Consider the following 54,946-nt stretch of genomic DNA (forward strand, 5'->3'; position numbering starts at 1 on the left):
CAGTGAACTTGACCGCGTTGCTCAGCAGATTGTTGAGAATCTGGCGTACGCGGCTGGCGTCGCCGATCAGGCGCCGGGGCAGTTGCGGATCGAGGCAGGCATACAACTGCAAGCCTTTGCTGTGTGCCGCTGCCGCATAGCCTTGCACCACTTCCTGTACCAGGGTCGGCACACAGAATTCGCTCAGTTCCAGGGCCAGTTGCCCGGCTTCGATTTTTGACACGTCGAGCACATCGCAGATCAGTTGCAGCAACGTCGCGGACGATCCCTCGATGGCGTGCAGGTAGCTTTTCTGCTGGGCATCCAGGCGGGTGCGGGCGAGCAGTTCCAGGGTGCCGAGCACGCCATACAGCGGCGTGCGGATCTCATGGCTCATGGTGGCCAGGAACAAGGTCTTGGCTTCGTTGGCGGCGTCTGCGGACTGGCGTGCCTGTTCCAGCGCCGCTTCGATCTGCCTGCGTGCGCTGATGTCGCTGAAGGCGCAGAGCAACACGTCTTCGCCTTTGTAGCGGGTGGGCGCGCAGCTCAGGTACAGATGGCGGCCGTCGGCGGCTTCGAAATAGTCGGTGAGGCAGGGGGCGTCGGGGTCGAAGGCCTGACGGATCCAGCCGGGACCGAGTTGTGCGCCACACTCACCGAGCCACTGTTGGGCGAGGGTGTTTTTCAGCACCACCGTGCCATCGGTGCGACGCAGTACGCACAGCGCCACGGGGGCGGTCTGGATCACGTCGCGGCTGAACAGCTCGCTTTCCACCAGCGCCTGGATGCGGTGGATCGCCGGCGTGATGAAGCGGTGTTCGAGGCGACGGGTGAGCAGGCACACCAGGCTGATGGTCAGCAGGCAGAACAGCAGGGCGCCGAGCATCTGTGGCCAGAGCGCCCACAGGACCGCGCGCAGGTCGATGGAGTAGGTGAGTTGCCAATCTGAAGACTTCAGTTGTTTGCGCAGCACCAATTGTTCGGGCAGCCAGCCATCGCCGACAAAACCGAAGAAGTCCTGCTGGTGCAAGTGCGGCAGGTTTTGCCCTGGCGGTGGTTTATGGCTGTTGCTGAAGAGCGGCATGCCTTGGGCATTGAACATGGTGAACTCGCCAGCGCTGTGATCGCTCAGCGCGTTGGAGACTTCACGGTCATCCATTTCCAGGCCGAGCCAGCCGGAGTCCAGGTCGCGTTCATCCAGGCGAATGAAGATGTACAGCTGTGAGTGGCCGTCCGTGGCGTGGGTCAGCCAGAGTTCCTGCAGGGTTTTCTGCTGCTTGAGGGCGTGCAGTTGCTCAAGCATGGTCGCGGGGAAATCGGCCGCCACGGGCGAAGCATCGTACAGCCGCAGCACCTGGGCATCCGTGCTGACATACAGCAGGTTGAGCTGCTTGGCCCTCAAGAAATCACGCATGCGCTGGGTCAGCCAAATGCTCCATTGCTTGCCCGGGGTATTTCCCAGCAACAGGCGGATTTCTTCATCGGAGACCGGCAGATTCAATTCGGCCTTGCGTGTCGCTGACAGACTGAGGCTTTCCAACAGCGCTTCACGGGTGGTGAAAAAGGTATGCGCCTCGGCGATGGCGCTGCTCATGTAGCTGCGCCGCTGGGAGATCTCATTGTTGAAAGTGAACAGCAGGAAGCTGTACACGCCGCCCAGCATGCCCACCAGCAGTACCAACGCAAAAATACGCAACAGGCGGCGCGCGGCATGGGGCGTGGACAGCACGGGGCTGATCTGGTGCAGGTAGCTCTTTAATCTCATCCCGCCACTTTAGGGATGGCCAACCGTGGGAAAAATCAGACGATCCTTAGAACCCGCCACTCATCCGCCAGATACCAAGCAAGCTAATAATTCCATTTGACATTCGCTGCCTAAGCAGTAACATCTTGTCATACATTCACTGCCTAGGCAGTAATAAGGTGACTTCCGATGTCTCACTTCACTCCTGACAGTTTTCGCAACTGCCATCTCGGCCTGCTTCTGGGCCGGGCGGCGCTGCTCAAGGACCGCATTATCGATACCCATATGGAACCGCATGGCGTGACGGCCGCGCAGTTCAAGGTGTTGATCATCATTGCCCAGTTCGACGTCGATACCCCGGCGGAACTGTGCCGCAACCTGTCCCTGGACAGCGGCTCCATGACCCGCATGCTCGACCGCCTGGAACAGAAGGGCCTGCTGGCGCGCCAGCGCTCCGAGCAGGACCGGCGCCAGGTGCGGCTGGTGCTCACCGAAGACGGCCAGCGCCTGGCGGACATGCTGCCGCACATCGGCGCGCAGTCGATGAACGAGTTGGCCGGCGCCCTGGAGCCTGGCGAGTTGCAAACCCTGGAACGGATCCTCAAGAAAATTCTGGTAGCTGCCGGTGACGCAATCGTCATCCAGCGGGTAGGTAATGAATGAACAGACGCGCACTTAGCCTGGTGCTGGTGGCCATGAGCATGGCCGGTTGCGCCAACTACAGCGGCCTCGACACCCAAGGCAAACGCCTCGACGCTGGCAGCCTGCAAACGGGCAAGACGTTGAGCGGCGTGCCATTATCGAGCGCGGCCTGGCCCAGCGCCGATTGGTGGAAAAGCCTCGGCGACCCACAGCTCGACGGCCTGATCCAGGAAGCCCTGCAAAACAGCCCCGATATGCAAGTTGCCAGCGCCCGTGCCCACCAGGCCGAGGCCGCTGCCTATGCCGCCAACGCCGAGCGCATGCCGACCCTGGATGGCAGCGCGGGCGTGAGCCGTTCGCGCCTGGCCAAAGACCAGGACCCACGCGGGGAGGGCGATGCCTATTCCACCGTGCGCAACATCGGCGCCAGCTTCAACTACAACTTCGACCTCTGGGGTGGCCAGCGGGCCGCCTGGGAAGCCGCGTTGGGCGAGGCGCGCGCCGCCCAGGTCGATCAACAGGCCGCGCGGCTGACCCTGGCTGCCAACGTGGCCAAGGCCTACAGCGACCTGGGTCAGGCCCACATCGTGCGGGACTTGGCCAATGACGACCTCAAGCGCACCCGGCAGATGCTCGACCTGGGCAAGCGTCGCCTGAACTCGGGTATCGACAGCCACTACCAGTACCAGCAGACCGAAAGCCTGGAAGCCAGCTCCCAGTCGCAACTGATCGATGCGGAAAAACAACTGCAAAGCGCCAAGATTGCCTTGGCGGTGTTGCTCGGCAAAGGCCCGGACCGGGGCAGTGAACTGGCCCGGCCCAACGTGTTGAAACCCAGCGCCGTCGCCGTGCCCTCGGTGTTGCCCGCCGAACTGCTGGGCCGTCGTCCGGACCTGATCGCCGCGCGCTGGCGTGTCGAGGCAGCCGGCAAGAATATCGATGCGAGCAAGACCCGCTTCTACCCCAACCTCAACCTGAGCGCGAGCGCTGGGGCCGAGTCGTTGCTGGGGGATGCAATGTTTGGTTCGGCCAGCCGCTTCTTCAACATTGCGCCGACGATTTCACTGCCGATCTTTGACGGCGGCCGCCTGCGCGCCGACCTCGATGCCCGTGACGCTGACTACGACCTGGCCGTGGCGCAGTACAACAAGACCCTGGTGCAAGCCCTGGGCGATATCGGCAACACCCTTTCACAACTGCGCGACACCGGCCGGCAGATCCAGGCCCAGCAACATGCCGCGGACATTGCCCAGCAGTCCTACGACACCGGTGTGCAGCGCTACAGCTCCGGCATCGGCAACTACCTGGATGTGCTCAGCATCGAGCAGCAATTGCTGCAAGCCCAGCGCCAACTGGCGACGCTGAATGCCGCGCAGATCGATCTGTCGATTCAATTGATGCAGGCCCTGGGTGGCGGATACGACGCCAGGAACATGGCCGCGACCACCCCCGCCCGCTCGGAATAATTTGAGGTATTTGTCATGGCCACTGCCGAAAACACCAACGCAACTGAACAACCCAAGGACAGCAACCCCCGCAAACGCAAAGTGATGCTGATCGGCCTGGCGCTGATCGTCATCCTGGCGGTAGTGGGCGTGTGGGGCTGGTATGAACTCTACGGCCGCTTCAATGAAAGCACCGACGATGCCTATGTGAATGGCAACGTGGTGGAAATCACCCCACTGGTCACCGGCACGGTGGTCAGCATCGGTGCCGACGATGGCGACCTGGTCCACGAAGGCCAAGTGCTGGTCAACTTCGACCCGAACGACGCCGCCGTCGGCCTGCAAAGCGCCCAGGCCAACCTGGCCCGCACCGTGCGCCAGGTGCGCGGCTTGTACAGCAACGTCGACGGCATGAAGGCGCAGGTCAATGCGCAGAAAGCCGACGTGCAAACCGCCCAGGATAACTTCAACCGCCGTAAAACCCTGGCCCAGGGCGGGGCGATTTCCCAGGAAGAACTGTCCCACGCCCGTGACAGCCTGACCGCCGCTAAAAACGCGCTGACCAACCTTGAGCAGCAACTGAAAACCACCAATGCGTTGGTGGATGACACCGTGATCTCGTCCCATCCGGACGTGCAGGCCGCCGCTGCGCAATTGCGCCAGGCCTACCTGACCAATGCGCGCAGTACCTTGATCGCACCGGTCACCGGCTACGTGGCCAAGCGCACTGTGCAACTGGGCCAACGCGTGCAACCGGGCACCGCGTTGATGGCCGTGATTCCGCTGAACCAGCTGTGGATCGACGCCAACTTCAAGGAAACCCAACTGCGCGACATGCGCATCGGCCAGCCGGTGGACATCGAGTCGGACATCTATGGCAGCGACGTGAAATTCAGCGGCACCATCGATAGCCTGGGTGCAGGTACGGGTAGCGCATTTGCCCTGCTGCCGGCGCAGAACGCCACCGGTAACTGGATCAAGATCGTGCAACGGGTGCCGGTGCGCATCCATATCAATGCTGACGAGTTGGCCAAGCACCCGCTGCGGGTGGGCTTGAGTACCCTGGTCAACGTGGACCTGCACGACCAGAGCGGCCCGGTCCTGGCGCAGCAGGCGCCGCAGAAAGCCTCGTTCACCACCAACGTGTATGACCGCCAACTCGCCGAAGCGGATGCCATGATCACCCAGTTGATCCATGACAACAGCCTCGCCGCACCCAAGGCTGTGCAACGCTGATGAGCAATAACGCCTCCTTCACGCCACCCAGCCTGTTGATGGCCACTATTGGCCTGTCGCTGGCGACCTTTATGCAGGTGCTCGACACCACTATCGCCAACGTGGCGTTGCCGACCATTTCCGGCAACCTGGGCGTGAGTTCGGAGCAGGGCACCTGGGTCATCACCTCGTTTGCGGTGAGCAACGCGATTGCCTTGCCACTCACCGGCTGGTTGAGCCGCCGTTTTGGCGAAGTGAAGCTGTTTCTATGGGCGACCATGCTGTTTGTGCTGGCGTCGTTCCTCTGTGGTATTTCCACGTCGATGCCCGAGCTGATCGCCTTTCGGGTCATACAAGGCCTGGTGGCCGGGCCGTTGTACCCGATGACCCAGACACTGCTCATTGCGGTCTACCCGCCGGCGAGGCGCGGCATGGCCCTGGCGCTGTTGGCGATGGTCACGGTGGTGGCGCCGATTGCCGGCCCCATCCTCGGTGGCTGGATCACGGACAGCTACAGCTGGCCGTGGATCTTCTTCATCAACGTACCGATCGGCATTTTTGCGGTGATGGTGGTGCGTTCCCAGCTGAAGAAACGCCCAGTGGTCACCAGCCATCAACCGATGGACTACGTGGGGCTGTTGAGCCTGATCGTCGGCGTCGGCGCCTTGCAGATCATCCTCGACAAGGGCAATGACCTGGACTGGTTCGAATCCAACTTCATCATCATCGGTGCGGCGATTTCGGTGATTGCCCTGGCGGTGTTCATCATCTGGGAACTCACCGACAAACACCCGGTGGTCAACCTTAAGCTGTTCGCTTACCGTAACTTCCGGATCGGCACCATTGTGTTGATCCTGGGCTACGCGGGCTTCTTCGGTATCAACCTGATCCTGCCGCAATGGCTGCAGACCCAGATGGGCTACACCGCGACTTGGGCGGGGCTGGCGGTGGCGCCGATTGGTATCTTGCCGGTGCTGATGTCGCCGTTTGTCGGCAAGTACGCGCACAAGTTCGACCTGCGTCTGTTGGCGGGCCTGGCATTCCTGGCGATTGGTCTGAGTTGTTTCATGCGCGCAGGTTTTACCAATGAGGTGGACTTCCAGCATATCGCCCTGGTGCAGCTGTTCATGGGGATCGGCGTGGCGTTGTTCTTCATGCCGACCCTGAGCATCCTGATGTCCGACCTGCCGCCGCACCAGATTGCCGACGGCGCGGGTTTGGCAACTTTCCTGCGGACCCTGGGCGGTAGTTTTGCGGCGTCGCTGACCACCTGGATCTGGATCCGCCGGGCGGACCAGCACCATGCTTACATGAGCGAAAACATGACCACCTACGACTCCGCGACCCGCGATGCCTTGCAAGCGCTGGGCGGGGCAGGGCAGAAGGCCTACACGCAGCTGGATCAGATCCTCACCAGCCAGGCGTACATGATGTCCACCGTGGATTACTTCACGTTGCTGGGGTGGATGTTCATGGGGTTGATGTTGCTGGTGTGGCTGGCGAAGCCGCCGTTCACCGCGAAAGCGGGTCCAGCGGCCTCCGGTCACTGATCCGCAAGGGCTGGAATGCAATCAACTGTGGGAGGGGGCAAGCCCCCTCCCACATTTTGATCTCCTTTCACAGGGGATCAGGGGTGTTGGTGGCTCAAGCCCCAGGCAACGCGAGCTGTGGATTGACGAAATCAAACGCCGCCAACTGAAACCCTTGCTCATCCACTTGCAACGCCCAGCCCTGCTTGTCCCAATCCCCCAGCACGATGCGCTTGGCCGCCTGGTCACCAATCTGCAACTTGTGAATGGCGGGGCGGTGAGTATGGCCGTGGACCAGGGTGCGCACGCCGAACTGCTGCATCACCCGCGGCACTTCCTCGGGCGTCACATCCACAATGTCGTTGGCTTTCATGCGCGTCTGCGCCCGGCTTTCACTGCGCAGCTTGCGCGCCAGCTTATGGCGGGTGCTCAAAGGAAGGTGGCGCAGGATAAACAACACAATCGGGTTGCGCAGGATGCGCCGCAGCTTCATATAGCCGACGTCGCGGGTGCAGAGGCTGTCGCCGTGCATGAGCAGCACGGGTTCGCCATGGAGCTGCACGACACTCGGGTCCTTGAGCAAGGTGGCACCTGCGGCTTTGCAGAACGCCTTGCCGATCAGGAAATCGCGGTTGCCGTGCATGATGAAAATCGGGGTGCCGCTGTCGCTCAGCTCGCGCAACGCTGTGCAAATCGAACGCTGGAAGGGGGTCATCCCATCGTCGCCAATCCAGGCTTCAAAGAAGTCCCCCAGAATGTACAACGCCTGGGCGCCACGAGCGCGGTGGTGGAGCAGATCCAGAAACGCCCGGGTAATATCCGGGCGCTCCTCTTCCAGATGCAAATCTGAAATCAGCAATATCACCCAACGATCTCGGCTTTCTCGACGATAACGTCTTCTACCGGAACGTCCTGGTGACCGGCTTTACTGGTGGTCTGCACGCCTTTGATCTTGTCAACGACGTCCTGGCCTTCGGTGACTTTACCGAATACCGCGTAGCCCCAACCCTGCACGTTCTTGCCGCTGTGGTTCAGGAAGGTATTGTCGGCGACGTTGATGAAGAACTGCGCGGAGGCCGAATGCGGCTCCATGGTACGGGCCATGGCGACGGTGTACTTGTCGTTGGAAAGGCCGTTGTCCGCTTCGTTCTGGATGCTTGGACGCTTGTCTTTCTTTTCTTTCATGCCAGGCTCGAAACCGCCGCCCTGGATCATGAAGTTGCCGATAACACGGTGGAAAACGGTGTTTTCGTAGTGGCCGGCGTTCACGTACTCGATGAAGTTGGCGACGGTGATCGGCGCTTTCTCGGCGTTCAGCTCGATGACGATGTCACCGTGGTTGGTGGTCAGTTTGACTTGAGTCATGTTCACTACTCTTTTCAGGGAATTCGTGGGTTTGGGTGCCTGGGCACCACGACCGGTATGGCGAAACTGCGGCCAAGGCGCGCAGTTTAGCGTGCCCTGCAGGAATTTCGAGGTGGTTTTTACCGCCGATGCAATAAATGCTGCAGTTTTCGGTGCTGCCCTGTCAGGTGCTTGACAGCATCGGCTATGATATCGCCTTTGTTTTATCTGGCCTCACCCGGCCACGAACCTGTCTGTTCAAGGATCCTATGAGCAAGCCCACTGTCGACCCTACCTCGAATGCCAAGGCCGGACCTGCCGTCCCGGTCAATTTCCTGCGCCCGATCATCCAGGCGGACCTGGATTCGGGCAAGCACACGCAGATCGTCACCCGCTTCCCGCCAGAGCCCAACGGCTACCTGCACATCGGTCACGCCAAGTCGATCTGTGTGAACTTCGGCCTGGCCCAGGAGTTCGGTGGCGTCACGCACCTGCGTTTCGACGACACCAACCCGGCCAAGGAAGACCAGGAATACATCGACGCCATCGAAAGCGACATCAAGTGGCTGGGCTTCGAATGGTCCGGTGAAGTGCGCTATGCCTCCAAATACTTCGACCAGCTGTTCGACTGGGCCGTCGAACTGATCAAGGCCGGCAAGGCCTACGTCGACGACCTGACCCCGGAGCAGGCCAAGGAATACCGTGGCACCCTGACCGAGCCGGGCAAGAACAGCCCGTTCCGCGACCGTTCGGTGGAAGAGAACCTGGACTGGTTCGCCCGCATGCGCGCCGGTGAGTTCCCGGACGGCGCCCGCGTGCTGCGTGCCAAGATCGACATGGCCTCGCCGAACATGAACCTGCGCGATCCGATCATGTACCGCATCCGCCATGCCCATCACCACCAGACCGGTGACAAGTGGTGCATCTACCCGAACTACGACTTCACCCACGGTCAGTCCGACGCCATCGAAGGCATCACCCATTCCATCTGCACCCTGGAGTTCGAAAGCCATCGCCCGCTGTACGAATGGTTCCTGGACAGCCTGCCAGTGCCGGCGCACCCGCGTCAGTACGAGTTCAGCCGCCTGAACCTGAACTACACCATCACCAGCAAGCGCAAGCTCAAGCAACTGGTCGATGAAAAGCACGTACACGGTTGGGACGACCCGCGCATGTCCACGCTGTCGGGCTTCCGCCGCCGTGGCTACACACCGGCGTCGATCCGCAACTTCTGCGACATGGTCGGCACTAACCGTTCCGACGGCGTGGTCGACTTCGGCATGCTCGAATTCAGCATCCGCCAGGACCTGGACGCGAATGCTCCGCGCGCCATGTGCGTGCTGCGCCCGTTGAAGGTCGTGATCACCAACTACCCGGAAGACAAGGTCGACAACCTCGAACTGCCGCGTCATCCGCAGAAAGAAGAACTCGGCGTGCGCAAGCTGCCGTTCGCCCGTGAAATCTACATCGACCGCGATGACTTCATGGAAGAGCCGCCAAAGGGCTACAAGCGCCTGGAGCCGAACGGCGAAGTGCGCCTGCGCGGCAGCTACGTGATCCGTGCCGACGAAGCGATCAAGGATGCCGATGGCAACATCGTCGAACTGCGTTGCTCCTACGATCCGGACACCCTGGGCAAGAACCCTGAAGGCCGCAAGGTCAAGGGCGTGATCCACTGGGTGCCAGTCGCGGCCAGCATCGAGTGCGAAGTGCGTTTGTACGATCGCCTGTTCCGCTCGCCGAACCCAGAAAAGGCCGAAGACAGCGCCAGCTTCCTCGACAACATCAACCCTGACTCCCTGCAAGTACTCACTGGTTGTCGTGCCGAACCCTCGTTGGGCGAAGCACAGCCGGAAGACCGTTTCCAGTTCGAGCGCGAAGGTTACTTCTGCGCGGATATCAAGGACTCGAAACCCGGTCAGCCGGTATTCAACCGTACCGTGACCTTGCGTGATTCGTGGGGCCAGTGATTCTCTAAGGAAGCCGTTGTGCTAACGATCTACAACACACTCAGCAAGACCAAAGAAGTCTTCAAGCCGCTGGATGGCAACAAGGTGCGCATGTACGTGTGCGGCATGACCGTGTACGACTACTGCCACATCGGCCACGGCCGCAGCATGGTTGCCTTCGACCTGGTGACCCGCTGGTTGCGTTTCAGCGGCTATGACTTGACCTATGTGCGCAATATCACCGACATCGACGACAAGATCATCAACCGCGCCAATGAAAACGGCGAGTCGTTCGACGCGCTGACCGAGCGCATGATCGCCGCGATGCACGAGGACGAGGCCCGCCTCAATATCCTCAAGCCGGACATGGAACCGCGTGCCACGGACCACATCCCGGGCATGCACGCGATGATCCAGACCCTGATCGACAAGGGTTACGCCTACGCCCCAGGCAACGGCGACGTGTACTACCGCGTCGCCAAGTTCATGGGCTACGGCAAGCTGTCGCGCAAGAAAATCGAAGACCTGCGCATCGGCGCACGTATCGAAGTCGACGAAGCCAAGCAGGACCCGCTCGACTTCGTGCTGTGGAAGGCCACCAAGCCGGGCGAGCCAAGCTGGGAATCGCCATGGGGCGCCGGGCGTCCGGGCTGGCACATCGAATGCTCGGTAATGTCCACCTGCTGCCTGGGCGAGACCTTCGACATTCATGGCGGCGGCAGCGACCTGGAGTTCCCGCACCACGAAAACGAAATCGCCCAAAGCGAAGCCGCCACCGGCAAGACTTACGCCAACGCCTGGATGCACTGCGGCATGATCCGCATCAATGGCGAGAAGATGTCCAAGTCCTTGAACAACTTCTTCACCATCCGCGACGTGCTGGCAAAGTACCATCCGGAAGTGGTGCGTTACCTGCTGGTGTCGAGCCACTACCGCAGCGCCATCAACTACTCGGAAGACAACCTCAAGGACGCCAAGGGCGCCCTGGAGCGTTTCTACCACGCGTTGAAAGGCCTGCCAGCCGTGGCACCGGCCGGCGGCGAAGTCTTCGTCGCACGGTTTACCGAAGTCATGAACGACGACTTTGGTACACCGGAAGCCTGCGCGGTGCTGTTCGAGATGGTGCGCGAGATCAACCGTTTGCGTGAGAGCGATCTCGACGCCGCGGCGGGTCTGGCAGCGCGCTTGAAAGAACTGGCCAGTGTGCTGGGCGTGTTGCAGATGGAAGCGGATGACTTCCTGCAAGCCGGCGCCGAAGGGCGTGTGGATGCGGCGCAAGTGGATGCGCTGATCCAGGCGCGTCTGGCAGCGCGTGCCAATAAAGACTGGGCGGAATCCGACCGTATCCGCGACCAACTGACCGCAATGGGTGTGGTGTTGGAAGACGGGAAAGGTGGGACGACGTGGCGGTTGGCTGATCAGGCGTGATCGTTAAACGCTGAATGGAAAACGCCCCGACTGGTTCGGGGCGTTTACTAGTTTGGAAATTAGTATGCGTTAAATTATCTGGAGTTATAGATTCTCCATCAGAACCACCATCTGATTTCCCATCTAACTGGCAGAGCCCCCGCGTGAAGGGGTATACAGAAAAAAGCAATCCATCCAATGAAAGGGTGCTTTGATATAAGGTCTGGGTTGTATCCGAGTATGGGGAATTTGTTTTCTTCGATCATGCTTATGTAGGTGGTTACAAAAAAACCATTAAATATTAAGCAGAGTAGAAACTTAGCAAGGAAATACTCGCTTCCAGAGAAACGTATTTTTAGTGTGTATGCGTAAAGAATTCCCCATGTGGCGAATATCGGGAAAGTCCAAGCAAACCAGAGTGTCAATATTTTTCCTCGTCGTGCATCTGCTTTATAGTTTGGAAATCTGTATAGGCTTCGATTCCCATCGTAGTTGGGGTCATTGTTTTGTACGCTCGGATGTAATCGGTTGGGATGTATCTAAATAGGCGCCAAGCATCAGGTTTAAGTACGTGTCTCGCTGCACTGTAGACGGATAACCCAATATCAACTGCACCGTAGGCCATATTGGCTTCTCGTTCACCATGACCCATAGCGAATGCGGCCGACTGATATGCGCCCCGAACCGGGCCGACCGTATCTGATTGTCCCGTCACTAGATTACGCCCACCCTCATATACGTTATTTGCACCATGTGCGATCAGCGGCACCCCTGCAATGAGACAGAGCGTGCCAACTGATGCGTAGCAAATTCCAGCACCTGTAGCCATTTGCAGCGCGCCTGCTACAACTCCAATGCCTTTACGCCCAATCTCCATTGACTGGTTCAGCAGGCTTTGTTGTTCGGTTTTTATCTCCACGAGCCCCTGTGCAACCGTCTTTTTTCCCTGCTCCACATCCCTAACAATACTACGAGCGTAATAGGCCACATCTCGATTGAATATCGAGCGAGTAATACCGTCCTGCAGATGACGAGCGCTGATTGTGCAAGCCTGGCTGGTCAGCTTGCCTGCGGCTTGGCTGACGACCCATAAGTCATGAAAGCTTGAGGTTTGCTTCTCGTGCTTTGATTTCATCGCCCGGTTTCCCATGAGCCATAGCCACTGGTGCCCGCGAGATGATGTGTCCAGATGATTTCCCGATAACGAATCGACAGATGTTCCTGTGCGTCTACATCGTTCAGCAGGACGGAGTGGGGGACCTCGACGGTCAGGCTGGCGATGATGCAGCCCCTGATATCGACGGTGTAGTATTTTTGATGCTGGCCGAATTGTGAAATGCGATAAAAGTTGATCACGCAGTTCAGTTCTTCTCGGTTGGATAACGCTACGGCCAACAAGGGTGAGGATTTATCAATGTTTTTTGTGATGATCACCGGGCCATGGGTGGAAGCTCTGACATTGCCCGTGTTGAGCATATTGTGGTTGAAGGACATCACCATGATTTCGTCCCGATGCCTCTCCTGGCACTTGTTGCCGATGGAGTCTTGGGTTGAGCAGCCAGCCGAGATCAAACCTTGAGATTTTCCGTTAATGGACATGTAGCCGTGGTTAGCCATGGACGTTGGTATCCTGATTTTATTCACCATAAACATACGGAAAAATGTAAATGGGAAATATCGGATGTTTCGTCTTTTGTCGTGTGAGCGGGATGTAGGATTATTCGATTTTGTGCGAGAAGAAAAACGCCCCGTTATGCCGGGGCGTTTTGCTGAGACGGTGAGAATGAATAGCGACGGAAGTCGCCTGCTACTTTCCAGTTTTTACGCAATGTTCATTGAGCGCTTCATTTACCAGAAGCTGAATAGCTTCCACCATTCGGCAGATCCCTAGAGCCACGCTGCGCGCGGTTCCATCAATCTCAAAGGCTAAATGACTTGCCAGTGCTTGAACTGAAGCGAGGTCCTCCGAAGCATTGACCAGTAATGTCTCGGCATCCAATCCTTTACGTACAGTAAAAAGACCTTGCCCGTCATCAGGTGACCCAGGCGTTGAAGGCGGATTTAAATGATGGTTAATCGCTCGATCAGCACAAGCGTGAAGCGAAGATGAATCCAGCGGCGGATTCGAATTGTCTTTAATCATGGCGAAGCTCCCAGAGTATTGGAGTCACCTAGAGTTTAATCGGGCTGCGAAACCCGGTCGCTGAATTTGCAGCGACCGCCGAAGATTAGGCAGCCATCTTCCGAGCGACAACCCTAAAACGCTGTCGGAAATTTCCTTGCTGCGTTTACCCACCTGAAGTTTGCAATACCTGTGCTAGGTAGGGGGGCCTTGTACTGACTTTATAGGCGTTACTAGCTGCGTCGTTATAGATCGTCTCGTGGTACTTGCCGTCCTTGAAATGCAAAGCGACGCCATCATCGACCGCGTAGGCGGGTCGTACCCCCTCATGCTGAACAAGTTCGACAAACGACGTTTCCCTTCCTGCTTCTGAGCTGAAATGCGGACACAGTGCTCCTGGCAGCAAGCCCAGGCCGTGAACCAGCGCAAACACTCCCCCTGAATCGGAATGCCCATGCTCGAACCAGCAAATGGCGCCTGCACTGACACCACACAGGACTTTGCCGTTTTCCCAGGCCCTCTTCAGATGGTCCACTACAGCAAATTCGCGCCAGATCGCCAACATGGCGCGGGTATTTCCGCCTGGTACGTAAATAATGTCGGCTTGCTCAAAGAGTGATGAAACATGATTGGCGTTGGGGAAGGGTGAAATGAAAAATGCCAGCGTGGTTACACGGCAGCCAGCGCTTTCATATTTGGCGGTGAAATCGAAAATCTTGATTCGGTCATCGCCATTGGCGGTGGAGATGTAGAGCACAGTAGGGTGCGTTTTGCCTGATGACGCGACGATGTGTTTATCGATACGCGTCATACGCTGCATGTCTTCGGTGGACTCGCCGCCGATAACAATAATGTGCTTAGTCATCCTGACCTCCTGTCCGTCTTGCGCGATATGAGTGTCTGCCGCCGCTATGAAGATTGCATCACTTGATACCGACTTTGAACAAAACCATTGTCCGACTCATGCGTGCCGATATGGCGAAGCTCAAGTTCTCGACCGATCTGGCTGAAGAGTGGGATCCCTTGCCCGAGTAAAACCGGGATACGCGTGATGATCAGCTCATTGACCAGGCCCGCTTCGAGAAACGCCTGGATCGTCTGGCCTCCGTCGATATAGAGGTGCTTCATGCCGCGCTCGGCTAACGTTGCCACGAGTGAGGTGACGTCTCCCGCCATCAACTCGACCTTGCCCTCCAGGTGCGCAGGGATTTGCAGTTGCTGATAAGAGAGCACAATGACCGGCGTGCCTTCATAGGGCCACTCGGGAAAGGACAGGACCTTCTCCAGGGTTTTGCGGCCCATCACCAGCGCATCCACCGTGGCGATGAAGTTTTCATAGGTCACACCCTTCAACTCGGCGGTTTCATACGCGGGTTGGTGCAACCATTCGATATCACCGTCCGGACGGGCAATGAAGCCGTCCACGCTGGCTGCGATAAAGACTGAGCATTTGACATCCATTGCGAAAACTCCTTTTCGTGCGCTTGAGCGCTAATGTTAATTTAATCCGCCGATGCAAAAACCGAATGTCGAAGAAATAACCCTGACGCCCCTTTCTGCAGTGCGAGGATGTATGCGAAGTTGGTTGATCCGTTACCGTTACGCCATCATTTTCTGGGTGTGCTTCGGCGTTTTTCGCACCTCCCTGGCCGATTGGAATCCCATTCCCTCTGGCTCCATGCGCCCGACCTTGCTGGAGGGTGATGTGGTGCTGGTCAACCGCGTGGCCTATGACCTCAAAGTGCCGCTCACCGATATTTCCCTGGCCAAAATCGATAGCCCCCAGCGCGGCGATGTGGTGACGTTCTCGTCGCCCAAGGACGGCATACGCCTGATCAAGCGCATCGTTGGCATTCCCGGTGACACCCTGGAGATGAAAGATGAGGTGTTGTGGGTCAACGGCGTGCCGGCTACCTACAGTGATGCCCAGGACATCAGCGAACCCATCGTGCCTGGTCATACGGTGCCGGGGATCAAGTTGAATGAGTGGGTGGCCAACCGACAGCACACGGTGCAGTTCATGCCGACCGTGCGGGCAATGCGCAATTTCGGGCCGGTGGTGGTGCCGGCCGACAGTTACTTCATGCTGGGGGACAATCGTGATAACAGCGATGACTCACGGTATATCGGCGTTGTGCCACGCCGGCTGTTGATCGGGCGCGCGCATCATGTGCTGGCGTCGGCGGAAATCATGGATCACTGGATGCCACGCCTGAACAGATTTGGCGCGCCGATCCTGTAAGGACAAGCCCCAATACACTGTAGGAGCTGGCTTGCCAGCGATGGCTACTACAGTTGGGTGTGTTACGAGGGCCCCTGAATCCAGACACTCACTTTTGGGTTAGCCCATTACCTTTTCGTGCGTTCTTGTGGGCTGTCCGCCCGGTTCCTATCCTGCGGTCTTCGTTTACCCAGGAGTAGGTTCCATGAGCTTTGATCTCGGACTAAAAGGCCTTCGTGCGCTGGTCACCGGTGGCACCAAAGGTATCGGCGCCGCCGTGGTGGCGGTGTTGCGTGAGCAAGGCGCCCTGGTGATTTCGGTCGCGCGTTCGGCGGCGGATTCGACGCCAGAAGGCGTGCATTTCATCGCCGCCGACCTGGGCACTGCCGCGGGTTGTGCGAGCGCTACCGAGGCGGTGAAGGAGCGGTTTGGCGGCGTGGATATCATCGTTAATGTACTCGGCGGCTCTAGCGCGCCTGGCGGTGGTTTTGCGGTACTGGACGATGAGCAGTGGTCGAGTGCCCTGGGCCAGAACCTGATGGCGGCGGTGCGGATGGATCGGGCGCTGCTGCCGGGGATGCTCGAACGTGGGGCCGGGGTGATTATTCATGTCACTTCGATCCAGCGGGAGTTGCCGTTGCCGGAGTCGACCACGGCGTATGCCGCAGCGAAGGCGGCGTTGGCGACCTACAGCAAGAGCCTGTCGAAAGAAGTGACGCCCAAGGGTATTCGGGTGGTGCGGGTTTCGCCTGGCTGGGTGGAGACGGACGCGGCGGTGGCACTGGCGGAGCGCCTGGCGGAGCAGGCGGGAACGGATTACGAGGGGGGCAAGCAGATCATCATGCAGGCGCTCGGCGGTATTCCGCTTGGACGGCCGGCCAAGCCCCAGGAGGTGGCTGACTTGATCGCCTTCCTGGTCTCGCCCCGCGCCGCGTCGATCAGCGGCACCGAGTACGTGATTGACGGCGGTACCGTGCCCACGGTCTAACTTGTCGGCTTGGCGGCCTGCCATTTGAGCAGGCCATCCAGCACCGGGCACAGGCTCTGGCCCCACTCGGTCATGCGGTATTCCACCTTGGGCGGCACCACCGGGTAGACCGTGCGTTGCACCAAACCATCGGCCTCGAGCTGACGCAATTGCTGGGCGAGCATCTTCTGCGAGATATCCGGGATCAGCCGCTCAAGGTCGGAGTAACGCTGCACCTGGCCGCCGAACAGGTGGAACAGGATGATCAGCTTCCAGCGCCCGCCAAGCCAGGCGAGGGTGGTTTCGACGTCGGCGGCCGCGGTGGCAGGGGTGTAGGTTTTACTCATTGCATACGCCCTTCGGACATTTCGGAAAGTTGCCATTTGCTTTGACGTCCGCCGCAGCCTGGCTTTAGATGGTCGACACGACCAAACCCATGATGAAACCGGCGGTGATTCAAATGGATTGTATCTTCTGCAGCATTGTTCAAAAGACCTCCCCTGCGCACATTCTGTGGGAAGACGACCAGCATATGGCCTTCCTGTCGATTTTTCCCAATACACCGGGTTTCAGCGTAGTGATCCCCAAGCAGCACTACGGCAGCTATGCGTTTGCGCAGTCGGATGAGGTGTTGGCCGGGCTTGCGATAGCGGCGAAGAAGACCGCGTTGCAGATCGACCGGGCGTTTCCGGATGTGGCGCGTACGGGGATGATGCTGGAAGGGTATGGAGTGGATCATTTACATGCGAAGCTGTTTCCCATGCATGGGACGGGCGGGGACAGTACCTTCAAGCCCATCAGCTCCAAGGTGGAGAAGTTCTTCGAAGCCTATGAGGGCTATATCTCGTCCCACGATTTTGTGCGGGCGGATGATGCCGAATTGGCGGAGTTGGCGGCACAGATCCGATCCTTCGCCTAGCGTCGATCCAAATGTGGGAGGGGGCAAGCCCCCTCCCACATTTTTTAACCGTGTTCGCCTCAGCGCTCAGCGGCGGCTGCTGACCTCGGCCGGTACATCATCACCAGCCATACGCTTGCGGAACAGCGCCGTACGGGCCAGCAGCAACGTGGTCACCGGCACCGTGATCGACAACAAAATCGGAATCAACCACCCATGCAACACCGGCCCGGATTTGAGCACCGAAAAATAAATGATCGACGCCAACGCCACACACCACGCCCCCAACGTCGAAGCCAATGCCGGCGGGTGCATGCGCTGGAAGAAGTCCTTCATGCGCAGCAAGCCGATCGCGCCAATCAATGCAAACACACTGCTCAACACCAGCAGCACCGCCACGACGATTTCCATCCATAACGGCATCATTCAATCACCTCCCCACGCAGCAGGAATTTGGCCAGGGCAAACGAGCCCACGAAGCCGAACAGCGCGATCAGCAGCGCCGCTTCAAAGTAGGTGTCACTGGCATAGCGAATGCCCAGCACCAGCATCATCAGCATCGCCAGGATGTACAGGTAGTCCAGCGCCAGTACCCGGTCTTGCGCGGATGGGCCTTTGAACAGGCGGACCAGGGTCAGCACCATCGCCAGCGAGAACAGGAACAGGCTGAACAGGATCGCATTGGAGAGCAGGGCGCTCATTCGAAGATCTCCATCAGGGGCCGTTCGTAGGTGGATTTGAAGTGCTCGATGAAGGGCGCTTCGTCCTCCAGATCAAACACGTGCAAGAGCAGGATGCTGCGGTCCAGTGCCAGTTCCGACCAAATGGTGCCGGGCACCACCGTGGTGATCATCGACAGCGCGGCCAGGCCGTTGGCGTCGCGCAGGTCCAGGGGGATCTTGATAAAGCGCGAACGCGGCGGGCGGGAGCCGCATATCAGCACGCCCCAGGCCACTTGCAGGTTGGAGATGATCACATCGCGGCCTACCAGGAAAAACAGGCGAATGATCACCCCAGGGCGGCGCATGCGGATTGGCAAGGGCCGCAGCGGCGCCATCATCAGTGGCGCCAGAAAGCCCAGCAGCGCACCCAGCAGCAGGTTGCCGGGGCTCACGGACAGGTTGAGCACCAGCCACAACAGCCACAACGCCAGCGACAACCACGGGGCAGGGAACAGGCGTTTCATGGCTGCACCTCCAGCGCGGCGGCCTTGGCTTCAGGGCTCGGCACCGGTCGCGTCGCCATCACCGCCATAACATAGTGCTCCGGGTTGTTCAGGCTGACAGCCGTGTCCTGGGTGTAGCGCATCAGCGGCTCGGCCTTGAAGGTCAGCAGGATGCTCAAGCCGAGCAGGAAGAAGATCGGCAGGCACTCGTAGCGACGCAGCAGCGGCGAAGGGCGCTCTTCCGGGGTCCAGAAACGCTGGATGCCCAGGCGCGCAAAGGCGATCAGCGACGCCAGGCCGGAAAGAATCAGCAGCGCCACCAGGCCCCACGCGGCGGGACGAATCGGCTCGTCGACACTGACGCCCAGGCCCAGCGGATTGACCAGTGCACTCAACAGGCTGAGCTTGCCGATAAACCCGGAAAGCGGCGGCATGCCGATGATCAGCAGGGCGCAGGCGATAAAGCTCAGGCCCAGGAAGGCCATGGTCCAGGGAATCACCTGGCCGACCACGGCTTTCTGCTCGTCATCGAGGTTCACGCCAGGGCGCGGATGCAGGGACTCCATGGCCTTGGGCAGCGCATCGATCTCTTCATCCAGCGGCAGGTCGTTGGCCGAGCGCGAACGCTCGATCAACTCGGCCAGCAGGAACAGTGCGCTCAATGCCAGCGTCGAGCTGACCAGATAAAACAGCGCCCCCGCCGTCAGGCTTGGCTGAGCGAAACCAACGGCAGACAGCAAGATCCCCGCCGACACCAGGATGCTCAAGCTGGCCATGCGCTCCAGCCGCTGCGCCGCCACCATTGCCAGCGCCGCACAGATGATGGTTGCCATGCCGCCGTATACCAGCCAGTCCCCGCCAAACAGCGCCGAGGCACCGGCCTGGCCGGAAAACAGCAGGGTCCACAGGCGCAGCACGGTGTACACGCCGACCTTGGTCATGATCGCAAACATCGCCGCCACCGGCGCACTGGCCGAGGAATAGGCGGGCGCCAGCCAGAAGTTCAGCGGCCACATGCCGGCCTTGGCCAGGAATGCGGTCGCGAGAATCGCAGCGCCAGCGTGCAGCAGGCCGCGATCAGCCTCCGGTACCAATGGGATTTTCAACGCCAGGTCGGCAAAGTTCAGCGTGCCGGTCACCCCGTAGATCATCGCCGCGCCAATCAAGAACAACGACGACGCCAACAGGTTGATCGCAATGTAATGCAGACCAGCCGACACTCGCGCGCGGCCCGAGCCGTGCAACATCAAGCCATAGGACGCCGCCAGCAGCACCTCGAAGAACACGAACAGGTTGAACAGGTCGGCGGTGAGGAACGCACCGTACAACCCCATCATCTGCACCTGGAACAACGCATGGAAACTGGTGCCCGCGCGGTCCCAGCGGGCCATGGCGAACAGCAACGCGCTCACGCCAATGATGCCGGTGAGCACCAGCATCAGCGCCGACAACTGATCCACCACCAACACGATGCCAAACGGAACTTGCCAGTTGCCCGGCAGGTACACGCCGATCGAGCCAGGGCCGCCTTTTTGCGTCCAGTACAGCAGCAAAACAGCGATGCCCAGGCCAATGACGCTGGAGAACAGGTTGATGCGCGCCTTCAGCGGGCGGTGCTTCTCGCCGAGCATCAGCATCAATGCGGCCGTCAGCAACGGCAACAGGATCGGCGCGACGATCATTTGATTCATCCACGTCATTCCTTGGGCTCCCGGCCGTCCACATGGTCCGTACCGGTCAGGCCGCGGGAGGCCAGCAGCACTACCAGGAACAAGGCGGTCATGGCGAAGCTGATTACGATGGCCGTGAGCACCAGCGCCTGGGGCAGGGGATCGGTGTAGTTGAGCAAGTCTTGCGGCACGCCGTCCTTGATGATCGGCTCCTTGCCGATAAACAGGCTGCCCATGCTGAAAATGAACAGGTTGACCCCGTACGACAGCAGGCACAGGCCCATCACCACCTGGAATGTCCGTGGCCGCAGGATCAGCCAGACGCCGGAGGCCGCCAGGACCCCAATGGCAATTGCGATGACTTCTTCCATCAGGCGGCTCCTTCCGTTGCGGCAACCACTTTGGCCTGGTTGCTCGGTTTGTGGGCCCGCACGGACTGGTGACCGAGGGCGGTGAGCATCAGCAGCGTCGAGCCGACGACCATGGCGTACACGCCGACGTCGAAGAACAAGGCGCTGGCGATATGGATGTCGCCGAGCAGCGGCAGGCTGAAATGCCAGGTGTGGGTGGTTAGGAACGGATACCCGGCAAACAATGCACCGAGGCCGGTCAGCGTCGCTGAGAACAGGCCAAAGCCCATCCAGCGCATCGGTCGCAGGCTCATCTGCGCCTCGACCCACTGCGTACCGGCGACCATGTATTGCAGGATAAACGCCACCGACATCACCAGCCCGGCGACAAACCCGCCGCCCGGTTGGTTGTGGCCGCGCATGAACAGGTAGAACGACACCACCAGTGCTATCGGCAGCAGCAGGCGCACCAGCACCGCCGGCACCATCATGAAGCCCAGGGCGGTGTCGCTGGCCTGGCGTGGGTTGACCAGGTCGGTGGCCACGTCCGGCGCCAACTGGCGCTGTTGCGCGGGCAGTTGCATGCTTTCCTTGGATGGACGGAAGCGGCGGAGCAGGGCGTACACGGTCAGCGCCACGGCGCCAAGTACGGTGATTTCACCCAAGGTATCGAAGCCCCGGAAGTCCACCAGCATCACGTTCACCACATTGCTGCCGCCGCCTTCGGGCAGGGCGCGGCTTAAGTAGAACGAGGAAATATCGTTGGGCGTCTGGCGCGTCAGCATCGCGTAGGACAGCAGTGCCATGCCGCCACCTACCACGGTGGACAACAGGAAGTCGCGCAGACGGCGAATGCGCGCCTTGCGCAGCGAACTCGGCAGTGGCGACACTTCCTCGATCCGCCGTGGCAACCAGCGCAGGCCGAGCAGGATCAGCACCGTGGTCACCACTTCGACCACCAGTTGGGTCAGCGCCAGGTCCGGCGCCGAGAACCACACGAAGGTCACGCAGGTCATCAGGCCGCACACGCTGACCATGGTCAGGGCCGCCAGCCGGTGGTACTTGGCTTGCCAGGCAGCGCCGAGGGCACAGGCAATCGCCAGCAGCCACAGGGTCACGAACACAATGGAACCCGGGATCTTCGGCCGGTCGCCCCAACTGAGGCCGCTGTTGAGCATCGGGATCATGCCGCCGATCACCGCCACCAGCACCAGCAGGAACAACTGGGTCTGCAGGCGCTTGGTGCTGATGCGTTTCTCGATCTTGCGCACACCGCGCATCATCACCACCAGGCTGCGCTCGAAGCCGCGCTTGCCGTTGAAGTAGCTGATGATGGGCGGGTATTTGAAGCGGCCACGCTTGAGTTGCTTGCGCAGCAGCAGATAGAGCACCACGCCGCCGGACATGGCCACCAGGCTCATGATCATCGGCGCGTTCCAGCCGTGCCAGATCGCCAGGCTGTACTCCGGCAGTACACCGCCGACCACTGGCAGGGCGGCAGCGGCGAGGATCGAACCCACCACCTGGGCCGGGAAAATCCCCACCAACAGGCAGGTGAACACGAGCAGTTCAACCGGTGCGCGCATCCAGCGCGGCGGTTCATGCGGGGTGTGCGGCAGGTTGGTCGCCGTCGGGCCGAAGAACACATCCACGGTGAAACGCAGCGCGTAGGCCACGCTGAACGTACCGGCGATGGTCGCGATCAACGGCAGGGCAAACTCCACCCAAGCGGTCGAGGTGATGAACACGGTTTCGGCGAAGAACATCTCTTTGGACAGGAAGCCGTTGAGCAACGGCACGCCGGCCATGGACGCACTGGCCACCATCGCCAGGGTCGCGGTAAACGGGATCAACCGCACCAGCCCGCTGAGCTTGCGGATATCGCGCGTGCCGCTTTCGTGGTCGATGATGCCTGCGGCCATGAACAGCGAGGCCTTGAATGTGGCGTGGTTGAGGATATGGAATACGGCTGCGACGGCGGCCAGCGGGCTGTTCAGGCCAAGCAATAAGGTGATCAGCCCGAGGTGGCTGATGGTGGAGTAGGCCAGCAGGCCTTTGAGATCATTCTGGAACATGGCGCAGTAAGCGCCGAGAAGCAGGGTAATCGCGCCGGCGCCGCCGACGATATAGAACCATTCTTCGCTGCCGGACAGCGACGGCCACAGGCGGGCCAGCAGGAACACGCCGGCCTTCACCATCGTTGCCGAATGCAGGTACGCCGACACCGGTGTGGGCGCCGCCATCGCATGGGGCAGCCAGAAGTGGAACGGGAACTGCGCGCTTTTGCTCAAGGCGCCGATCAGCACCAGGGCCAGCATGACCGGGTACAGCGCGTGCGCGCGAATCTGATCGCCGGCCGCCAGCACCTGGTCGAGGTCATAGCTGCCGACGATATGCCCCAGCAACATCACGCCCGCCAGCAGGCACAAGCCGCCCGCACCGGTAACCATCAACGCCATATAGGCACCACGCCGTGCATCAGCGCGGTGGTGCCAGTAGCCGATCAGCAGGAACGAGAACAGGCTGGTCAGTTCCCAGAAGAACACGATCTGGACCAGGTTGCCGGAGATCACCAGCCCGAGCATGGCGCCCATGAACGCCAGGAAAAACGCAAAGAAGCGCGGCACCGGGTCGTCCGGCGACATGTAATAGCGCGCATACAACGACACCAGCGTGCCGATGCCCAGCACCAGCATCGAGAACAGCCAGGCGAACCCATCCATGCGCAGCACGAAGTTCAGCCCGAGGCTGGGCAACCACATGAATTCTTCGCGGATCACGCCACCGTGGGCGATCTGGGGGTAGAGCAGGGCGACTTGAATAGTGCCGACCAGGGCCACAAGGCCGGCCAGCAGGGATTCGGTGTTACGTGCATTGTGCGGCAGCAAGGCCGCCAGACAGCTGCCAGCGAACGGCAGAAGCAGTAGAACTATCAGGGACATAGGCTTCTAATCTGCGGGAGTTTGGGATGCATCATACGTGCCGCTTTCTCGATCACCAAACGGCAAGATGTGGCAGGATCCTACAAGGTAGGTCGAAAACGCCCATTTGGCATTGTTTCAATGCCCCCCTCAGCCCTGATGTTCCTGCTCCAGCTCATTGTCCACCGCCAGCGCCTTCTGGGCCTTTGTCTTCATCTCACTGACAATCACCGCCGCCACAATCAACACCGCGCCCAGCATCGCAATCGGCGGGAAGCGTTCCCCGGCGATCCGCCCCACCACGCCAGCCCACACCGGCTCACCGGCATAAATCAACGTGGCTCGGGTAGGCGAGACACTCTGCTGCGCCCAGTTCATTGCCACTTGTATCACCGCACTGGTCAAACCCAGGCCGACTGCACTGAACAGCAGCAACCACGAAAACCCCGGCAACGCCTCGCCCATCGGCACCACCATCAGGAACGACAATAACGACGCGGTGGCCAGTTGCACCACGGTCACCCGGCGGACATCTACCTGCCCGGCAAATGCACTGATCAAAATAATCTCCGCCGCAATCGCGACCGCGCCAATCAACGTGGCGATTTCACCCGGGCTGAAATTCAGTGACGCGCCCGCAGGCCCGGTCAACAGCATCAGGCCGGTAAACGCCAGCATGATGCCAATGCTCGGCATCAAGCCCGGACGGCGCCCAAGCACCAGCCATTGCAATAGCGGCACGAACGGCACATATAAAGCCGTGATAAACGCCGACTGGCTGCTCAAGATCGTCTGCAAGCCAATGGTCTGCAGGCCGTAGCCAAACATGATTGCCACGCCAATGAACACTCCCGCCTTTAACTCGAACAGCGTCAGGTTGCGCAGGGTGCGCAGGGAAAAGAACCCCACCACGATCGCCGCCGCCGCAAACCGTAGCCCGACGAAAAACATCGGCCCGCTGACGGTCATCGCGTGCTGCACCAGCAAAAAGGTGCCGCCCCAAATCATGGTGATCACCACCAGGATGCATTCGGCTTTACTGAAACGGTTGAAACGCGAGGGGGAGTTCGGGGTGGTCATGGCGGCTCGGTCTTGCAAGGGAAAGGCACGGACCGCACAATGCGCCGCACGCTGGGCAGTATACTGCGCACACCCACCCATTGAGCAATATAGTGCACAAAGAAAATCCACACCGGGCTTCGGTCCTGCAGCACGTCAGCCAGAACGTTCGTCGCCTGCGCCACGCCGCCGACCTGAGCCAGACCGCGCTGTCGGAAAAATCCGGGGTCAGCCGACGCATGCTGGTGGCCATTGAGGCGGGGGAGAAGAACGTCAGCCTGTCCACGCTGGACCGAGTCGCCGAAGCGCTGGATGTGGCGTTCAGTGATCTGATTCAGGCCCCGGATGTGCGTGACCACAGCCGCATCAACGAATTGGCCTGGGCCGGTGAAATTACCGGCAGCAAGGCGGTATTGCTGGCCAAAGCCACCGCGCGGCGTGAAGTCGAGCTATGGGAGTGGCGCCTCGAACCCGGTGATCGCTACTGCCCGGACCCGGACTTGGAAGGGTGGAGCGAGCAGCTATTTGTCTTTGAGGGCAGCCTGACCCTGGTGGTGGGGGACGCAGAAAACACCATCAACGCAGGTGAGTTTTTCATGTTCGCCAGCCATCAGCCTCACGCCTATCGCAATGATGGGGACGTCGCCGTGAAGTTTGTACGGAATGTCGTTATTTAGTTTGTCAACTGTCAGAGCTGACAGTTTATTTTTGGTTTTTCCTTCAGGTATGGTGTTTTTGCGTCAATCACTAAGTTTTTGCATATTCGCTATGTGTTGACTTGTTGGTGTTGTCGCAATAACTGAACTGTCAAGAACCCAATATAAGGATATGGATATGAACGGAGTATTAGTATCTCGAACCGACTTTCTCGTAGCCCCAGCTATTGTTCCTTCGCAAAATGAAACGATCTCCCGTTCGGAGGTAGCAGGTAACAGAGCTACTTTTGTCCTTCCTCTTTACCTCGATATTGAGGTCGGCGATGAGTACGCGCTCTATGTAGATACTGATGGACAGTGGAATTGGTTTACCTTTGGGGAGATCGCCTCTACAACGGAAGTCGTTACCCGAAGATTGTATGATGCGCTCTTTGTCGGCGCTACCTCTGCGTCAGCGTACTATAGTATTAAGAAACAAAGCGGGGAAATGCGCTCGCATCAGTCTATATATCAAGTTGTAGATTAATTAGTATGTGATGGGTGAGAGAAGGTTGCTTTTGACAAGCAACTGTTGATGGAGCAACAGAGGTTCAACACTTTGTTGGTTTGCTCCCGCTTTTTCTCCTAAAAAATGTGTAACTGGCCTGTTTTGTTAAGGGTCAGCTTCGGGCATGACTCCTGCAGTGACCTCCGTATCTTATCGGAGCCTGGAGTCGGCCCATGTCAGCCCATCCTCAACACCCTGCCCATATCATCCGCTCGGACTCGGAAGCCATCGAAGTCGCCACTCGTCTGGCCGCACGTTTTGCTGTCGATGCCAGCGTGCGCGACCGCGAGCGGCGCCTGCCGGTCGCCGAGCTTGACGAATTTTCTGCCAGCGGCTTGTGGGGCATTACCGTTCCCAAAGCCTACGGCGGCGCCGGAGTGTCCTATGTGACCGTGGCCGAGGTGATCAAACTGATCTCCGCCGCCGACCCGTCTCTTGGGCAGATCCCGCAAAACCACCTGGGCGTAGTGGATATCCTGCTGCAAACCGCGACCGAGGAACAAAAGCGCCACTACTTCGGCAAGGTCCTGGCGGGCTACCGCTTCGGCAATGCCTTCTCCGAAGCCAAGAGCAAAAACGCCGGCACCTTCGACACGCAGATTCGCTTCCACGGCGACACCGCGCAAATCAACGGCGAGAAGTTCTACTGCACTGGCGCGTTGTTCGCCCATATCGTTCCCACCGTTGGCAATAACGAAAACGGCCAGGCGTTCATTGGCTTTGTCGAACGCGATGCGCCTGGCCTGACGGTGATCGATAACTGGGATGGCTTTGGCCAGCGCACCACCGCCAGCGGCGGCGTGACTCTTGATGGCGTTAATGTCCCGTTGAGTGCGGTAGTTCCCGCTCACCTGGCCTTTGACCGGCCCACTGCAGACGGCCCGATCTCACAAATCATCCAGGCTGCCGTCGACACCGGCATCGCCCTCGGCGCCCTTGAACAAGCGAAGATTTTCGCGCGCCAGGCCCGCCCGTGGATCGACAGCCAGCAGGATCACGGCTGGCAAGACCCGTTCACCATCGCCGCCATCGGCGACCTCGAATGGCGCGTGCACGGCACCGAAGCGATTCTCGCCAAGGCCGGCAAAGCGGTCGACCACGCACTCGCCGAACCGAGCGAAGACAGCGTCGCCCACGCCTCGCTGGTGGTCGCCCAGGCCAAAGTGCTGTCGGCCGAAACCGCCTTGCTCGCCAGCAGCAAGCTCTTCGAACTGGCCGGCACCCGCTCGGTCACCGGCAAACACAACCTTGACCGCTTCTGGCGCAACGCGCGCACCCACACCCTGCACGACCCGGCTCGCTGGAAATATCACCTGATCGGCAATTTTGTGCTCAACGGTGTGAAGCCCGCGCGCCACGCCTGGAACTGAGGATCAACCATGACCGCACTGAACCTTGCACGCCAACTGCTGGACAGCACTCGCCGCCATGTCGAGAAAAGCGATGACCCCTATGTGATCAGCCGCTTCGGCGATCTGCAGATCCGCGTCGACGTGGCCGCCGCCTTGCTGGAACGCGCTGAAACCCACCCCAGCCCGGTGGCCGCCACCGAAGCGCAGATCGCCGCCGCCGAAGCCCTCATCGCTGCAAGCAACGCCGAATTCGAACTGACCGGCCAACGCACCGAACTGCCGTCGAGCCTCGATGATCCGTTGCGCTGGAAATACCAGGTTGTCGGCAACTACCACCTCAACGGAGTGCTTTGATGTCCCGTGAAATCCGCTTGAATGCCTTCGACATGAACTGTGTCGGCCACCAATCGCCCGGCCTGTGGGCGCACCCGCGCGACCGTTCGTGGCAGTACAAGGACCTGGAATACTGGACCGACCTCGCCAAGATCCTCGAGCGCGGCAAGTTCGATGGCTTGTTTATCGCCGACGTGCTGGGCATCTACGACGTGTACAACGGCAACGGCGACGCGGCGATTCGCCAGGCGACCCAGGTGCCGGTCAACGATCCGCTGTCGTTGATCGCGCCGATGGCGTTGGTCACCGAGCATTTGGGGTTTGGCCTGACGGCTTCATTGTCATTCGAACATCCGTACCCGTTCGCCCGCCGTCTCTCGACCCTCGACCACCTGACCAAGGGCCGCATCGGCTGGAACATCGTCACCTCCTACCTGGAAAGCGGCGCCAAGAACCTCGGCCAGAAAGCCCAGACCGAACATGACGCGCGCTATGACTATGCCGAGGAATACCTGGAGGTTTGCTACAAACTCTGGGAAGGCAGTTGGGAGGAGGGCGCCGTGCTGCGCGACCGCGAGCGGCGGATCTTCAGCGACCCGAGCAAAATCCACGAGATCCGCCATGTCGGCAAACACTTCCAGGTGCCCGGTATTCACCTGTGTGAACCCTCGCCGCAACGCACCCCCGTGTTGTACCAGGCCGGTGCGTCCAGCCGCGGCAAACAATTCGCTGCCGAACAGGCCGAGTGCGTGTTTGTCGCCGCGCCGTCCAAGGTCTTGCTGAAAAAGACCGTCGCCGACATCCGCCGCCGCGCCGCCGAAGCCGGGCGTGATCCGAAGAAGATCCTGATCTTCAACCTGCAAACGGTGATCGTCGGCGAGACCGACGCCAAGGCCAAGGCCAAGTTCGACGAATACAAGTCCTACGTCAGCTACGAAGGCGCGATGGCGCTGATCTCCGGCTGGACCGGTATCGACTTCAGCCAGTTCAAGCCGGATGAGCCGCTCAAGCATGTGCACACCAACGCCATCCAATCGGCGGTGGAAGCGTTCTCCACGGCGGACCCGAACAAGGTCTGGACGCCGAACGAACTGGCCGATTGGGTCGGCATCGGTGGCTTTGGCCCGCTGTTTGTCGGTGGCCCGGAAACCGTGGCAGACCTGCTTCAAGAGTGGGTCGAGGACACCGATGTGGACGGCTTCAACCTGGCCTATGCGCTGACCCATGAAACCTTCATCGACGCCGTGGACCTGCTGGTGCCGGAGTTGCAAAAGCGCGGGGTGTACAAGACCGAATACGCCCAGGGCACGTTGCGCGAGAAGTTATTTGGTGACGGTGCAAGGTTGGGCGCGAACCACCCGGGGGCCGGTTACCGCGATTTGGCGGCCTTGCACCATTCCAATGTGGGAGCGGGCTTGCTCGCGAATGCGGACTGACATTCAACATGTATGTCGACTGATTTGCCGCTTTCGCGAGCAAGCCCGCTCCCACAGTAGATCGGTGTCGATGCAAAAAAAACCAGCCAGCGGACCACCGCACGCACATCACTTGAATAGGAGCATCACCCCTATGAGCGTGCACGAACTCAAACGTCCGCTGGCCCTGGAATGGCCCGCCGAGCTGCTCGGCAACCTGCCCAAGGCGTTGGAACAACTGCACCACTGGGCGCAGATCACGCCGCTGCACACTGCCTTGCGCCACAAGCGTCAGGGCCAGTGGTATGCGTGGCGCTGGATCGACGCCTTGCGGGATGTGGAACGCCTGGCCGATGGCTTGCGTCAGCAGGGCTTTGACGAGCAATCGCGCGTGGCCCTCAGCGGGGCGTTCGAGCCGAACCTGTTGCTGTTGGCTCTTGCGGCTCAAGCCATCGGCGGGCAAGTCCTGACCCTGGCCGATGACGTGGAGCCCGAAGCGCTGCAACAACAGTTATGGCGCATCCATCCCACTCATGCCTACACCCAGGACCGCCAGCAAGTGCGGCATTGGCAATCGGCCAACCTACTGGATTTTGCCCAGTTGCTCGGCCCGATCGACCCGGCACAGCACCTCGTACGCTGGTGGCAACCCAGCGGCGAAACCGCGTTGTGGAGCGAAGAGGGCACCCAGTGGCAGGGCGGCCTGGCGGTAGTGCTGGAGCAATGGCTGAACAGCGGCCATGGCCTGGCCTTTCCGGAAAGCCTGGCCTCGGCGCGGCGCGATCGCAGCGAAGTCGCCCCCACCGGCTTGCTGTTGTCGCCTGCACGTTTGCAGCACCTGGCCGACGAGATCGAAAGTCGCCTTGCACCCCATGGCACCTGGCGTCGACGCCTATGCGACTGGGCCATCGCCCACCCGCAAAGCGGCCTGCGCCGCCTGTTGAAAAACCGTGTGCGCAAGCTGCTCGGCTTTCAGCGCCTGGCTTACATCTGGCAACCCCTCAAATCCACCCCTTCGCCGGTGTGGCTGGCGCAATTCAAACGGGACATCGCATGAGCCAAGCCATTCTCCAGGTGCGGGACATCTCGCTGTCGTTCAAGGGCGTCAAGGCGATCAATGCCTTGTCCTTCGAGGTGGCGCGCGGCGAGATCTGCGCGCTGATCGGTCCCAATGGTGCCGGTAAAAGCTCATTGCTCAATGTACTCAACGGCGTGTATCGCTTCGATGCTGGCGAGATCGTCTTCGAAGACCAGCACTTCCATCGCATTGACCCGCTCGGCGCCGCGCGCCGGGGCATTGGCCGTACGTTCCAGAACAACGCGCTGTTCAAGAAGATGAGCGTGCTCGACAACATTCTCACCGGCCTGTCGCGGCATATGCGCAGCAGCGTTATCGAACAGGCCCTGGGCTTGCCCCGCGCACGTCGGGAAGCCGAAGCGTTCCGCCTGCGCGCCCAGGGCATTCTCGAATTTCTTGAGTTGCAAGCTCAGCGTGATGTGCTGGTGGGCAACCTCTCTTATGGCCTGCAGAAGCGTGTCGAGTTGGGCCGGGCATTGATCGCCGGGCCCCGCCTGCTACTGCTCGACGAACCCATGGCGGGCATGAACGCTGAGGAAAAACAGGAAATGGCGCGCTTCGTCGCCGACGTGAACCGCGACCTCGGCACCACCGTGGTGTTGATCGAACACGACATGGGCGTGGTCATGGGGCTGTCCGACCACGTGGTGGTACTCGATTACGGGCGCAAGGTCGGCGACGGCACGCCCGACGACGTGCAGACCAATCCCGAAGTGATCGCGGCTTACCTTGGAGTGGTGCACGGATGACGTTTTTCTTTGAAACCCTGCTCGGCGGCCTGCTCGCCGGCACCATGTACTCCCTGGTCGCCATCGGTTTCGTGCTGATCTACAAGGCCAGTGGCGTGTTCAACTTTGCCCAGGGCTCGATGCTGCTGTTCGCCGCGCTGACCTTTGTCAGCCTGCATGACCAGGGCGTGCCGTTTGCCTTGGCGCTGCTATTGACTGTGATCGTGATGATCGTCGGCGCGTTACTCATCGAGCGCCTGGTGTTGCGGCCGCTGGTGAACCGCTCGCAGATCACGTTGTTCATGGCGACGCTGGGCCTTTCGTTCATTATCGAAGGCCTGGCCCAGGGCTTGATGGGCTCGCAGGTGCGCGCCCTCGACCTGGGCATCGACGACGTGCCGCTGTTCGTCGGCCCGCTGATGCTCAGCCAATTCGATTTGATCGCCGCGGCCGCTGCGGTGGTGCTGGTGACGGTGCTGGCGTTGCTGTTCAACAAGACCCGCATCGGTGTGTCGTTGCGCGCGGTGGCGGATGACACCACGGCGGCGTTGTCCATCGGCATCAACCTCAACCGTATCTGGCAGATCGTCTGGGCGGTGGCCGGGATTGTCGGGCTGGTGGCGGGGCTGCTGTGGGGCGCGCGCCAAGGGGTGCAGTTTTCGTTGTCGCTGGTGGTGCTCAAGGCCTTGCCGGTGCTGATCATCGGCGGCTTTACCTCGATTGGCGGGGCGATTGTCGGCGGGTTGATCGTCGGCGCGGCGGAGAACCTCGCCGAGGTGTACATCGGCCCGTTGATTGGCGGCGGCATCACGCCGTGGTTCGCCTACGTATTGGCCCTGGCCTTCCTGTATATCCGTCCCGCCGGCCTGTTCGGCGAGCGTGCCATCGAGCGAGTCTGAAACCATGTCGATTCCCGTTGTTCAACACACCGCGCCGTTGCTGCTGATTCAGCGGCGTATCCCCTGGGGCCTGATTGGCCTGTTGGCGCTGGCCTTTGTCGTGGTGCCGATGTGGGGCAATGACTATTGGCTCAATGCGATCCTGATCCCTTTTTTAGTGCTCTCGTTGGCCGGGTTGGGCTTGAATCTGCTCACCGGCTACACCGGGCAAACCTCGGTGGGGGCCGCGGGTTTCATGGCTGTTGGCGCATTTGCCACTTACGGGTTTTTACTGCGCCTGCCGGAGCTGGGCTTGCCGGTGGCGCTGCTCGGCGGCGGGATTATCAGCGCGTTGGTTGGCCTGCTGTTCGGCCTGCCCAGCTCGCGGATCAAGGGCTTCTACCTGATGGTCACCACTTTGGCCGCACAGTTTTTCCTGGAGTGGCTGTTCGTCAAATTCCCCTGGTTCTACAACTACGGCTCCTCCGGGACCATCTCCGCGCCGAAGCTTTCGCTGTTCGGGCATGACCTCAATACCCCGCTGGGCCGTTACCTGCTGACGTTGGTCACCGTGCTGCTGCTGACCTGGACCGCGATCAACCTGGTGCGCAGCCAGGTCGGCCGCAACTGGATGGCGATCCGCGACATGGACACCGCCGCCGCCGTGGTCGGCATTCCGGTGGTGCGCTACAAGCGCCTGGCATTTGCGGTCAGCTCGTTCTACCTAGGCATAGCCGGCGCGCTGTGGGCCTTTGCCTACCTGGGCACGGCCAGCGCCAGTAGCTTCGATATCAATCGCTCTTTCCAGATCCTGTTCATCATCATTATCGGCGGCATGGGCAGCATCGCCGGCAACTTTGTCGGTGCGGCCTTCATCAGCCTGCTGCCGATCTTCCTCAGCCATGCCGGGCAGGCGCTGTTTGGCGGTTCGGTGGATGCGGGGCAGTTGCAGAACCTGCAGAAAATCATCTTTGGCGTGTTGATCATCGTGTTCCTGATCAAGGAACCCGAGGGCTTGATTCGCCTGTTGCACAACCTGCGTGACCGTGTGCGGCAGTGGCCGCTGCGTTTCTAACATTCCCTCAAGAGAATTCCCATGCGTGCATCCTTGAAACATTCCCTGGTCGGCGCTGCATTTGCGCTGGCCGCCCTGGCCGGTGCTGTTCCCCAGGCGATGGCCTCGCCGGACCAGCAATTCATTCCCCTGGCCACCTACCGCGTCGGCGCCTACGCGTCCAGCGGCGTGCAGGTGTGGGCCGGGATGATCGACTACCTGCGCTACATCAACGAGGTCGAAGGCGGCATTAACGGCGTCAAGTTGGTGTGGCAGGAGTGCGAGACCGAGTGGACGGCGGAGAAGGGCATCGAGTGCTACGAGCGCTTCAAGAATGGCCTGGATGGCGCGCCGGTCGCGGTGTACCAGCCCAACGGCGCACCGGCAGCCTATGCCCTGAGCGAGCGCGCGGAAGTGGACAAGATCCCGCTGATCACCCTCGGCTACGGCCGCACTGAAGCCACCGACGGCACGGTGTTCCCCTACAACTTCCCGGTGATGCTGACCTTCTACAGCGAGGCGTCGACCCTGGTGAACTACATCGCCCAGCGCGAGGGTGGTTTCGAGAAGCTCAAGGGCAAGAAAATCGCCACGGTCTACCACGACTCGGCCTATGGCCGCGAAACCCTCGGCCCGCTGAAATTGCTGGCGGAAAAGTACGGCTTTGAAAACATCCAGATTCCAGTGGCTGACCCCGGCAACGAACAGTCCGCGCAATGGCGCCAGGTCCGCCAGGCCAACCCGGACTGGGTGTTCCTGCGTACCTGGGGCGTGTCCACCCCGGTCGCGGTGAAAACTGCCGCGCGCTTCGGCTTCCCGGTGGACCACATCATCGGCGACATCTGGGCCAGTTCCAGCGAAGACGTCTTGCCCGCAGGCAGCTCGGCCAAAGGCTACCTGGCGCTCACCCCATACCCGGCGGGTGCCGACTTCGAAATCCACAAACGCCTCAAGCAATACATCCTCGACAAGGGCCACAGCGACCTCAAGGACCTGAAGAACTTCGGCAGCGTCTACTACAACTCCGGCCTGGTGAACGCCGCTGTGGCGGTGGAAGCGATTCGCACCGGCCAGGCCAAGTTCGGCAAGCGTCCGCTGAATGGTGAAGAGGGCCGCTGGGGCCTGGAACACCTGAACATCGACGACGCCCGCTTGAAAGACATGGGCTACTTGGGGCTGATGCAGAACCTCAAGCTGTCGTGCCGCGACCACGAAGGCGGCGGCTCGGCGCGGGTGCAGCAGTGGGATGGCGCCAACTGGACGCTGATCAGCGAGTGGATCGCTGCCGACCGCGCGTTGCTGCGTCCGTTGATCGATGAAAAGTCCGCCGCTTTCGCCAAGGAAAAAGGCCTGACGCCGCGCACCTGCACCGGGGATGAATAAAGCATGAGCCAGCTCGCTGCTGAATCCGCCAGCCCTTCACTGTTGACGGTCAACGACATCGAAGTGATCTACGACGGCGCGATCCTCGCGGTGGCCGGGGTGTCGCTGCACGTACCCAAGGGCGCCATCGTCGCCTTGCTCGGTGCCAATGGCGCCGGCAAGAGCACCACGCTCAAGGCGATTTCTGGGTTGGTACGGGCCGAGCGAGCGGAGGTCAGCCGGGGCGTGATCGAATACTCGGGCCTGGACCTGGCCGGTGTCGATCCCAGCCAGCGCGTGCGAAAGGGCATGGTCCACGTGCTGGAAGGCCGTCATGTGTTCGGCCAACTCACGGTGGAAGACAACCTGCGCAGTGGCGGCTTCGTGCGGCGCTTGAGCCGCAAGGACATGGAACAGGACCTGGAGCGCCTCTACACCTGGTTCCCGAGGCTCAAGACCAAGCGCCACACCCGCGCCGGGCTCACCTCGGGCGGCGAGCAGCAGATGGTCGCCATCGGCCGGGCGTTGATGACCCGTCCTACTTTGGTACTGCTCGACGAGCCGTCCATGGGTTTGGCGCCTATGATCGTGCAGGAGATTTTCGAGATCATCGCGCAGCTCAATCGTGAGCAGCAGGTGAGCTTCCTGATCGCCGAGCAGAACATCAATGTCGCACTGAACTATGCGTCCCACGGCTACGTATTGGATACTGGCCGCGTGGCCTTGAGTGGCAGCGCCGCTGAGCTGTTGGCGCGGGGCGACTTGCATGACATTTACCTGGGCAAACAGTAAGGGCGACTCTGCATGACTGAATCCATCCGCAACGCTGATGTACTGATCATCGGCGGCGGCCTGAGCGGCACGATGCTGGCCGTGCAACTGCTGCGCCTGCCGGGTCGGCGCCGGATCCTGGTGATCGAGCCGCGTGGCGAACTCGGCCGGGGCGAGGCCTACAGTGCTGTCGAACTGGGCCACACCCTGAACGGCAACGCGGCGCGCATGAGTGTCGACCCTGACAATGCCGACGATTTGACCCAGTGGCTCACCGAGTACATCGGCGCAGGCGGCTGGCCGGAGTCGCGCCAGCAGCACGTGCCGATCAGCGAATTGTTCCCGCCGCGCGGGATATTTGGCTTGTACGCCCAGCAACGCTTGGCCGAGGCGAAGGCGCAGTCTGCCTCCAGCGTCGAGCATGTGCGTGCTGAGGGGGTCGACCTGCAGGTGGACGAAGGTTCAGCACTGCTCACCCTGGATGACGGCCAACAATTGCGCGGCGGTTTTGCGGTGCTGGCCACCGGCATGTTCCCGGCGGCGCGCACACCGCAGACCGAGTCCAGCGGGTTGAACGCGGCGGCGGTGGATCCCTGGGATGTGAAAGCCATGACCGCGATTGACCCGCAAGCGCCGGTGCTGATCATCGGTTCCGGGTTGACCATGGTTGATGCCGTGGTGTCCCTGGAACAGGCCGGGCATCGCGGGCCCATCGAGATTTTCTCGCGCCACGGCCTGTTGCCCCATGTGCGTCGGCAGCCGCCGAGCTGGGTGGATTTCCTTGGCGGAGATCACCGCCTGCGTAGCCCTCGGCAATTACTACGCGAGGTGCGTCGGCAATGCACTATGGCGCAAGCACAGGGCATCGATTGGCAGGCGCCGCTGGACACGGTGCGTGCGCATATCGGCCGGCTGTGGAGCCAGGCCAGTGAACGCGAAAAACGTCAGTTCGTGCGCCATGTGCGGCCGTGGTGGGAAAGCCATCACCACCGTTCGCCGCCGTTGAGCGCGCAGTTGGTGGCGCGGTTGCATGAAGAAGGACGGTTGCGGATTCGGGCGGCGTCGTTCAAAGGCCTGGAACCTTCGGTCGAGGGCGTGACCATTGGTGTGCGTCACCGAGGCGAGCAGGCGGTGAAGCGGGTTTGCGGCGCGGCCCTGATCAACTCCAGCGGTATCGAATACGACTGGCGCCGCGTGGCCCGGCCGTTGCCCCAGCAATTGCTCAAGCGTGGGCTGATCCAGCCTGGGCCCTTGGCGCTGGGGATTGCGGCGGATACGTCGGGGGCAGTGGTGGATGCCCAGGGGCAGGTCAGCCAGCGCTTGTTCGCCATGGGCCCGCCGTTGCGGGGGATGTGGTGGGAAAGTACGGCAGTGACGGATGTGGCGCTGCAAGCCAAGGCGCTGGCTTCAAAGCTGACAGAGATCTAAATGTGGGAGGGGGCTTGCCCCCTCCCACATAGGGTTTTCCATTTATCTTGAGGTCTTTACAAGGCCGGGCTTTAGGCCGAACACCTCCACCCCCTGGGCCGTCGCTTGCCCCGTGGTCACCTTCACCCGCTCCACCGACTTATCCATCGCCTCACGGTATTCAACCGTCATATCCGGCCCTATCGCCTGGCTCGGAATCACCATCGCCTGCGCATTGTTGTAAGTCACGATGGTCAATCGCGCGCTCATCCCCAGGCGCACCCGTTGCAACTGCTGCGGCGTGAGCTTGGGGATCGACAAGGTCACCGGAAACTGCGCACTGCCCTGGCCGTCACCGGCCATCGCCAAGCCGCTCACCACGCTGACCGAGCCGTTCAGTCGCTCGCCGTCAAACCCATCCCCCAGCACTTCCACCGCCTGGCCCTGATGCAACTGGTTGATGTCCAGCTCTGAGACCTTGGCGACGATTTTAAGCCGTTCGATGTTCGCCAGGCCAAACAGCACCTGACCCTGGCTGACCTTGCTGCCGGCTTGCACCGGGGCCGTGTTGTTGCCGCCGCCCTGAGTTGAAGTATTGCCGGGCGGCGGCACCACGATGCCGGAGAACGGCGCCTTGACTTCCTGGCCGTCGAGCAGCTTGTGCAGGGCGTCGTATTTGACCGTGGCATTGGTCAGTTCCATGTCGGCGATCTGGCGGTATTCACCCTTGCCCTGGTCGAGGGCCTGCTGCAGTTCGCTGCGCGCGGAGGCAAGGTCCAGTTGTTGCTGCTGGGTCTGCTGCTTGAGGTCGTCCAGCTCATTGCGCGGGATGATGCCGCGCTGGAACAGATTTTCGCTCTCGGTGAGTTTGCGCTGGGTATTGCCGGCGGTCATTTGCGCCGTGCGCAAGCTGCGACGTGCACGGCTGACGGTGGGGCCGTTGTCCCAGTCCTGCATTTCCTGCACGGTGCGCCGGGCCTTGAGTTGGGCGGAAAGGGCCTCGCGCAGTTGCACCTCCAGGGTGGCCGGGTCCATGCGCAGTAGCACCTGGCCGGCCTCGACCCGCTGGCCTTGCTCCACCAGGTTGGCTTGCACGTTGCCGTCGAACGGCGCGGTAAGGGTGATGGTGGTGTCGGGTTCGATCTTGCCCACCAGGCCGATCTGGTGCACCAGCGCGTCGGGCTTGATGGCCAGCCACTGTTCGGTGGTGCCAGCGGGATCGGAGGCCGGGCTGCGCAAGGCCAGGCCCGCGCCGCCCAGCAACAGGATAAGTACAGCGCCCAGCAGGCGTTTCTGATTAGTAGTCATTGAGGGCGATTTCCCAACTTTCCAGCGTCATGCCCAGGGTCAAGTCAAGCTGGGTCTGGGCGTTCAAATAAGCGATCAGCGCATTGAGCTGCGCGTTCTCGGCGTTGCGCAGGTCGGTCTCGAAACTCAGCACCTGGAAGTTGGTGGAGCGTCCGGCGCTGAGTTTTTCCCGCTCGATCTCGATCTTGCGCCGCGACAGCTCCACGGCGCGCTGGGAGATTTCATATTGGCGCCAGCGGGTGCCGAGGTCGCGCACCACATTGTTGACGCTGCGCTCCAGCTCCTGGCGCGCATCGGTGATACGGATCTCCTGATCCTCCACATTCACCCGCGCACGCACTTCGGCCTGGCGCGTGCTGATGTCGCCGATGGGGATTTGCACCTGCACCCCAGCGTAGCTGTCCCAGGTGCGGTTGTTGGAGCGGCCGGCGTCGTTATCGGTGTTGGCGCGTATCTGATTGGCTCCGGCTACCAGGTCCACCTGCCAGCGCCCGGAATCCTTGGCGATCACCAGGTTGAGGTCGGCCTGTTGGCTGCCGAGCAGCGCGGCCAGGTATTCCGGCTGCTGGGTCTGCGCGAGGTTGAAGGCCTGGCGCTTGTCGACCTGCACGGGCCGGGCCTCCAGGGCCTCGGTGGCGCGAATCGGCGTGGACAGGTCAAGGGCCAGCAGACGCAGCAGGGCCAGGCGGCTGGTGTCCAGTTGGTTCTGCGCTTCTTCCACGCCGAGTTGCTGGGTGGCGATATCGGCTTCGGTCTGCACGATTTCGAACTCAGCCATACGCCCGGCATTGATCAGCGCTTTGTTCACCTCCAGCAAGGTGCCAGAGCGCTTGAGAGCGTCCTGCACGATGCTCAGTTGCTGCTGGGCGCGCAGCAGTTCGCGGTAGGTGGCGATGATCTGGCTGATGGTTTGCGCCACGGTTGCCTTGAGGTTCAGGCGGTTGGCCTGTTCCGACAACCGCGACAGGCGCAGCGGCGCGGTGGTGGCGTCCCAGCCAGCGCCACGCAACAGCGGCTGGATGATCGCCAGGTCGAGGCCGTCGCTGCGGTAACGGCCGGCGCGGTCAGCGGTGTTCAGTTGCTGGGTCCAGGCCATGCTCAGCCGCGTGCCGTATTCACTGAGCAGGCTGGTGGCCGGCGCGAGGTTGGCATTGCGTGTGTTGTCGGCGGAGCCACGGTTGGTGCGGTAATAACTGTTGAGGGTGAGCTTGGGGTTGAACACATCTTCGGCCACCCGCAGGTCGAATTTCTGCGCCACCCGTTGCAGGTAGGCGCTGCGGATCGCCGGGTTGTTGCGCAAGCCAAGGTACACCGCATCGCCCAGTGTCAGGCTGGTGACCTGAGCATTCAACGAGACGCTGCGGTCATAGCCGCTGCGGGTGCTACTGGGCGCCGATGGTTTGATCACCACGTCGGCGGCCGTGCCGGGCAGGCTGACGAATGCGAGCAGCCAAAGCCATTTATTCATCGCGCAGGGCCTCCACCGGCTGCAAGCGTGAGGCCGACACCGCTGGGTAGATGCCGAAGAACAACCCTACCAGCAAGGTACTGCCCACCCCCAGCGGCAAGGCGGGCACCGCCAGCGCAAACGCCCAGCCCGACAGCCAGGCGTACAACCAGGCAGCGGTCATGCCCAGCACCGCGCCGCAGAGGGCGCCGACGGCGGTGAGGGTCACGGCTTCGAGTAGGAACAGGTTGCGGATATCCCGCTGGCGGGCGCCGAGGGCCATGCGGATACCGATCTCGCGGCGGCGCTCAGAGACGTTCATCAGCATCACGTTCATCACCCCCACACCACCGCCCACCAGTGAGATCGCGCCCAAAGCCAGCAGCAGGTAGGCAAATGTGCGGCTTTGCCGGGTCATGCCGTCGATCATTTGCTGGGGCACCTGGATGTCCACATCGTGGTCGGGGAGTTGGGGTTTCAGCGCGGCGACCGCTTCTTTGGCGACGCGCTCCATGTCCTGGCCGGGCGCTGCACGAATGATCAGGTTGCCGATCTGCGGTGTTGCATAGATACGGCGCATGCCTTCGGCGGGAATGAACAGCGACTCGTTGGCCTGTACTGGCATCAGCATCGCCCGTGGCTGGCTGCGCAGGATGCCCACGATCAGGAACAGGTAGTCGTTGATGCGCACGCGATCGCCCACTTGCAAGGGGTCGCCCGGCGCACTCAGTGACTGGGCCACTTGGTCACCGATCACACCGTAGGTTTCGTTGGCATCGAAGCTCGACAGGAAACGCCCCCGTTGCACCACCAGGCGCATCGCATCCTTGATGTCCGGTGTACTGCCCACGAAGTTGGCGTTGGCGGTACGGCCATGGAACACGATGGGCCCGCTGAACAGTGTGAGAGCACCGATATGGGCTATGCCAGGCACCGTCTGGCGCATGGCGTCGAGGTCGAGGCGGGCGGGCATCGGCACAGTGCTGGCGCCCTTGGGGGGGAACTGAGCGATCAGGGTGTCGGTGCCCATGTCCTTGAAGATCATCGCGGCATCCACAGACGCGTTATGCCCGATATTGATCAGCGCCACCACCGACGAACTGCCGATCACGATACCCAGCAAGGCCAGAATCGAGCGCTTGCCCAGGGTGCGCAGGCTGACGAACGCTTCATGCAGCACTTGGCTGAGGTTCTGTTCAACCCGCAGGCTGCTCTTTACCCGCTCGATCATGGGCGCCCGGCCTCTTGCACCACGCCGTTACGCACCAGGATCTTGCGGTCCAGGCGCTCGGCGATGTGGGGGTCGTGGGTGACGATGATCAGGGTGACTTGTTGTTCACGGTTCAGCGCCAGCAGCAGGTCCATGATGTCCTGGGCCGTGGTGCTGTCGAGGTTGCCGGTGGGTTCGTCGGCGAGGATCACCGAGGGTTTGCCCACCAGTGCCCGGGCAATGGCAACCCGCTGACGTTGGCCACCGGAGAGGTCGGCGGGGCGATGGTGGGCGCGGTCGGCCAGGCCGACTTGTTCGAGCATGCGCAGGGCCTGCTCCACCGACTCATGACGCGATACGCCGCGGTAACTCAGGGGCAGGGCGACATTATCCAGGGCGCTGAGGCGTGGCAACAGGTTGAAGCTCTGGAACACAAAACCGATCTGCTGGTTGCGGATCGCCGCCAGTTCATCGGGTGTGGCGTTGAAGATATCGTGGCCGGCAAAGTGGTACTGGCCGCAGTTGGGCAGGTCCAGCAGGCCAAGGATATTGAGCAGCGTGCTTTTGCCAGAGCCGGAGGCGCCGAGGATGCCGCAGCTGTCGCCGCGGGCAATGGACAGGCACACATCATTGAGAATGGACAGGTGCTGCCCGGCCAACTGATAGCGTTTGCCGATGCCGTGCAGGGAGATCAAGCTTGGGTGCGCGGGGGTATCTGTCATGAATACGCCTTCAGTCTCGACGCCGTCGTCATCGTCCCCAGTAAAGCCTTGTAACAAGTTAGGGGTCGCCTCAGGGTGCGCCATGGACCGGTTTTTGTTTCTTGTTTTTAAAATATTGTTTGAATACTAACCGCCTTCCAGCCGCTTCGCCAGCCGTCGATGTAGAGCGGTTTCAGCTTGGGAAAAGGCCTGCCCCACGGGGGCGGGAGGTTGAGCAAAACCCGCTTGCCCGCCTCCGACGAGCCTGTCGGCCAAGGCTTTCGATCATATGGCGGTGTGTCACTACTTGCTTTCGAACGAGGGCCCCGGTATAAAAAATCAAATTATTTTTTTAAACAATATTTCCTACGTGGAACTTCTATGGTCGCGAAGAAAGTCAGCGCTCCAAACATCACCAAGACTCGATTGCTGGATGCGACAGAGGCTCTCTTCATAAAGTATGGCTACGACGCCGTTCTGCTTCGGCAGATTACCGAGCGTGCCCAGGTGAACCTGGCCGCGGTGAACTACCACTTCGGGGACAAGGACTCCCTGATGCAGACCCTGCTCAAGCAGCGCCTGGAACCGCTCAACGAGCAGCGCCTGGAACTGCTCGCGCGCTGTGAGGCTGAGTCCGACGGCCCTCTGGACTGCGACACGTTGCTCGGCGTGCTGTTTGCCCCGGCCATGGGCCTGGAGCGCAGCGATCCCGCCAGCGCCAGTGGGGAAGGGCGTTCATTCATCCGTTTCCTGGGGCGGGTGTACAGCGACACGTCGCCGTTTATCCAGGAATACCTCAAGGTTCACTACCAGCCGGTGTTCCAGCGGTTCTTCGAAGCCTTTGCCCTGGCCCTGCCGGACCTGCCGCGCAATGAGCTCGGCGTGCGCCTGCAATTTGCCCTCAAGGCGATTTCCGGGGTGATGGCCGGTACCGAACTGCGCCTGCTGATGAACTCCATGAGCCTGGGCCGCCCGGCCACGGATGCCGAGGTGATGGCCAAGTTGATCACGTTGGTGTCGGCAGCGATTCGCGTGCCGCAGCAAAGCCCTGAGGCGGAACATGCCTTGGCCAAGGTGCTGGATACCCAGCGCGCGATTCGCGAGCAATCTGCCGCGCCAGCGAGCAAGGCCGCGCGTTGACTCAAATCCCAGGCAAAAAAAAGCCCGCTGGGGCGGCGGGCTTGATGTGCAACATTTGTAACGGATGAGGCTTCACACTACGTTCCAGGATGTGAATAAAACGTGAAAACTTTGTAAGGCAAAGTGTGAAATTCTTGAAATCTGTCAATCCGTCGAAATTATCCTTTTTTGCTCAGAGGATTCAGATTTTCCAGTGCCCGGCGCTCTTGGCCAACCGCTGACGCATCGCATCCGTGTTCTGTGCCAGTTGCACTGTCAGCAATCGATAGCCATCCAGTGCGCTATACACCGGTACGTCCAGCGCCGGTTCACCACCGGTATGACTTGGCCGCTCCAACCGCTCCGTCACCCCCGACTTCAACGCCCGCGCCATCCCCACCAACTGCACTCGAATCTGCCGATGTTCAGCTTTTAACATTACCTGCATCCGCGCCATCACCTGTTCATCCCGCGGATCGGGTCGGGTATTGCCAAGAATCTCCAGGGTGCTGATACACATGCGCAAATGGCGCTGGATCGCGTCGAGTTCGGTCATGGAAATCCGCACTTCCTTTGACACGGACGGCATCAACGAACGCAGTTGCACCATCGACGCATTCAAGCGATTGAGCAGCTTGAGATGCTCGTCATCGGTGACCGACTGGCCATTGATGATCCGGCTATAAATAGCGGCGCAATCGCGCAATGCACTGGCCAGGTTGTAACGCCACGAATACACCGCATACAGCGGCAGGGCGAAGGAAAAGGCCAGCGCCAACACGATGCCGATCAGGATATCCACGGTGCGCCACAATCCGTCCGAGACCGGATTGTCACCATGCCCGGCGACGATAAACACCGTGATCGCCGACAGCAGCGCGATATAGCCGCCCTTGCCGATGGCGTGATAGGAAAAGAACCCGCACACCACTGACATCAGCAGATAGGTCAGCAACGGCTGGCCCAGCCATGCCTGTTGCAGCACCAGCGCCAGGCCGACGCTGGCGCCGATCAAGGTGCCATAGGCACGCTCCACGGCTTTCTTGCCGATATTGCCGTGGTGCTGCAAACCGCCGATCACGATCAGCATGGTCACCGATGCCCACTCACCGTGAGGCAGGTTGATGCCGGTGGTCAGCAGGATCGTCGCCAGCAAGCCGATGGACACGCGCACGGCGTGGATCAGCTTGGCATGGCGATAGCGGCGGTACGGGTCGAGCAGGGGGCGCAACAGGCGCCGGGCAAACACAGGCAGATGCAGGTTAATCAACGACGAATCGTCCTCTAGAAAATGTAATCGGTGGTCAGGAAGCTTGAATCGCGGTTGCGCAATATGTCGCTGACCAGCGCCTTGTTGCTCTCCTGGAACTTGGTCGCCACCAGCGTGCGGATCGAAAACACGCGCAATGCGTCATGCACCGACAGCGTGCCCTCGGCCGAGTTCTTGCGCCCGTTGAACGGGAACGTGTCCGGGCCGCGCTGGCACTGGGCGTTGATATTGATCCGGCCGACCTGGTTGGCGAAGGTGTCCACCAGGCGCCCGACTTGCACGGCGTTGGTGCCGAAAATGCTCAACTGTTGGCCGAAATCGGAATCGAGCACGTAGTCGATCACGGTTTCCAGGTCGCGGTAGGGCACGATCGGCACCACCGGGCCGAACTGCTCCTCGTGGTACACACGCATCTGCGGGTTCACCGGGTACAGCACCGCCGGGTAAAAGAACGATCCACGGCTTTCAGCGCCATGCTCATTCACCACCTTGGCACCGTGCTGCGCGGCATCCGCCACCAAGCCGTTGAGGTAATCCACCTTGCCCGCTTCGGGCAATGGCGTCAGCGCCACGCCGTCTTCCCACGGCATGCCGGGTTTGAGCGTGGACAACTTCTGGTTGAATTTCTCGATGAAGCGGTCGACCACGTCTTCATGCACGAAGAGGATTTTCAACGCGGTGCAGCGCTGGCCATTGAACGACAAGGAACCGGTGACCGCTTCGCTGACGGCATTATCCAGGTCGACTTCGGGCAGCACGATGCCGGGATTTTTCGCGTCCAGGCCCAGCGCGGCACGCAGGCGATGCGGCTTGGGATGCAGTTTCTTCAAGTCACTGGCGGCTTTATTGGTGCCAATAAACGCGAAGATATCGATCTTGCCACTGGCCATCAGCGCGCTGACGGTTTCGCGGCCGCTGCCGTAGATCACATTGATCACCCCGGCCGGGAAGCTGTCGCGGAACGCTTCCAGCAAAGGGCGGATCAGCAGTACGCCCAGCTTGGCCGGTTTGAACACCACGGTGTTGCCCATGATCAACGCCGGGATCAGCGTGGTGAAGGTTTCGTTCAGCGGGTAGTTATAGGGGCCCATGCACAACGCTACGCCCAGCGGCACGCGACGGATCTGGCCGAGGGTGTCCTGTTCCAGCTCGAAGCGGCTGGAGCGGCGGTCGAGTTCCTTGAGGGCATTGATGGTGTCGGTGATGTAGTCGCAGGTGCGGTCGAATTCTTTCTGCGAGTCCTTGAGGTTTTTGCCGATTTCCCACATCAGCAGTTTGACCACCGCGTCGCGCTGTTCACGCATGCGCCGCAGAAAGGCTTCGACGTGCTGGATACGTTCGGCCACGCGCATCGTCGGCCATTCTCCCTGACCACGGTCATAGGCACGCACGGCGGCATCCAGAGCGGTGAGGGCGGTGTCGGCGTCCAGCAGCGGTGTGCTGCCGATATGCACACGTTCGTCGCCAAACTGCACCGGGCTTTGCACCTTGGCCAACGGGCCGTTCCACACCTGCAACTGGCCGTCGACCAGGTAATCACGCTGTTCAATGGGCGCCCCCAGCTGGAATTGCTCGGGAATCTCGGTGGCGGAGGCGGGAAACAGCTGGGTGAGCAGGTTACTGGTGGTCATGTCGCTACCCCTGGAATAGTTGCAAAACATGACTAGAGAGTCACCCAACAACAGGCTCTATGGCAAGGCTTGCGCGCTTTCTTGTACGCAGCGCTGTGGCTGAAGGTTAAACTGCGCGGCTTTTCAGAAGGAGTTCACATGAGTCAGTACCAGCCGGGCATTCTTGCCGCACCGGTGCCATTGCAGGCACGTCATCTGTTTTTCGCCGTGGATTCGCTGGCCGCCGTGCCCGCTGCGTTGGATGCGCTGGTGCAGTTGACCGATTCGGCGGCGGTGGTCGGTTTTGGTGAGCCGCTGGTAACTGCCTTGGGCGCCCGGATTGAAGGCCTGCGCACATTCCCCACGGTCAGCGGGCCGGGCGCGCACAACCCGACAACCCAACAGGCGTTGTGGGTGTGGCTGCACGGCGTGGATCGCGGTGAATTGCTGTTGCGCAGCCGCGCATTTGAAAAAGCGCTGGCCCCGGCGTTTCGCCTGGTGCAGATGACCGAAGGCTTCCGCTACAAGACCGGCTTCGACCTCACCGACTACGAAGATGGCACCGAAAACCCCCACGATGACGCGGCGGTTGAAGCGGCCCTGACCGACAGCGGCGCCAGCTTTGCCGCGATCCAGCAATGGCAGCACGACCTCGATGGCTTCGCGGCCTTGCCCGCGCAAGAACGCGACCACATCATCGGCCGCCGTCATGGCGACAACGAAGAACTCGACGACGCCCCCGAGTCCGCTCACACCAAGCGTACCGCCCAGGAAAGCTTCACCCCGGAAGCCTTCGTGGTGCGCCGGTCCATGCCTTGGGCCGAGAACGGCCAGGCCGGGTTGATGTTCCTTGCGTTCGGCCACTCTTTCGATGCATTCGAAGCGCAACTGCGCCGCATGAGTGGGCTGGAAGATGGGATTGTCGATGGCCTGTACCGCATCAGCACACCGTTGACCGGTGGTTACTACTGGTGCCCGCCGATCAAGGATGGGCACCTCGACCTGAGTTCGATCACGCCGTAAATCGAAACTGTAGGAGCCGGCTTGTTGTGGCGAGGGAGCCGACTTCTACAGGGTGGTGGGTTTTTTAGATTACGCGGCAGGCGGCCATCAACTGTTTTGCATACCATCTGCGCAAACAGCGGCATCGTCACCATGCGCGGTTTTGTGTTCTCGACCGACCCGATCAAGCCCGAGTTCAAGCGCATCAACCCGGCGGAGGGCATGAAGAAGATATTTGCCCTGCGCAACCTGGTGGAGTTCATCAAGGGCCTGATCAAGGTGCAGGTGCTGGCGATCGCGTTCTACGTGGTCGGCAAGCATGCGTTGCAGGCCTTGATGGAGTCGACGTTTTTCCTGGTACTCAAGCCGCTGGTATTCACCGTGCTCTGCGCGTTCATCCTGGTGGGCGGTGTGGACGTGATGATGCAGCGCTGATCAAGAGCCAGCGCCGGCGCCAGCGCAACGAGATGCAGGCCTTGGCCACCAAGCTCGGCTTGAGCCGCGCGTCGATGATGATCGGCACTACCGATGGCCGCGCGGTTGATTTAGGCAGTGGCCGGGCTACGCTTGTTGAACGCTTTTGTTACAGAGGAAGTATCTGCTCGGCAGGAGCTGAGGTTGTATCTGTCAGCGTAATGAACGGTGGGGTCGACGGGAGATTTCCGTTGCTCCGCCTCCTGCGCTCAAGGGAGTTTCACCATGACAGATACAAATCGTGAATTGATTCAGAAATGGGCTGACCTCTGGTCTGGCACCTCCAAAGCCGATTTTCTCGGGATTTTTTCAGAGGCTACTGTCTATGAAGACAAGGCCGCGGGGCTAACCATGCGAGGACGGCCCGAGCTGGGTGACTTCTTCGACCTGATCAGAAAGGCCTTGCCCGATTTCAAGGTCATCAGCGACTTCATCAGCCTTGGCGAGCATGGCGGGACGATCCAGTGGCATATGACGGGAACCCATGAGGGCGAGCTGTTCGGCCACGGCGCCTCTCACAAGGCGATCAATGTCGATGGTTGCTGCGTGATCAGGATCAAGGACGGTGAGATCGTGAAGAGCACCGACTACTACGATATGAAAACGCTGTACCGGCAGTTGGGCTTTGACAAAAACTGACGGTTTCCCAAAGCCGGGCCCCATGCAGCAGGGCCCGGTGTGTCGGGCTTCAGGGGGTGTCTACATCGTGGTATTCAGCGCCATTGGGCTTGAGCAAACCATCCTGCTTGAAGATCCTGGATCTGGTCCCATCGAACATCTGCGGGTTGGTGTCTTCGCTGACGACGATTTTCTTTTCGGCCCCAATCCAGTCGCCGCATGTTTCCAGTTAGAACCGGGTTGTCTGGTTTTAGGGCCGCTTCGCAGCCCAGCGCGGGGCAAGCCCGCTCACCACAGAGAGTTTGTTCACTTAGCTCTAGATATATCCCGTCAATAAATAAGCCGGGCTCACGTTAAATCTGCCGCTAACGTTGATGCTCTCAGGATTTCTCCAGGAGCAACGGATTTGCGCCCAGCACCTCAATCCCACCGCCTGCGTCACGGACGTTATTCGGAACACGGCCGCAGCTACTTCATCACCATCGTCGTCCATAACCGCCAACGACTGTTTACCGACTTGTTCCTGGGGCGTTTGCTGGTTGTCGAGTTCCGGAACGCCCATGAGCTTGGTCATATCGACTCTCTAGCCTGGGTCATCATGCCTGACCATATCCACTGGCTATTTGAACTGAAGCAAAAGACCCTGGCCGATGTAATGCGAAGTATCAAGTCATGTAGCACGCTGACCATCAACCGTCGTCGCCGAAGCAAGGAGCGTGTCTGGCAGCCCGGCTATCACGATAGGGCGGTGCGTGAAGAGGATGATATTCGCAAGATGGCCCGTTACATCATCGCGAACCCGTTGCGGGCAGGGTTGGTTGATCGGGTAGGTGATTACTCGCTGTGGGACGCGGTTTGGCTTTGATTGAGCTCCAACTGAGAATGGCTTTGGTTGTGGTTGTGGTGAGCGGGCTTGCCCCGCGCTGGGGCGCGAAGCGGCCCCAATCCAGTCACCGCATATTTCCAGTTGTAACCGGGTCGTGTGGCTTTAGGGCCGCTTCGCAGCCCGGCGCGGGGCAAGCCCGCTCACCACAACAGCCCCGCTCACCACAGAAAATCATTCTAGATTGACGTCTTTATCGGTGCTGGAAGCGGGACAGGGAGGCGATGCGCAACTTAGGCTCCTGCAACCGCGCCCAGTCGAGCGCCGCGCGGATGGTGTTGATTTCCGGGCCGTACAGCGCCAGCCGGGTTTCCGGCGAAAGGCCAAGGCGTAGGCGCGGGTGGTTTCCAGCAGGCGATAGCGTTTGAGCGCCTTGGATTCATCGGAGATCAGCAGTGACTTGTCCATCGGAAAGGCGAATTTTTCTAATTGTGTCGTTCTGGATGCCGAATAAAACGCTAGGGTTTTGGCACTGTTTTATTGACTGTGTATCGAACTGTATCCCCGCACCCTCCTGATACACCCGCATGACGTTCTATCGCGTTCGCGACACAGACCGGATACACGCCTGGCTTTAACTCTGTTCACCAGCTGGCGCAGGCGGTCACCGACCCCAAGGCGCCCTGGCCACACTCAGTCAAGCCAGGAGACTCACCCCATGAAGCGTCCTTACGCAGCCCTCGCGGCAACTCTCGCCCTGTCCCTCAGCGCCTTCGCGGCCGTGGCCCATGCCGATGAACCCAAGCCCCAGGAAAAATGCTTCGGCGTGGCCCTTGCCGGTGCCAACGATTGCGCCGCAGGCGCTGGCACTTCGTGCGCCGCCACCTCCACCACCGATTACCAGGGCAACGCCTGGGTGCTGGTGGACAAAGGCACCTGCACCCAGATCAAGACCCCTAAAGGCTTTGGCAGCCTGACGGAGCAACCGTGATCCAGCGCCTGCTCCCCGAAGCCCTGCTGTTGCTGGTGGCGCGGGTGGCGATCGCGGCGGTGTTCTTCTTGTCGGGGCGCACCAAGGTCACGGGTTTTCTTGAACTCAAGCCGTCGACCTACACGCTGTTCCGTTCGGAATACGCCTTGCCGCTGATTCCGCCTGATTGGGCTGCGCACCTGGCGACTTACGCCGAGCACCTGTTCCCGCTATTGCTGGTGCTCGGCCTGCTGACCCGTCCGGCCGCGGCTGCGCTGTTGGGCATGACCCTGGTGATCGAGGTGTTTGTGTACCCCGCAGCGTGGCCGGTGCACCTGACCTGGGCGGGTTTGTTGTTGCCGCTGTTGGCGTACGGCGGTGGGGCCTGGTCGTTGGACCGCCTGATCTCAGGCAAACGTTCTTAACTTTGATGGAGATTTCCAATGCGTATGCTTTCTTCACTGGCCATTGCCATGGCCCTGACCGTTCCGATGTTGGCCCAGGCGGCGGATGCCCCACAACCCGGTACCGGTAAAAGCGTGGTGATCGTGCCCGGTTCGTTTGTTGACGGTTCCGGCTGGCGTGTGGTGCACGACATCCTGATTCACAAAGGCTACAAGGTCACCGTGGTGCACCAGGGCCACGAAAGCCTGGCCGCCGATGTGGCCGAGGCGCGTGAAGTGCTGGAACAGCAAGTCGGCCCGGTGGTGCTGGTGGGCCACAGCTCCGGTGGCGGGGTGATCTCGATTGCCGGTGACCGTGACAAGGTCAAGTCGCTGGTCTACGTCTCGGCGCTGCAGCCAGAAGTGGGCGAGAACATGGCCCAGTTGATCGGCTCGATGCCGGCGCCCAGCGATGACATCAAGGCCAGCCGCGACGGTCATCTGTTCTTCGACCGCACCAAGTTCAACGCCGACTTTGCAGCCGACCTGACCACCAACCGCACCGACTTCATGGCCGCCTCCCAAGTGCCGGCGACCACCGCCTTGTTCGGCGGCACCGTGTGGGCTGCGGCCTGGCACAAAAAACCGACCTACGCCGTGGTCTCCACCGAAGACCGTGCCCTGAGCCCGGACCTGCAGCGTTGGATGTACAAGCGCGCCGGTTCCAAGGTTACCGAAATCAAGGCCAGCCACTCGGTGTACATGTCCCAGCCTGAGGCTGTGGCGAAAGTCATCGAAGACGCTGCTTCCGTAATCAAGTAACTCACCCCAACCCCGGAGAAACACCCATGAACACTGCACTCAAATCCCGCCTGAGCCTCGCTGCCGCTGCTGCCCTGATCGCCATGGCGTCCGCTTCGTTCGCCACCGCTGCCAGCGCCGCCGACCAACCGGAAAAACCCGGCCGCTGCTACGGCGTCAACACCTGCAAAGGCACCAGCCTGTGTGCCACCGCCAAGAACGACTGCAAGGGCCTCAACAGCTGCAAAGGCGAAGGCGTGATCGTCAAGACCCCGTCCGAGTGCCTCAAGGCTGGCGGCACACTGACTGAACCGAAGTAATCCACCCGGCGGGCCCCTTGCGGGCTCGCCACTTATTCTTTGCGGAGATCCGCCATGTCGACATCCAACCCTCACTTTTCAGGCTACGGCCTGGGGCTGCGCAAGGAGCATTACTGCGACTTCCTGGAGACTTCGGTGCCTGTGGATTTTGTCGAAGTGATCTCCGAAAACTTCATGGTCGCGGGCGGCCAGCCCCGGCACATTTTACGTCAGGTGCGCGAACGGTATCCGGTGGCGCTGCACGGCGTGTCCATGTCCATCGGCACCGCCGAAGGGCTGGACGGGGATTACTTGAAGCGCCTCAAGGCGCTGGTAGACGAGATTGAACCGCTGTTTGTGTCCGACCACCTGAGTTGGTCGCGCAGCGGTGACTTCAACTCCCATGACTTGTTGCCAGTGCCCTACACCCATGAAGCCCTGGACCGGGTCTGCGCCAACATCCATCAGGCCCAGGACGTGCTGGGCCGCACGATGTTGTTAGAGAACCCCTCGAGTTACCTGGCGTTCGAAGGCGCTTCCATGACCGAGTGGGAATTTATCGCGGCCATGGCCCAGCGTACCGGCTGCGAGTTGCTGCTGGACGTCAACAATGTGTTCGTCAGTGCCAGCAATCACGGTTTCGACGCCCTGGCGTTTCTCAAGGGGATTCCCGCCGAACGTGTGCGCCAGGTGCACCTGGCCGGTCACAGTCAAGGCCGTGACATCTTGATCGACAGCCATGACAGCCCGGTGTGCAGCGGCGTCTGGGAGCTGTACGCCGAGGCCATGAGCCGGCTGGGCCCGGTGGCGACCATGATCGAGCGCGACGATGAGATCCCGCCACTTGCCGAGCTGCTCCAGGAATTGGCCATGGCCCGCACGTTGGGAGCGCAACGATGAACCTGGCGCAGCTACAGCACACCTTTCGCCGCTGGTTGGTGAGTGCGTCGGATGAATCCGCGCAGTCGCTGGGCAATCATCACGCCGGCCTGGCGGTGTACCAGAACAACTACCGCGCGCAGTTGGTCGGGTGCCTGGAGCAGGCGTTTCCCAACCTGCGCCGTTGGGTTGGAGAGGAGGCCTTTCTGGCGGCGAGCATCACCCATATCGACAACCATCCACCCCACGGCTGGACGCTGGACGCGTATCCGGAGGGCTTCTACGCCACCTTGAAGGAGGTGTTCCCGCGCAACCCGGATGTGCATGAACTCGCCTGGATCGAGTCGGCCCTGAATGAGGCTTTTGTCGCCGCTGACGCGCAGCCGTTGGCCCTGGAGGTCGTGGCCGAGCTGGATTGGGACACGGCCGTGTTGCAACTGACGCCGTCGTTGCGCTGCCACGCCCTGACCACCAATGCCGAGGCCATCTGGTCGGCGCTGTGGCAGGAAGCGCCCGCGCCGGAAGCGGTGATGCTGGAACAGGCGGGTGGCTTGCTGGTGTGGCGTCGGCAGTTCACGTCGCGTTTACGCCAGGTGGATGCGCTGGAGCTACTGGCCGTGCAACAGCTGCAGGCCGACGGCAGTTTCGCCGGGCTGTGTGAGTTCCTGGTGCAGCGCCTGGGGGAAGAAGCGGGTGTGATGCAGGCAGGGGAATACCTGGCCGGTTGGCTGGGCAGTGAATTAATAGTGGGAGTCAGTCATGTTTGATCGTCGTGGTTTTTTGCTGCTGGCGGCGGTGGTCATGGCCGCGCCGGCGTTGGCGGTGCAACAGGTGAGCACCGATGACCAGGAGATCCGGTATGAACAGTTTGGGCCGGAGGAGGGCCGGGCGATCATTTTGCTGGGGGCAGATGTCAGGGCGTTCTCCGAGGTGACGGCGCCGCTGGCTGCCCAGGGCTTTCGGGTGATCGTGCCGTACTTGCGCACGGCAGACGACGCTGTGCTTGGCCAGGATGTGCTCGACCTGATGAATGCGCTGCACATCCCAGAAGCGGTGTTCGCCGGTGCGGAGCAGGGCGCACGGATCGCTGCGCGGGCCGCGACGTTGAAGCCGAGCCGCTGTGTCGGGCTGGTCACGCTGAACACCGCGCCCCAGGCGGGTTTTGCGCAAGCCGTGGGGTTGATGGCCAGCACCGGGCACTGGCGTTGAGGGTCAGTCGATCAGCTCGACCCGGCCACTGTGCAACCTGTAGATACCGCCGACAATGTGCAGTTTGCCGGCGGCCAGGGCGTCCGCCAGCAGCGTCGACTCGGCCTTGAGCCGCGCTACCGTGTCGCTGACATTTTGCGCAATGGCGTTCGCAAGCAGATCGCCAGGCGCTTTCAAGACCTTGCGCACCGACGGCTTGAACGCGTCGGCCAGGCCCTGGATCTTGCCGGGGAACGTGGCGTTGTCCTTGGTGGCTTTCACCCCGGCGGCAAGGGCGCCGCAGCTGTCGTGCCCGAGCACCATGATCAACGGCGTGCCAAGCACCGCCACCGCGTATTCGAGGCTGGCGAGCCCGTCGTCGGTCACGAAGTTACCCGCCACCCGTACGGCAAACAGGTCGCCAAGGCCGGTATCGAAGGCGTATTCCGGAGTAATCCGTGAATCAGCGCAGCTCAGGACCGCTACGAACGGATTCTGCCCGCCCTCCAATGCCTCGCGCCCGCTCATGAATTCATGGCGCTTGGTGACGCCTTCGGCATAGCGACCGTTGCCTTCCATCAACCTGGCCAGGGCTTGTTGTGGGTTGAGGTTATTGGCCGCCTTCGGTGCCGGCGAGGCGTGTGCGAGCGCTGCAGGTAACGCGCCCGTGAGCATCAGGGCGCCAGCGCCGACCGTAGCAAGGCGTAGGAATTGTCGACGGTCATGGGTCAGGGGTGGCTGCTTGTGCATGGGCGGCGCTCTCCGGTTCGTTAAGAGAAGAAACGCCAAGGGTGCAAAGAATGGTCGAGGGGAAATGTAGGCGCTGTCCGTTTTTTTGTCGGGAATCGCGTGGCCGTCAACATGAAAATTCTGACAGCCAGGCCATCGGCCACTGAAAAAAAAACGCTCTACCCGTAATCTAAACGCCTTTGTCACCTGCGCGGATTGTCCATGTCTTCTGTTGCCGATGGGTTGCCCCTCAATAAACGCCTGCCGGCCGTGATTGCGATCTCCCTGGGGATCGGCATGGCGACCCTGGACACGGCCATCGTCAACACGGCCTTGCCGACCCTGGCCGAGGGGATTGGCACCGATTCCGCCTCGGTGATCTGGGTGGTGAATGCCTACCAGTTGGCGATCATCGCCACGGTGTTGCCGTTTGCGTCCCTCAGTGATGTGCTGGGGCATCGCCGGGTGTATCTCGGCGGGTTGCTGTTGTTTATTGTCTCGTCGCTGTTTTGCGGGCTGGCCGGCTCGCTGGTCACCCTGACGGCGGCGCGGGTGGTGCAGGGGCTGGGCGCGGCGGCGATCATGAGCGTGAACACGGCGCTGCTGCGGCATATCTATCCGTCAAAAATGTTGGGGCGGGGGCTGGGTTACAACTCGCTGGTGGTGGGACTGGCGTTTACCCTGGGGCCGACCGCTGCGTCGGCGATTCTGTCGGTGGCGACCTGGCACTGGCTATACCTGATCAATGTGCCCTTGGGCTTGCTGGCACTGACGTTGGGCCTGCGCTCGTTGCCGACCCTGCCGATGACCGGGCATGCCTTCGACCGTCTTGCCGCCGCGTTGTGCGCGGGGCTGTTTGCCTTGTTGGTGTTGGGTCTTGGCACGGCGGTGCACGGCGCCCAGGGCGCCTTGACCTTGGGACTGATTGCCTTGGCACTGGTGTGCGGTGCATTGCTGCTGCGGCGCCAGGCCGGGCACCCGGCACCGATGCTGGCGCTGGACCTGTTCAAACGTCCGGTGTTTGCCTTGTCATCCCTCACTGCTATTTGCGCGTTCAGCGCCCAGGGCCTGGCGTTTGTGTCGCTGCCGTTCCTGTTGCAGGCGGTGCTGGGGCATAGCCAGGTGGAAACCGGTTTCCTGATGACACCCTGGCCCGCTGTTGTGGCGGTGATGGCGCTGGTGGCGGGGCGCTTGGCCGACCGCGTGAACCTGGGCGTGCTGTGCGGCATCGGCCTGTTGATGCTCAGCGTGGGCATGGCCGCGCTCGCGACCCTGGGCAGCGGCGCGTCGGCATTGGATATCGGCTGGCGCATGGCGCTGTGTGGCGCGGGCTTCGGCTTCTTCCAGTCGCCCAACCTCAAGGCCTTGATGACCAGTGCGCCGTTGGCCCGCAGCGGCGGGGCCAGTGGCATCGTGGCGATTTCGCGGTTGTTGGGGCAGACGTTGGGCGCGTCGTTGGTGGCCTTGTGTTTTCACCTGTCCCTGGGCAGCGGGCCGCAATATGCGCTATGGCTGGGCTGCGGGTTTGCCTTGGTCGGGGCCGTGGCCAGCGGTCTGCGGTTGTTACCCTATGGGAAAAAGGGCTGATTAACGCTACCGTGGCGACCTGAATATTTCGGGATGTTTCAGATTTATGTCCAGCCTGGCCCTTCGCACCGCTGATACGCACTCCCGCCGCGCCGCGCTGACCCTGGCGTTATGCCTGCCCAGTGACGTGTTGCTCTACCTGCTGCTGCCGATGGAATCCCAGGCCTTCGGCATCACCCTGGCCCAGGCCGGTGTGCTGCTGGCGGCCAACCGCCTGGTGCGGATTTTCGGCTACCGCCATGTGCTGAATTTCTACGCGCGCAACGGCGACCGCCTGACCTGCATGATCGCCGCCGGCGCAGCCACCCTGTGCGCCGTGG

57 protein-coding genes and 1 pseudogene (2 of these 58 cut by a window edge) are annotated in these 54,946 nt (G+C 61.0%); 35 read left to right on the forward strand and 23 right to left on the reverse strand.

What is annotated here, in order from left to right:
- Positions 1–1,744: the 5' portion of an ATP-binding protein gene (locus EJ576_RS18770; RefSeq protein WP_126570855.1), read on the reverse strand. The gene continues 1,043 nt to the left of window position 1, outside the view; only the first 1,744 of its 2,787 coding nucleotides appear in the window; the start codon lies at positions 1,742–1,744; its stop codon lies off the left edge, out of view.
- 168 nt (positions 1,745–1,912) lie between these two features.
- Between EJ576_RS18770 and EJ576_RS18775 the strand changes: the two genes are divergently transcribed.
- Genes EJ576_RS18775 through EJ576_RS18790 form a run of 4 tightly spaced genes read left to right on the forward strand, consistent with a single transcriptional unit; the run spans position 1,913 to position 6,575 of the window.
- Positions 1,913–2,386 carry a MarR family winged helix-turn-helix transcriptional regulator gene (locus EJ576_RS18775; RefSeq protein ID WP_016977433.1) on the forward strand — a complete coding sequence of 158 codons (474 nt, stop codon included), beginning with the start codon at positions 1,913–1,915 and terminating at the stop codon, positions 2,384–2,386.
- Positions 2,383–3,831, forward strand: a complete 1,449-nt coding sequence (locus tag EJ576_RS18780) for an efflux transporter outer membrane subunit (RefSeq protein ID WP_126570856.1) — start codon at positions 2,383–2,385, stop codon at positions 3,829–3,831. Before EJ576_RS18775 ends, EJ576_RS18780 begins: the two co-directional genes overlap by 4 nt.
- Before the next feature lie 15 nt (positions 3,832–3,846).
- Entirely contained in the window at positions 3,847–5,046 is a 1,200-nt protein-coding gene (locus tag EJ576_RS18785) for an efflux RND transporter periplasmic adaptor subunit (RefSeq protein WP_028616876.1), read from the forward strand.
- Positions 5,046–6,575: a DHA2 family efflux MFS transporter permease subunit gene (locus EJ576_RS18790; protein WP_016977436.1), complete on the forward strand. Its 1,530-nt coding sequence runs from the start codon at positions 5,046–5,048 to the stop codon at positions 6,573–6,575. Before EJ576_RS18785 ends, EJ576_RS18790 begins: the two co-directional genes overlap by 1 nt.
- 94 nt (positions 6,576–6,669) lie before the next feature.
- Here the strand turns inward: EJ576_RS18790 and lpxH are convergent, their stop codons facing one another.
- Together lpxH and EJ576_RS18800 are read right to left on the reverse strand one after the other, a co-directional pair.
- Complete coding sequence (gene lpxH / locus EJ576_RS18795; RefSeq protein ID WP_122729116.1) at positions 6,670–7,419, reverse strand: UDP-2,3-diacylglucosamine diphosphatase; 750 nt, start codon at positions 7,417–7,419, stop codon at positions 6,670–6,672.
- Positions 7,416–7,919: a peptidylprolyl isomerase gene (locus EJ576_RS18800; protein WP_122729113.1), complete on the reverse strand. Its 504-nt coding sequence runs from the start codon at positions 7,917–7,919 to the stop codon at positions 7,416–7,418. Before EJ576_RS18800 ends, lpxH begins: the two co-directional genes overlap by 4 nt.
- A gap of 248 nt (positions 7,920–8,167) precedes the next feature.
- On the opposite strand from EJ576_RS18800, the gene EJ576_RS18805 reads away from it, so the two are divergent.
- Together EJ576_RS18805 and cysS are read left to right on the forward strand one after the other, a co-directional pair.
- A complete protein-coding gene (locus tag EJ576_RS18805; RefSeq protein ID WP_122729348.1) occupies positions 8,168–9,868 on the forward strand; it encodes a glutamine--tRNA ligase/YqeY domain fusion protein in 1,701 nt (566 codons plus the stop codon).
- A gap of 18 nt (positions 9,869–9,886) precedes the next feature.
- Positions 9,887–11,275, forward strand: coding sequence for a cysteine--tRNA ligase (cysS, locus tag EJ576_RS18810; RefSeq protein WP_122729111.1), 1,389 nt, complete (start codon positions 9,887–9,889; stop codon positions 11,273–11,275).
- Between the two features lie 400 nt (positions 11,276–11,675).
- Here the strand turns inward: cysS and EJ576_RS18815 are convergent, their stop codons facing one another.
- From EJ576_RS18815 to EJ576_RS18835, 5 genes are all read right to left on the reverse strand, one after another.
- On the reverse strand, positions 11,676–12,389 hold the full coding sequence (locus EJ576_RS18815; RefSeq protein WP_122729108.1) for a DUF4225 domain-containing protein: 714 nt from the start codon (positions 12,387–12,389) through the stop codon (positions 11,676–11,678).
- The gene (locus EJ576_RS18820; RefSeq protein ID WP_122729105.1) at positions 12,386–12,871 is read right to left on the reverse strand and encodes an Hcp family type VI secretion system effector; all 486 of its coding nucleotides are present in this window, start codon (positions 12,869–12,871) and stop codon (positions 12,386–12,388) included. The genes EJ576_RS18815 and EJ576_RS18820 overlap by 4 nt, the downstream gene beginning before the upstream one ends.
- Before the next feature lie 190 nt (positions 12,872–13,061).
- Positions 13,062–13,397, reverse strand: coding sequence for a DUF6124 family protein (locus tag EJ576_RS18825; RefSeq protein WP_122729103.1), 336 nt, complete (start codon positions 13,395–13,397; stop codon positions 13,062–13,064).
- A gap of 145 nt (positions 13,398–13,542) precedes the next feature.
- A complete protein-coding gene (locus EJ576_RS18830; RefSeq protein WP_122729101.1) occupies positions 13,543–14,241 on the reverse strand; it encodes a peptidase E in 699 nt (232 codons plus the stop codon).
- 44 nt (positions 14,242–14,285) lie between these two features.
- Entirely contained in the window at positions 14,286–14,837 is a 552-nt protein-coding gene (locus EJ576_RS18835) for a dihydrofolate reductase family protein (RefSeq protein WP_122729099.1), read from the reverse strand.
- Positions 14,838–14,949: 112 nt separating this feature from the next.
- On the opposite strand from EJ576_RS18835, the gene lepB reads away from it, so the two are divergent.
- Positions 14,950–15,618: a signal peptidase I gene (gene lepB, locus EJ576_RS18840; RefSeq protein ID WP_122729096.1), complete on the forward strand. Its 669-nt coding sequence runs from the start codon at positions 14,950–14,952 to the stop codon at positions 15,616–15,618.
- A gap of 184 nt (positions 15,619–15,802) precedes the next feature.
- Positions 15,803–16,585 (forward strand): SDR family oxidoreductase, encoded by a 783-nt coding sequence (locus EJ576_RS18845; RefSeq protein ID WP_122729094.1) that lies wholly within the window; start codon positions 15,803–15,805, stop codon positions 16,583–16,585.
- Here EJ576_RS18845 and EJ576_RS18850 read toward each other — a convergent pair.
- Positions 16,582–16,911 (reverse strand): helix-turn-helix domain-containing protein, encoded by a 330-nt coding sequence (locus EJ576_RS18850; protein WP_122729091.1) that lies wholly within the window; start codon positions 16,909–16,911, stop codon positions 16,582–16,584. The genes EJ576_RS18845 and EJ576_RS18850 overlap by 4 nt on opposite strands.
- 113 nt (positions 16,912–17,024) lie before the next feature.
- Between EJ576_RS18850 and EJ576_RS18855 the strand changes: the two genes are divergently transcribed.
- Complete coding sequence (locus EJ576_RS18855) at positions 17,025–17,483, forward strand: HIT family protein (protein ID WP_122729347.1); 459 nt, start codon at positions 17,025–17,027, stop codon at positions 17,481–17,483.
- A gap of 66 nt (positions 17,484–17,549) precedes the next feature.
- Here the strand turns inward: EJ576_RS18855 and EJ576_RS18860 are convergent, their stop codons facing one another.
- The 7 genes from EJ576_RS18860 to EJ576_RS18890 all read right to left on the reverse strand — a co-directional run bounded on the left by EJ576_RS18860 (position 17,550) and on the right by EJ576_RS18890 (position 24,648).
- A complete protein-coding gene (locus tag EJ576_RS18860; protein ID WP_028616866.1) occupies positions 17,550–17,888 on the reverse strand; it encodes a Na+/H+ antiporter subunit G in 339 nt (112 codons plus the stop codon).
- Entirely contained in the window at positions 17,885–18,163 is a 279-nt protein-coding gene (locus EJ576_RS18865; RefSeq protein WP_003211751.1) for a K+/H+ antiporter subunit F, read from the reverse strand. The genes EJ576_RS18860 and EJ576_RS18865 overlap by 4 nt, the downstream gene beginning before the upstream one ends.
- Entirely contained in the window at positions 18,160–18,648 is a 489-nt protein-coding gene (locus EJ576_RS18870) for a Na+/H+ antiporter subunit E (RefSeq protein ID WP_122729088.1), read from the reverse strand. The genes EJ576_RS18865 and EJ576_RS18870 overlap by 4 nt, the downstream gene beginning before the upstream one ends.
- Entirely contained in the window at positions 18,645–20,327 is a 1,683-nt protein-coding gene (locus EJ576_RS18875; protein WP_122729086.1) for a monovalent cation/H+ antiporter subunit D, read from the reverse strand. The genes EJ576_RS18870 and EJ576_RS18875 overlap by 4 nt, the downstream gene beginning before the upstream one ends.
- Complete coding sequence (locus EJ576_RS18880; RefSeq protein WP_003192163.1) at positions 20,324–20,668, reverse strand: Na+/H+ antiporter subunit C; 345 nt, start codon at positions 20,666–20,668, stop codon at positions 20,324–20,326. The genes EJ576_RS18875 and EJ576_RS18880 overlap by 4 nt, the downstream gene beginning before the upstream one ends.
- Positions 20,668–23,589 carry a monovalent cation/H+ antiporter subunit A gene (locus tag EJ576_RS18885; protein ID WP_122729083.1) on the reverse strand — a complete coding sequence of 974 codons (2,922 nt, stop codon included), beginning with the start codon at positions 23,587–23,589 and terminating at the stop codon, positions 20,668–20,670. Before EJ576_RS18885 ends, EJ576_RS18880 begins: the two co-directional genes overlap by 1 nt.
- Positions 23,590–23,718: 129 nt before the next feature.
- Positions 23,719–24,648 carry a DMT family transporter gene (locus EJ576_RS18890; RefSeq protein ID WP_126570857.1) on the reverse strand — a complete coding sequence of 310 codons (930 nt, stop codon included), beginning with the start codon at positions 24,646–24,648 and terminating at the stop codon, positions 23,719–23,721.
- Positions 24,649–24,740: 92 nt separating this feature from the next.
- Between EJ576_RS18890 and EJ576_RS18895 the strand changes: the two genes are divergently transcribed.
- From EJ576_RS18895 to EJ576_RS18950, 12 genes are all read left to right on the forward strand, one after another.
- Positions 24,741–25,304 carry a helix-turn-helix domain-containing protein gene (locus tag EJ576_RS18895; RefSeq protein ID WP_123475836.1) on the forward strand — a complete coding sequence of 188 codons (564 nt, stop codon included), beginning with the start codon at positions 24,741–24,743 and terminating at the stop codon, positions 25,302–25,304.
- A 157-nt stretch (positions 25,305–25,461) separates the two neighbouring features.
- The gene (locus EJ576_RS18900; RefSeq protein ID WP_122729077.1) at positions 25,462–25,809 is read left to right on the forward strand and encodes a hypothetical protein; all 348 of its coding nucleotides are present in this window, start codon (positions 25,462–25,464) and stop codon (positions 25,807–25,809) included.
- Between the two features lie 194 nt (positions 25,810–26,003).
- A complete protein-coding gene (locus EJ576_RS18905) occupies positions 26,004–27,200 on the forward strand; it encodes an SfnB family sulfur acquisition oxidoreductase (protein ID WP_122729075.1) in 1,197 nt (398 codons plus the stop codon).
- A 9-nt stretch (positions 27,201–27,209) separates the two neighbouring features.
- Entirely contained in the window at positions 27,210–27,536 is a 327-nt protein-coding gene (locus EJ576_RS18910) for an acyl-CoA dehydrogenase (RefSeq protein WP_099583268.1), read from the forward strand.
- The gene (locus EJ576_RS18915; protein WP_122729073.1) at positions 27,536–28,951 is read left to right on the forward strand and encodes an LLM class flavin-dependent oxidoreductase; all 1,416 of its coding nucleotides are present in this window, start codon (positions 27,536–27,538) and stop codon (positions 28,949–28,951) included. The genes EJ576_RS18910 and EJ576_RS18915 overlap by 1 nt, the downstream gene beginning before the upstream one ends.
- 133 nt (positions 28,952–29,084) lie before the next feature.
- Positions 29,085–29,987, forward strand: a complete 903-nt coding sequence (locus tag EJ576_RS18920; protein WP_126570858.1) for an AMP-binding protein — start codon at positions 29,085–29,087, stop codon at positions 29,985–29,987.
- Positions 29,984–30,757 (forward strand): ABC transporter ATP-binding protein, encoded by a 774-nt coding sequence (locus EJ576_RS18925; RefSeq protein ID WP_126570859.1) that lies wholly within the window; start codon positions 29,984–29,986, stop codon positions 30,755–30,757. The genes EJ576_RS18920 and EJ576_RS18925 overlap by 4 nt, the downstream gene beginning before the upstream one ends.
- Positions 30,754–31,635, forward strand: a complete 882-nt coding sequence (locus EJ576_RS18930; RefSeq protein WP_048728678.1) for a branched-chain amino acid ABC transporter permease — start codon at positions 30,754–30,756, stop codon at positions 31,633–31,635. Before EJ576_RS18925 ends, EJ576_RS18930 begins: the two co-directional genes overlap by 4 nt.
- Positions 31,636–31,639: 4 nt before the next feature.
- Positions 31,640–32,689 carry a branched-chain amino acid ABC transporter permease gene (locus EJ576_RS18935; protein ID WP_126570860.1) on the forward strand — a complete coding sequence of 350 codons (1,050 nt, stop codon included), beginning with the start codon at positions 31,640–31,642 and terminating at the stop codon, positions 32,687–32,689.
- A gap of 21 nt (positions 32,690–32,710) precedes the next feature.
- The gene (locus EJ576_RS18940) at positions 32,711–34,051 is read left to right on the forward strand and encodes an ABC transporter substrate-binding protein (protein ID WP_126570861.1); all 1,341 of its coding nucleotides are present in this window, start codon (positions 32,711–32,713) and stop codon (positions 34,049–34,051) included.
- A 3-nt stretch (positions 34,052–34,054) separates the two neighbouring features.
- Complete coding sequence (locus tag EJ576_RS18945) at positions 34,055–34,822, forward strand: ABC transporter ATP-binding protein (RefSeq protein ID WP_126570862.1); 768 nt, start codon at positions 34,055–34,057, stop codon at positions 34,820–34,822.
- Between the two features lie 12 nt (positions 34,823–34,834).
- The gene (locus EJ576_RS18950; protein ID WP_126570863.1) at positions 34,835–36,229 is read left to right on the forward strand and encodes an FAD/NAD(P)-binding protein; all 1,395 of its coding nucleotides are present in this window, start codon (positions 34,835–34,837) and stop codon (positions 36,227–36,229) included.
- Positions 36,230–36,271: 42 nt separating this feature from the next.
- Here the strand turns inward: EJ576_RS18950 and EJ576_RS18955 are convergent, their stop codons facing one another.
- Genes EJ576_RS18955 through EJ576_RS18970 form a run of 4 tightly spaced genes read right to left on the reverse strand, consistent with a single transcriptional unit; the run spans position 36,272 to position 40,895 of the window.
- Positions 36,272–37,516, reverse strand: coding sequence for an efflux RND transporter periplasmic adaptor subunit (locus tag EJ576_RS18955; protein WP_126570864.1), 1,245 nt, complete (start codon positions 37,514–37,516; stop codon positions 36,272–36,274).
- Complete coding sequence (locus EJ576_RS18960) at positions 37,506–38,984, reverse strand: TolC family protein (RefSeq protein WP_126570865.1); 1,479 nt, start codon at positions 38,982–38,984, stop codon at positions 37,506–37,508. The genes EJ576_RS18955 and EJ576_RS18960 overlap by 11 nt, the downstream gene beginning before the upstream one ends.
- The gene (locus EJ576_RS18965) at positions 38,977–40,194 is read right to left on the reverse strand and encodes an ABC transporter permease (protein ID WP_123475860.1); all 1,218 of its coding nucleotides are present in this window, start codon (positions 40,192–40,194) and stop codon (positions 38,977–38,979) included. Before EJ576_RS18965 ends, EJ576_RS18960 begins: the two co-directional genes overlap by 8 nt.
- On the reverse strand, positions 40,191–40,895 hold the full coding sequence (locus EJ576_RS18970) for an ABC transporter ATP-binding protein (RefSeq protein WP_122729345.1): 705 nt from the start codon (positions 40,893–40,895) through the stop codon (positions 40,191–40,193). The genes EJ576_RS18965 and EJ576_RS18970 overlap by 4 nt, the downstream gene beginning before the upstream one ends.
- A gap of 360 nt (positions 40,896–41,255) precedes the next feature.
- On the opposite strand from EJ576_RS18970, the gene EJ576_RS18975 reads away from it, so the two are divergent.
- Positions 41,256–42,014, forward strand: coding sequence for a TetR/AcrR family transcriptional regulator (locus EJ576_RS18975; protein WP_016977465.1), 759 nt, complete (start codon positions 41,256–41,258; stop codon positions 42,012–42,014).
- A gap of 181 nt (positions 42,015–42,195) precedes the next feature.
- Here EJ576_RS18975 and EJ576_RS18980 read toward each other — a convergent pair whose 3' ends face one another.
- Both EJ576_RS18980 and EJ576_RS18985 read right to left on the reverse strand, forming a co-directional pair.
- Entirely contained in the window at positions 42,196–43,254 is a 1,059-nt protein-coding gene (locus tag EJ576_RS18980; protein WP_123476001.1) for an FUSC family protein, read from the reverse strand.
- Between the two features lie 23 nt (positions 43,255–43,277).
- On the reverse strand, positions 43,278–44,894 hold the full coding sequence (locus EJ576_RS18985) for an NADP-dependent glyceraldehyde-3-phosphate dehydrogenase (protein ID WP_122729054.1): 1,617 nt from the start codon (positions 44,892–44,894) through the stop codon (positions 43,278–43,280).
- 138 nt (positions 44,895–45,032) lie between these two features.
- On the opposite strand from EJ576_RS18985, the gene EJ576_RS18990 reads away from it, so the two are divergent.
- From EJ576_RS18990 to EJ576_RS19040, 11 genes and pseudogenes are all read left to right on the forward strand, one after another.
- Positions 45,033–45,896 (forward strand): Dyp-type peroxidase, encoded by an 864-nt coding sequence (locus tag EJ576_RS18990; protein ID WP_122729052.1) that lies wholly within the window; start codon positions 45,033–45,035, stop codon positions 45,894–45,896.
- Positions 45,897–46,013: 117 nt separating this feature from the next.
- Positions 46,014–46,417 (forward strand): annotated as a pseudogene (locus EJ576_RS18995) (EscU/YscU/HrcU family type III secretion system export apparatus switch protein); the annotation flags it as partial.
- Between the two features lie 157 nt (positions 46,418–46,574).
- Positions 46,575–46,988 (forward strand): ester cyclase, encoded by a 414-nt coding sequence (locus EJ576_RS19000; RefSeq protein ID WP_126570866.1) that lies wholly within the window; start codon positions 46,575–46,577, stop codon positions 46,986–46,988.
- A 385-nt stretch (positions 46,989–47,373) separates the two neighbouring features.
- Complete coding sequence (locus EJ576_RS19005; protein ID WP_126570867.1) at positions 47,374–47,832, forward strand: transposase; 459 nt, start codon at positions 47,374–47,376, stop codon at positions 47,830–47,832.
- Positions 47,833–48,508: 676 nt separating this feature from the next.
- Positions 48,509–48,781, forward strand: coding sequence for a DUF2282 domain-containing protein (locus tag EJ576_RS19010; protein ID WP_010209548.1), 273 nt, complete (start codon positions 48,509–48,511; stop codon positions 48,779–48,781).
- Entirely contained in the window at positions 48,778–49,185 is a 408-nt protein-coding gene (locus tag EJ576_RS19015; RefSeq protein WP_016979677.1) for a DoxX family protein, read from the forward strand. Before EJ576_RS19010 ends, EJ576_RS19015 begins: the two co-directional genes overlap by 4 nt.
- A gap of 18 nt (positions 49,186–49,203) precedes the next feature.
- Positions 49,204–49,965 (forward strand): alpha/beta fold hydrolase, encoded by a 762-nt coding sequence (locus EJ576_RS19020; RefSeq protein WP_126570868.1) that lies wholly within the window; start codon positions 49,204–49,206, stop codon positions 49,963–49,965.
- A 26-nt stretch (positions 49,966–49,991) separates the two neighbouring features.
- Entirely contained in the window at positions 49,992–50,264 is a 273-nt protein-coding gene (locus EJ576_RS19025) for a hypothetical protein (protein ID WP_038850270.1), read from the forward strand.
- 54 nt (positions 50,265–50,318) lie between these two features.
- Positions 50,319–51,143, forward strand: coding sequence for a DUF692 domain-containing protein (locus tag EJ576_RS19030; protein ID WP_126570869.1), 825 nt, complete (start codon positions 50,319–50,321; stop codon positions 51,141–51,143).
- Positions 51,140–51,889 (forward strand): DNA-binding domain-containing protein, encoded by a 750-nt coding sequence (locus tag EJ576_RS19035; protein WP_126570870.1) that lies wholly within the window; start codon positions 51,140–51,142, stop codon positions 51,887–51,889. Before EJ576_RS19030 ends, EJ576_RS19035 begins: the two co-directional genes overlap by 4 nt.
- The gene (locus EJ576_RS19040; RefSeq protein ID WP_122729044.1) at positions 51,882–52,331 is read left to right on the forward strand and encodes an alpha/beta fold hydrolase; all 450 of its coding nucleotides are present in this window, start codon (positions 51,882–51,884) and stop codon (positions 52,329–52,331) included. Before EJ576_RS19035 ends, EJ576_RS19040 begins: the two co-directional genes overlap by 8 nt.
- Positions 52,332–52,334: 3 nt before the next feature.
- On the opposite strand, the gene EJ576_RS19045 is transcribed toward EJ576_RS19040, so the two are convergent.
- Complete coding sequence (locus EJ576_RS19045) at positions 52,335–53,060, reverse strand: carbonic anhydrase (protein WP_122729041.1); 726 nt, start codon at positions 53,058–53,060, stop codon at positions 52,335–52,337.
- A gap of 201 nt (positions 53,061–53,261) precedes the next feature.
- On the opposite strand from EJ576_RS19045, the gene EJ576_RS19050 reads away from it, so the two are divergent.
- Together EJ576_RS19050 and EJ576_RS19055 are read left to right on the forward strand one after the other, a co-directional pair.
- Entirely contained in the window at positions 53,262–54,626 is a 1,365-nt protein-coding gene (locus EJ576_RS19050; RefSeq protein ID WP_122729039.1) for an MFS transporter, read from the forward strand.
- 46 nt (positions 54,627–54,672) lie between these two features.
- On the forward strand, positions 54,673–54,946 hold the 5' portion of the coding sequence (locus EJ576_RS19055; protein ID WP_038850274.1) for an MFS transporter. Its footprint extends 857 nt past the window's final position; the window shows 274 of its 1,131 coding nt (coding positions 1–274); its start codon is at positions 54,673–54,675; the stop codon falls past the right edge of the window.

The sequence above is a fragment of the Pseudomonas sp. C 49-2 genome, from assembly GCF_003970195.1.
In the GTDB taxonomy this organism is placed as follows: Bacteria; Pseudomonadota; Gammaproteobacteria; order Pseudomonadales; family Pseudomonadaceae; genus Aquipseudomonas; species Aquipseudomonas canadensis.

Excerpts from the sequence above, each read along its gene's own strand:
- EJ576_RS18865 (WP_003211751.1), bottom strand. The coding sequence starts at position 18,163 with ATGAGCGCCCTGCTCTCCAATGCGATCCTGTTCAGCCTGTTCCTGTTC.
- EJ576_RS18830 (WP_122729101.1), bottom strand. The coding sequence starts at position 14,241 with ATGACTAAGCACATTATTGTTATCGGCGGCGAGTCCACCGAAGACATG.
- EJ576_RS18985 (WP_122729054.1), bottom strand. The coding sequence starts at position 44,894 with ATGACCACCAGTAACCTGCTCACCCAGCTGTTTCCCGCCTCCGCCACC.
- EJ576_RS18910 (WP_099583268.1), top strand. The coding sequence starts at position 27,210 with ATGACCGCACTGAACCTTGCACGCCAACTGCTGGACAGCACTCGCCGC.
- EJ576_RS18885 (WP_122729083.1), bottom strand. The coding sequence starts at position 23,589 with ATGTCCCTGATAGTTCTACTGCTTCTGCCGTTCGCTGGCAGCTGTCTG.
- EJ576_RS19020 (WP_126570868.1), top strand. The coding sequence starts at position 49,204 with ATGCGTATGCTTTCTTCACTGGCCATTGCCATGGCCCTGACCGTTCCG.
- EJ576_RS19050 (WP_122729039.1), top strand. The coding sequence starts at position 53,262 with ATGTCTTCTGTTGCCGATGGGTTGCCCCTCAATAAACGCCTGCCGGCC.
- EJ576_RS18785 (WP_028616876.1), top strand. The coding sequence starts at position 3,847 with ATGGCCACTGCCGAAAACACCAACGCAACTGAACAACCCAAGGACAGC.
- EJ576_RS18845 (WP_122729094.1), top strand. The coding sequence starts at position 15,803 with ATGAGCTTTGATCTCGGACTAAAAGGCCTTCGTGCGCTGGTCACCGGT.
- EJ576_RS19045 (WP_122729041.1), bottom strand. The coding sequence starts at position 53,060 with ATGCACAAGCAGCCACCCCTGACCCATGACCGTCGACAATTCCTACGC.
- EJ576_RS18950 (WP_126570863.1), top strand. The coding sequence starts at position 34,835 with ATGACTGAATCCATCCGCAACGCTGATGTACTGATCATCGGCGGCGGC.
- EJ576_RS18875 (WP_122729086.1), bottom strand. The coding sequence starts at position 20,327 with ATGACGTGGATGAATCAAATGATCGTCGCGCCGATCCTGTTGCCGTTG.
- EJ576_RS18975 (WP_016977465.1), top strand. The coding sequence starts at position 41,256 with ATGGTCGCGAAGAAAGTCAGCGCTCCAAACATCACCAAGACTCGATTG.
- EJ576_RS19025 (WP_038850270.1), top strand. The coding sequence starts at position 49,992 with ATGAACACTGCACTCAAATCCCGCCTGAGCCTCGCTGCCGCTGCTGCC.
- EJ576_RS18790 (WP_016977436.1), top strand. The coding sequence starts at position 5,046 with ATGAGCAATAACGCCTCCTTCACGCCACCCAGCCTGTTGATGGCCACT.
- EJ576_RS18775 (WP_016977433.1), top strand. The coding sequence starts at position 1,913 with ATGTCTCACTTCACTCCTGACAGTTTTCGCAACTGCCATCTCGGCCTG.
- EJ576_RS18805 (WP_122729348.1), top strand. The coding sequence starts at position 8,168 with ATGAGCAAGCCCACTGTCGACCCTACCTCGAATGCCAAGGCCGGACCT.
- EJ576_RS18915 (WP_122729073.1), top strand. The coding sequence starts at position 27,536 with ATGTCCCGTGAAATCCGCTTGAATGCCTTCGACATGAACTGTGTCGGC.
- EJ576_RS19040 (WP_122729044.1), top strand. The coding sequence starts at position 51,882 with ATGTTTGATCGTCGTGGTTTTTTGCTGCTGGCGGCGGTGGTCATGGCC.
- EJ576_RS18970 (WP_122729345.1), bottom strand. The coding sequence starts at position 40,895 with ATGACAGATACCCCCGCGCACCCAAGCTTGATCTCCCTGCACGGCATC.
- EJ576_RS18850 (WP_122729091.1), bottom strand. The coding sequence starts at position 16,911 with ATGAGTAAAACCTACACCCCTGCCACCGCGGCCGCCGACGTCGAAACC.
- EJ576_RS18780 (WP_126570856.1), top strand. The coding sequence starts at position 2,383 with ATGAACAGACGCGCACTTAGCCTGGTGCTGGTGGCCATGAGCATGGCC.
- EJ576_RS19010 (WP_010209548.1), top strand. The coding sequence starts at position 48,509 with ATGAAGCGTCCTTACGCAGCCCTCGCGGCAACTCTCGCCCTGTCCCTC.
- EJ576_RS19000 (WP_126570866.1), top strand. The coding sequence starts at position 46,575 with ATGACAGATACAAATCGTGAATTGATTCAGAAATGGGCTGACCTCTGG.
- EJ576_RS18935 (WP_126570860.1), top strand. The coding sequence starts at position 31,640 with ATGTCGATTCCCGTTGTTCAACACACCGCGCCGTTGCTGCTGATTCAG.
- EJ576_RS18955 (WP_126570864.1), bottom strand. The coding sequence starts at position 37,516 with ATGACTACTAATCAGAAACGCCTGCTGGGCGCTGTACTTATCCTGTTG.
- EJ576_RS18815 (WP_122729108.1), bottom strand. The coding sequence starts at position 12,389 with ATGAAATCAAAGCACGAGAAGCAAACCTCAAGCTTTCATGACTTATGG.
- EJ576_RS18890 (WP_126570857.1), bottom strand. The coding sequence starts at position 24,648 with ATGACCACCCCGAACTCCCCCTCGCGTTTCAACCGTTTCAGTAAAGCC.
- EJ576_RS18990 (WP_122729052.1), top strand. The coding sequence starts at position 45,033 with ATGAGTCAGTACCAGCCGGGCATTCTTGCCGCACCGGTGCCATTGCAG.
- EJ576_RS18900 (WP_122729077.1), top strand. The coding sequence starts at position 25,462 with ATGAACGGAGTATTAGTATCTCGAACCGACTTTCTCGTAGCCCCAGCT.
- EJ576_RS18960 (WP_126570865.1), bottom strand. The coding sequence starts at position 38,984 with ATGAATAAATGGCTTTGGCTGCTCGCATTCGTCAGCCTGCCCGGCACG.
- EJ576_RS18925 (WP_126570859.1), top strand. The coding sequence starts at position 29,984 with ATGAGCCAAGCCATTCTCCAGGTGCGGGACATCTCGCTGTCGTTCAAG.
- EJ576_RS18870 (WP_122729088.1), bottom strand. The coding sequence starts at position 18,648 with ATGAAACGCCTGTTCCCTGCCCCGTGGTTGTCGCTGGCGTTGTGGCTG.
- EJ576_RS18855 (WP_122729347.1), top strand. The coding sequence starts at position 17,025 with ATGGATTGTATCTTCTGCAGCATTGTTCAAAAGACCTCCCCTGCGCAC.
- EJ576_RS18930 (WP_048728678.1), top strand. The coding sequence starts at position 30,754 with ATGACGTTTTTCTTTGAAACCCTGCTCGGCGGCCTGCTCGCCGGCACC.
- EJ576_RS19030 (WP_126570869.1), top strand. The coding sequence starts at position 50,319 with ATGTCGACATCCAACCCTCACTTTTCAGGCTACGGCCTGGGGCTGCGC.
- EJ576_RS18820 (WP_122729105.1), bottom strand. The coding sequence starts at position 12,871 with ATGGCTAACCACGGCTACATGTCCATTAACGGAAAATCTCAAGGTTTG.
- EJ576_RS18835 (WP_122729099.1), bottom strand. The coding sequence starts at position 14,837 with ATGGATGTCAAATGCTCAGTCTTTATCGCAGCCAGCGTGGACGGCTTC.
- EJ576_RS18800 (WP_122729113.1), bottom strand. The coding sequence starts at position 7,919 with ATGACTCAAGTCAAACTGACCACCAACCACGGTGACATCGTCATCGAG.
- EJ576_RS18920 (WP_126570858.1), top strand. The coding sequence starts at position 29,085 with ATGAGCGTGCACGAACTCAAACGTCCGCTGGCCCTGGAATGGCCCGCC.
- EJ576_RS18880 (WP_003192163.1), bottom strand. The coding sequence starts at position 20,668 with ATGGAAGAAGTCATCGCAATTGCCATTGGGGTCCTGGCGGCCTCCGGC.
- lepB (WP_122729096.1), top strand. The coding sequence starts at position 14,950 with ATGCGAAGTTGGTTGATCCGTTACCGTTACGCCATCATTTTCTGGGTG.
- EJ576_RS18945 (WP_126570862.1), top strand. The coding sequence starts at position 34,055 with ATGAGCCAGCTCGCTGCTGAATCCGCCAGCCCTTCACTGTTGACGGTC.
- EJ576_RS19035 (WP_126570870.1), top strand. The coding sequence starts at position 51,140 with ATGAACCTGGCGCAGCTACAGCACACCTTTCGCCGCTGGTTGGTGAGT.
- EJ576_RS18905 (WP_122729075.1), top strand. The coding sequence starts at position 26,004 with ATGTCAGCCCATCCTCAACACCCTGCCCATATCATCCGCTCGGACTCG.
- EJ576_RS18940 (WP_126570861.1), top strand. The coding sequence starts at position 32,711 with ATGCGTGCATCCTTGAAACATTCCCTGGTCGGCGCTGCATTTGCGCTG.
- EJ576_RS18860 (WP_028616866.1), bottom strand. The coding sequence starts at position 17,888 with ATGATGCCGTTATGGATGGAAATCGTCGTGGCGGTGCTGCTGGTGTTG.
- EJ576_RS18825 (WP_122729103.1), bottom strand. The coding sequence starts at position 13,397 with ATGATTAAAGACAATTCGAATCCGCCGCTGGATTCATCTTCGCTTCAC.
- EJ576_RS18965 (WP_123475860.1), bottom strand. The coding sequence starts at position 40,194 with ATGATCGAGCGGGTAAAGAGCAGCCTGCGGGTTGAACAGAACCTCAGC.